Annotated in this window: 50 protein-coding genes (2 of these 50 only partly in view); 19 read left to right on the top strand and 31 right to left on the bottom strand. The window is 71.4% G+C overall.

Translation table 11 applies throughout. The features are described 5' to 3' along the window. Window positions 1–1811, top strand: the 3' portion of a protein-coding gene (locus tag ACIQBL_RS08060; protein WP_401938157.1) for an FtsX-like permease family protein. 1558 nt of this gene lie to the left of the window's left edge; 1811 of the gene's 3369 nt are visible here — the last part of the coding sequence; the start codon falls outside the window, past its left edge; the stop codon is at window positions 1809–1811. A 289-nt stretch (window positions 1812–2100) separates the two neighbouring features. Continuing rightward, window positions 2101–4941, top strand: coding sequence for a hypothetical protein (locus ACIQBL_RS08055; protein ID WP_401938155.1), 2841 nt, complete (start codon window positions 2101–2103; stop codon window positions 4939–4941). A 25-nt stretch (window positions 4942–4966) separates the two neighbouring features. Here ACIQBL_RS08055 and ACIQBL_RS08050 read toward each other — a convergent pair whose 3' ends face one another. The 7 genes from ACIQBL_RS08050 to ACIQBL_RS08020 all read right to left on the bottom strand — a co-directional run bounded on the left by ACIQBL_RS08050 (window position 4967) and on the right by ACIQBL_RS08020 (window position 13532). Beyond that, complete coding sequence (locus ACIQBL_RS08050; RefSeq protein WP_401938153.1) at window positions 4967–6007, bottom strand: ABC transporter ATP-binding protein; 1041 nt, start codon at window positions 6005–6007, stop codon at window positions 4967–4969. Window positions 6008–6121: 114 nt separating this feature from the next. Then, on the bottom strand, window positions 6122–6688 hold the full coding sequence (locus ACIQBL_RS08045; RefSeq protein ID WP_401938151.1) for a methylated-DNA--[protein]-cysteine S-methyltransferase: 567 nt from the start codon (window positions 6686–6688) through the stop codon (window positions 6122–6124). Next, window positions 6685–8079: an AlkA N-terminal domain-containing protein gene (locus ACIQBL_RS08040; protein WP_401938150.1), complete on the bottom strand. Its 1395-nt coding sequence runs from the start codon at window positions 8077–8079 to the stop codon at window positions 6685–6687. Before ACIQBL_RS08040 ends, ACIQBL_RS08045 begins: the two co-directional genes overlap by 4 nt. Before the next feature lie 155 nt (window positions 8080–8234). After that, on the bottom strand, window positions 8235–9338 hold the full coding sequence (gene rsgA, locus ACIQBL_RS08035) for a ribosome small subunit-dependent GTPase A (protein WP_401938147.1): 1104 nt from the start codon (window positions 9336–9338) through the stop codon (window positions 8235–8237). A 266-nt stretch (window positions 9339–9604) separates the two neighbouring features. Beyond that, window positions 9605–10135 carry a flavin reductase family protein gene (locus ACIQBL_RS08030; protein WP_401938145.1) on the bottom strand — a complete coding sequence of 177 codons (531 nt, stop codon included), beginning with the start codon at window positions 10133–10135 and terminating at the stop codon, window positions 9605–9607. Next, a complete protein-coding gene (locus ACIQBL_RS08025; protein WP_401938143.1) occupies window positions 10132–12336 on the bottom strand; it encodes a tetratricopeptide repeat protein in 2205 nt (734 codons plus the stop codon). The genes ACIQBL_RS08030 and ACIQBL_RS08025 overlap by 4 nt, the downstream gene beginning before the upstream one ends. After that, window positions 12333–13532 carry a hypothetical protein gene (locus ACIQBL_RS08020; RefSeq protein ID WP_401938140.1) on the bottom strand — a complete coding sequence of 400 codons (1200 nt, stop codon included), beginning with the start codon at window positions 13530–13532 and terminating at the stop codon, window positions 12333–12335. The genes ACIQBL_RS08025 and ACIQBL_RS08020 overlap by 4 nt, the downstream gene beginning before the upstream one ends. A gap of 455 nt (window positions 13533–13987) precedes the next feature. On the opposite strand from ACIQBL_RS08020, the gene ACIQBL_RS08015 reads away from it, so the two are divergent. From ACIQBL_RS08015 to ACIQBL_RS08005, 3 genes are all read left to right on the top strand, one after another. After that, window positions 13988–16813: an ATP-binding protein gene (locus tag ACIQBL_RS08015; RefSeq protein ID WP_401938138.1), complete on the top strand. Its 2826-nt coding sequence runs from the start codon at window positions 13988–13990 to the stop codon at window positions 16811–16813. 89 nt (window positions 16814–16902) lie between these two features. Next, the gene (locus ACIQBL_RS08010; protein ID WP_401938137.1) at window positions 16903–17136 is read left to right on the top strand and encodes a hypothetical protein; all 234 of its coding nucleotides are present in this window, start codon (window positions 16903–16905) and stop codon (window positions 17134–17136) included. Between the two features lie 44 nt (window positions 17137–17180). Then, on the top strand, window positions 17181–17405 hold the full coding sequence (locus tag ACIQBL_RS08005; protein ID WP_401938134.1) for a hypothetical protein: 225 nt from the start codon (window positions 17181–17183) through the stop codon (window positions 17403–17405). Window positions 17406–17548: 143 nt separating this feature from the next. Here ACIQBL_RS08005 and ACIQBL_RS08000 read toward each other — a convergent pair whose 3' ends face one another. The 6 genes from ACIQBL_RS08000 to ACIQBL_RS07975 all read right to left on the bottom strand — a co-directional run bounded on the left by ACIQBL_RS08000 (window position 17549) and on the right by ACIQBL_RS07975 (window position 23757). Next, window positions 17549–17710, bottom strand: coding sequence for a hypothetical protein (locus tag ACIQBL_RS08000; protein ID WP_401938131.1), 162 nt, complete (start codon window positions 17708–17710; stop codon window positions 17549–17551). Between the two features lie 81 nt (window positions 17711–17791). Beyond that, a complete protein-coding gene (locus ACIQBL_RS07995; protein ID WP_401938129.1) occupies window positions 17792–18079 on the bottom strand; it encodes a hypothetical protein in 288 nt (95 codons plus the stop codon). A 41-nt stretch (window positions 18080–18120) separates the two neighbouring features. Further along, window positions 18121–19092: a glycoside hydrolase family 25 protein gene (locus ACIQBL_RS07990; protein ID WP_401938128.1), complete on the bottom strand. Its 972-nt coding sequence runs from the start codon at window positions 19090–19092 to the stop codon at window positions 18121–18123. A 147-nt stretch (window positions 19093–19239) separates the two neighbouring features. Next, the gene (locus tag ACIQBL_RS07985) at window positions 19240–20082 is read right to left on the bottom strand and encodes a BTAD domain-containing putative transcriptional regulator (protein WP_401938125.1); all 843 of its coding nucleotides are present in this window, start codon (window positions 20080–20082) and stop codon (window positions 19240–19242) included. 100 nt (window positions 20083–20182) lie between these two features. Further along, entirely contained in the window at window positions 20183–21880 is a 1698-nt protein-coding gene (locus ACIQBL_RS07980) for a hypothetical protein (RefSeq protein ID WP_401938123.1), read from the bottom strand. 71 nt (window positions 21881–21951) lie between these two features. Then, window positions 21952–23757: a hypothetical protein gene (locus ACIQBL_RS07975; RefSeq protein ID WP_401938120.1), complete on the bottom strand. Its 1806-nt coding sequence runs from the start codon at window positions 23755–23757 to the stop codon at window positions 21952–21954. A 23-nt stretch (window positions 23758–23780) separates the two neighbouring features. Between ACIQBL_RS07975 and ACIQBL_RS07970 the strand changes: the two genes are divergently transcribed. Beyond that, a complete protein-coding gene (locus ACIQBL_RS07970; RefSeq protein ID WP_401938117.1) occupies window positions 23781–23903 on the top strand; it encodes a hypothetical protein in 123 nt (40 codons plus the stop codon). Between the two features lie 496 nt (window positions 23904–24399). On the opposite strand, the gene ACIQBL_RS07965 is transcribed toward ACIQBL_RS07970, so the two are convergent. The 17 genes from ACIQBL_RS07965 to ACIQBL_RS07885 form a co-directional block, all read right to left on the bottom strand. Further along, on the bottom strand, window positions 24400–25038 hold the full coding sequence (locus tag ACIQBL_RS07965) for a hypothetical protein (RefSeq protein ID WP_401938115.1): 639 nt from the start codon (window positions 25036–25038) through the stop codon (window positions 24400–24402). A 16-nt stretch (window positions 25039–25054) separates the two neighbouring features. Further along, window positions 25055–25693, bottom strand: coding sequence for a hypothetical protein (locus tag ACIQBL_RS07960; protein ID WP_401938112.1), 639 nt, complete (start codon window positions 25691–25693; stop codon window positions 25055–25057). 8 nt (window positions 25694–25701) lie between these two features. Further along, a complete protein-coding gene (locus ACIQBL_RS07955) occupies window positions 25702–26322 on the bottom strand; it encodes a hypothetical protein (RefSeq protein WP_401938110.1) in 621 nt (206 codons plus the stop codon). After that, window positions 26315–29548 (bottom strand): LamG-like jellyroll fold domain-containing protein, encoded by a 3234-nt coding sequence (locus tag ACIQBL_RS07950; protein WP_401938107.1) that lies wholly within the window; start codon window positions 29546–29548, stop codon window positions 26315–26317. The genes ACIQBL_RS07955 and ACIQBL_RS07950 overlap by 8 nt, the downstream gene beginning before the upstream one ends. Further along, window positions 29545–30858 carry a baseplate J/gp47 family protein gene (locus tag ACIQBL_RS07945; RefSeq protein ID WP_401938105.1) on the bottom strand — a complete coding sequence of 438 codons (1314 nt, stop codon included), beginning with the start codon at window positions 30856–30858 and terminating at the stop codon, window positions 29545–29547. Before ACIQBL_RS07945 ends, ACIQBL_RS07950 begins: the two co-directional genes overlap by 4 nt. Further along, window positions 30855–31304 carry a hypothetical protein gene (locus tag ACIQBL_RS07940; protein ID WP_401938103.1) on the bottom strand — a complete coding sequence of 150 codons (450 nt, stop codon included), beginning with the start codon at window positions 31302–31304 and terminating at the stop codon, window positions 30855–30857. The genes ACIQBL_RS07945 and ACIQBL_RS07940 overlap by 4 nt, the downstream gene beginning before the upstream one ends. Next, window positions 31301–31615: a hypothetical protein gene (locus ACIQBL_RS07935; RefSeq protein ID WP_401938101.1), complete on the bottom strand. Its 315-nt coding sequence runs from the start codon at window positions 31613–31615 to the stop codon at window positions 31301–31303. Before ACIQBL_RS07935 ends, ACIQBL_RS07940 begins: the two co-directional genes overlap by 4 nt. Beyond that, window positions 31615–33258, bottom strand: a complete 1644-nt coding sequence (locus tag ACIQBL_RS07930; protein WP_401938098.1) for a hypothetical protein — start codon at window positions 33256–33258, stop codon at window positions 31615–31617. Before ACIQBL_RS07930 ends, ACIQBL_RS07935 begins: the two co-directional genes overlap by 1 nt. A 34-nt stretch (window positions 33259–33292) precedes the next feature. Continuing rightward, on the bottom strand, window positions 33293–33661 hold the full coding sequence (locus ACIQBL_RS07925) for a hypothetical protein (RefSeq protein ID WP_401938095.1): 369 nt from the start codon (window positions 33659–33661) through the stop codon (window positions 33293–33295). 54 nt (window positions 33662–33715) lie between these two features. After that, window positions 33716–34225, bottom strand: a complete 510-nt coding sequence (locus ACIQBL_RS07920) for a hypothetical protein (protein ID WP_401938094.1) — start codon at window positions 34223–34225, stop codon at window positions 33716–33718. Window positions 34226–34272: 47 nt separating this feature from the next. Then, window positions 34273–34506 carry a hypothetical protein gene (locus tag ACIQBL_RS07915; protein ID WP_401938091.1) on the bottom strand — a complete coding sequence of 78 codons (234 nt, stop codon included), beginning with the start codon at window positions 34504–34506 and terminating at the stop codon, window positions 34273–34275. 3 nt (window positions 34507–34509) lie between these two features. Then, on the bottom strand, window positions 34510–34902 hold the full coding sequence (locus ACIQBL_RS07910; protein WP_401938090.1) for a hypothetical protein: 393 nt from the start codon (window positions 34900–34902) through the stop codon (window positions 34510–34512). Window positions 34903–34943: 41 nt separating this feature from the next. Further along, window positions 34944–36092 carry a hypothetical protein gene (locus tag ACIQBL_RS07905; protein WP_401938088.1) on the bottom strand — a complete coding sequence of 383 codons (1149 nt, stop codon included), beginning with the start codon at window positions 36090–36092 and terminating at the stop codon, window positions 34944–34946. Window positions 36093–36178: 86 nt separating this feature from the next. Next, window positions 36179–37003, bottom strand: a complete 825-nt coding sequence (locus ACIQBL_RS07900) for a hypothetical protein (protein WP_401938086.1) — start codon at window positions 37001–37003, stop codon at window positions 36179–36181. 177 nt (window positions 37004–37180) lie between these two features. After that, window positions 37181–38671 (bottom strand): cellulose-binding domain-containing protein, encoded by a 1491-nt coding sequence (locus ACIQBL_RS07895; protein WP_401938084.1) that lies wholly within the window; start codon window positions 38669–38671, stop codon window positions 37181–37183. A 221-nt stretch (window positions 38672–38892) separates the two neighbouring features. Beyond that, window positions 38893–40212, bottom strand: coding sequence for a radical SAM protein (locus tag ACIQBL_RS07890; protein ID WP_401938082.1), 1320 nt, complete (start codon window positions 40210–40212; stop codon window positions 38893–38895). A 208-nt stretch (window positions 40213–40420) separates the two neighbouring features. Further along, window positions 40421–41080 carry a pyridoxamine 5'-phosphate oxidase family protein gene (locus ACIQBL_RS07885; protein ID WP_401938080.1) on the bottom strand — a complete coding sequence of 220 codons (660 nt, stop codon included), beginning with the start codon at window positions 41078–41080 and terminating at the stop codon, window positions 40421–40423. A gap of 147 nt (window positions 41081–41227) precedes the next feature. Between ACIQBL_RS07885 and ACIQBL_RS07880 the strand changes: the two genes are divergently transcribed. From ACIQBL_RS07880 to ACIQBL_RS07820, 13 genes are all read left to right on the top strand, one after another. Beyond that, window positions 41228–42472, top strand: coding sequence for an FAD-binding protein (locus ACIQBL_RS07880; protein ID WP_401938078.1), 1245 nt, complete (start codon window positions 41228–41230; stop codon window positions 42470–42472). Window positions 42473–42596: 124 nt separating this feature from the next. Continuing rightward, a complete protein-coding gene (locus tag ACIQBL_RS07875; protein ID WP_401938076.1) occupies window positions 42597–43847 on the top strand; it encodes an ROK family transcriptional regulator in 1251 nt (416 codons plus the stop codon). A gap of 11 nt (window positions 43848–43858) precedes the next feature. After that, window positions 43859–45724: a glycoside hydrolase gene (locus tag ACIQBL_RS07870; RefSeq protein WP_401938075.1), complete on the top strand. Its 1866-nt coding sequence runs from the start codon at window positions 43859–43861 to the stop codon at window positions 45722–45724. 225 nt (window positions 45725–45949) lie between these two features. Then, window positions 45950–47215: an ABC transporter substrate-binding protein gene (locus tag ACIQBL_RS07865; protein ID WP_401938072.1), complete on the top strand. Its 1266-nt coding sequence runs from the start codon at window positions 45950–45952 to the stop codon at window positions 47213–47215. Window positions 47216–47235: 20 nt separating this feature from the next. Beyond that, window positions 47236–48204: a carbohydrate ABC transporter permease gene (locus ACIQBL_RS07860; protein WP_401938070.1), complete on the top strand. Its 969-nt coding sequence runs from the start codon at window positions 47236–47238 to the stop codon at window positions 48202–48204. Then, complete coding sequence (locus tag ACIQBL_RS07855) at window positions 48201–49067, top strand: carbohydrate ABC transporter permease (protein ID WP_401938069.1); 867 nt, start codon at window positions 48201–48203, stop codon at window positions 49065–49067. Before ACIQBL_RS07860 ends, ACIQBL_RS07855 begins: the two co-directional genes overlap by 4 nt. Before the next feature lie 34 nt (window positions 49068–49101). After that, window positions 49102–51999 (top strand): glycoside hydrolase family 2 TIM barrel-domain containing protein, encoded by a 2898-nt coding sequence (locus ACIQBL_RS07850; RefSeq protein ID WP_401938067.1) that lies wholly within the window; start codon window positions 49102–49104, stop codon window positions 51997–51999. Between the two features lie 11 nt (window positions 52000–52010). After that, entirely contained in the window at window positions 52011–53171 is a 1161-nt protein-coding gene (locus ACIQBL_RS07845) for an MFS transporter (RefSeq protein ID WP_401938065.1), read from the top strand. Window positions 53172–53205: 34 nt separating this feature from the next. After that, window positions 53206–54216, top strand: coding sequence for an ATP-binding cassette domain-containing protein (locus ACIQBL_RS07840; RefSeq protein WP_401938062.1), 1011 nt, complete (start codon window positions 53206–53208; stop codon window positions 54214–54216). Between the two features lies 1 nt (window position 54217). Beyond that, window positions 54218–55021, top strand: coding sequence for an ABC transporter permease (locus tag ACIQBL_RS07835; RefSeq protein ID WP_401938060.1), 804 nt, complete (start codon window positions 54218–54220; stop codon window positions 55019–55021). A gap of 5 nt (window positions 55022–55026) precedes the next feature. Further along, window positions 55027–55827 carry an ABC transporter permease gene (locus ACIQBL_RS07830; protein ID WP_401938057.1) on the top strand — a complete coding sequence of 267 codons (801 nt, stop codon included), beginning with the start codon at window positions 55027–55029 and terminating at the stop codon, window positions 55825–55827. Between the two features lie 96 nt (window positions 55828–55923). Then, window positions 55924–56493, top strand: coding sequence for a SigE family RNA polymerase sigma factor (locus ACIQBL_RS07825; RefSeq protein ID WP_401938055.1), 570 nt, complete (start codon window positions 55924–55926; stop codon window positions 56491–56493). After that, a complete protein-coding gene (locus ACIQBL_RS07820; protein ID WP_401938053.1) occupies window positions 56490–57008 on the top strand; it encodes a hypothetical protein in 519 nt (172 codons plus the stop codon). The genes ACIQBL_RS07825 and ACIQBL_RS07820 overlap by 4 nt, the downstream gene beginning before the upstream one ends. A 50-nt stretch (window positions 57009–57058) precedes the next feature. On the opposite strand, the gene ACIQBL_RS07815 is transcribed toward ACIQBL_RS07820, so the two are convergent. Next, a protein-coding gene (locus ACIQBL_RS07815; protein WP_401938051.1) for an MFS transporter crosses the window boundary here: on the bottom strand, window positions 57059–57539 show its final stretch. It continues 800 nt past the right edge of the window; the window shows 481 of its 1281 coding nt (coding positions 801–1281); its start codon lies off the right edge, out of view; it ends in the stop codon at window positions 57059–57061.

Below are 57539 nucleotides of genomic sequence, written 5' to 3'. Positions count from 1 at the left end.
TGCTACGGCTGCTGCCGCTGACCTCGCTGCTGCTGGACGCGTTCGGCCGGCGTAGCCGGGGCCTGGTTCTCGCCCTGGCGGGCTGGCAGTTGAGCCGGCGGGCCGAACGCAACGCGGGGCCGGTGGTGCTGATGTGCCTGGCCGTGTCGTTGAGCGCCTTCGCCACCACCGCGCTGGCCTGTCTGGGCGGCCTGGCGTCCGAGCAGGCCGCGTTCACCGTCGGCGCGGACGTACGGATCACCCCGTCGGCGGACGACGGCTACCCCGCCCCCGTACTGGGCGCCGCCTATCGCTCACTCCCCGGAGTGACCTCCGCGACCCCGGTCACGCAGTCGACGGTGAACCTGCCCGGCGGCGCCACCGAGAACCTGGTCGGCACGATCGGCGGGCCCGTGCCCCGCACCCCGGCACCGGTGGTCTTCGGGATACCGCTCCCCGGGCGTCCGACCGCGCTGCTGCTGGACGAGCGGCTGCGCAGCGACGGCGACCGCACGGCCCCGAGCCTGGAGCTGACCGTGCAGGACGCGTCCGGCCTCGTCAGCGCGGTGACGACCCACCTGCCCGCCGCCGACGGAGCCCGGCACACCCTCGTGATCCCGCTCGGCGTGGCACTGAGCGGCGGCCACCCGCGCGCGTATCCGCTGACGGTCACCGCCGTGAACGTCCTGCCGCAGCCGAACGTACGGCCCGCGCGGCTGGACCTGGACCTGCTCCGCGTCGGCGCGCGCGGCGCCACGGACACCTGGGTCACCCGGCTGCCCGGCGGACAGACCTGGACCGACGGCACGGACCACGCCGCCGACTCCACCGAGGGCGCCTGCAAAGGGAAGTTGTCCGGCGGCTACGGTCCCGGCGCCCCCGGAGTGTGCGCGATCGTTCCCGGCGCCTCGGAGGTACTCCGGACCACCATCAGCACCGGCATCAAGCCTTCCCAGTCCGTCGGAGACGCCTTCGGCGGTCTGTCCGACAGCGACTACGACACCGTGTCCGGCAGCCAGGTGCGCTTCGTGGCGGGCTCGGGCGGTGATCCGGCGCCGCTGCCGGTACGCGCCGACGCCTCGGCGTTGCGCGACGCGCGCCTGACAGTGGGCGGCACGACGACCCTGGATCTGGGCAAGGGCCGGATCACCGCCAGGATCGTGGGCCGCGTCGACTCCCTGCCCGGACTGGGCCGCGGCCAGGGGCATCTGATCGCCGACCAGCGCCGCCTCGCCACCGCGCTGACACTGGCCGGTGTCGACCAGGAGGACCCCGCGTTCTGGCTGCTCGACAGCACCGACAGCGCGCGTACGGCCGCCGCCGTCGAGGCGCAGCCCGCGCTGGGCGGCGTCACCACCGCTGCCCGCACCGCCGTGTCCCTTCAGGCCGACCCGTTCCGCGGCGGGCTGCGCCGGGTACTGGAACTGGTCCGCTACCTCGCCCCCGGTTTCGCGGTCATCGCCTTCACCGTGCACGCGGTGGTCTCCACCCGGCAGCGCCGCAAGGAGTTCGCCCTGTTGCGCGCGATCGGCGTCCGCACCAAGAACCTGTCCGCGCTGCTGGCCGCCGAGCAACTGAGCCTGGCGCTGTTCGCGGTCGTCCCCGGGGCACTGATGGGCATGGCCCTGGCCTCGGCGGTACTGCCACTGGTCACCGTGGACGACACCGGCCAGGCCCCCTATCCGCCGCTGCCCCAGATCGTCCCCTGGGCCACGGTGACCCTGACCGCGCTGACGACCGCCCTGACCATCAGCGCGGCCGTGCTGACACTGGCCCGCCTGCTGTCCCGGGTGGACCTGGTACGTGTGCTGCGAGCGGGGGAAGACCGGTGAGCCGTGGGGCGGAGCGTGGCGGGGAGCCGCCCCGCAGCCAGGCGCACGGCGGTGCCCCAAGCCGTGGGCACGGGCGCGGCACTGAGCCGACCCATGCGGCCGGACGTGACACGAGAGGGCAGCCGGTGACCCGAACCGTCGAAACAGGCACGGCGGCGAGCCGCCCCGCAGGCAGCCACGCGGCGGTGCCCCAAGCCGTGGGCACGGGCGCGGCACTGAGCCGACCCATGCGGCCGGACGTGACAGGAGTGGGCGGACCGTGAGCCGAACCATGGAAACGGACGCGCCCGTGAGACGACCGGTGCAGCCCAGCGCAGCGGTGACGCGGCGTCTCATACGCAAGGAGACCCGGGGCGATCTGCCGCTGCTGGCCTGCCTCGCGGTGCTGGTTCTGGTGTTGACGGCGCTGTGTGCCTGGGCTCCCGTCCTCGCGGGACGGCAGGAGGACCGGGCGTTGCGGCAGCGCGTCGACGCCGCGCAGGCCCAGGCGCCTCTGATCAGCCTGAGCACCACACCGGAGGTCTTCACCACCTCGCCGCCCTCCGTCGACATGGCCACCCTGCTCGGGGCCGGCCGCACCCTCACCGAGCAGCTCGGCGGCTCCGCCGCGCGGCACCTGACGTTCACCGACGGCGGCAGCTACGACTACGACCCGGCGTCCCTGATCACACCGAAGCCGCCGGGACCCGCGAACACCACCACCCATCTGACGGCCAGTTACCTGCCGTCCGCGCGGGCCCATCTGCGCTATGTCAGCGGCCACGCGCCCGCCGACCACACACCGCCGGCCACCGCGCCCCAGATCGGTCTGTCGCAGGCCACCGCGCAGGCGCTCGGCGTCAGGCCCGGCAGCCGGCTGGCCCTCGAGTTCGCCAGGACGCCCGGCGCACAGAGCGCACCGCCCCACGCGGAACTGCTGGTGAGCGGGGTCTACCGCACCAAGGCCGCCGCCGACGACTTCTGGACCGGCCGGGAGACGCTGGACCAGCCGTCGCGCTACCCGGCGGAGCGCTCCACCGGCACCGTGCTCGCCGTCCAGGGCCTCGTCGGCCGCGACGCCGCCGACGTGCTGGCCGGCGCCGGGGTCGGCGGCCCCCGGGTGACCTGGCAGCTGCGCGCCGACCTCTCCGGCGCGGCGCTCGACCGGGCCCGCGCGCTGACCGGTCCGCTGTCCCACTACGGCGCGGACCTGAGCGCCGCCCGGTGCCAGGGCAGCGACTGGGTCACCGGCGACATCGGCTGCGAGATCGGCGGCCAGGCCACCCAGTCCCTGCTGCTGACGGACTCCCTGACACCGCTGCTGGCCGCGTTCACCGCGCAGGACGACCAGGCCAGGGCGCTGGCGACGTATGCCGTCGACGCGCTCGCCGCCGTCGCGCTGGCCACCGTCGCCGTCGCCGTACGACTGCTGCTGCGCCGGAGGCAGGCGCATCTGCGGTTGCAGCGGGCGCGGGGCGCGTCCACCGCGCGGCTGGTGCTGCTGCGGTGTGCCGTGGCCTGGCCGGTGGTGCTGGTCGCCGCGCTGCTCGGCTGGGCGGCCGGACGGGCTCTCGCGCCCACCGGCACGTCCGGCTCGCCGCAACCTGTGCCCGCCGCCCTCGCCACCGCCGTGGTGGCCCTGACGGTGCCGCTGATGACCTGGCTCGCGGTCCGCGAACCGCGCCGACCCGGCCGGTCGCGCCGCTCGCGCCGGAAGACCGCCGTGGGCCGACGCGTGGTCCTGGAACTGACGGTGCTGCTCGCGACGGCGGCAGGCGTGGTCGCGCTGCGCTCGCAGGGCCCCGACGGGATCCTGGGCGCGGTGCCGGTACTGGTGGCGCTGGCCGTCGTGGTGATCCTGCTGCGGATCCATCCGCTCGTACTGCGCCTGGTGCTACGGCGGACCCGGCGCGGCCGGGGAGCGGTCGGCTTCGTCGGGGCGGCCCGGGCCGCGCACGACGCCCCGGCGACCGGGCTGGCCCTGTTCGTCCTGGTGCTGACCCTGGGCACGGCCGTGTTCGGCGGCCTGGTGCACCGTACGGTCGACGACGGCCTGGCCACGGGCGCGGCCTGGACCACCGGCGCCGACGCGAGCGCGACCGCGGCGGGGACCGCGACCGCCGTACCCGGGGCGGGCACCACTACCGACATACGGACCGCCGTCCAGCGTCTGTACACCCTCGACATGGTGGGACGGACCGACGGCGCGGTGTTCTCCCAGGTCGCCGTGGTCACCGTGGATCCCCGTCAACTGGCCGCCGTCGCCCCGGAGTCACCGCTGGCCGACGCCCTGCTGTCCCGGCTGGCCGCCCCGTCGGGAACCCGTGCCGACCCGGGCGTCCCCCTGCCGTCCTTCCTCTCCCCCGACCTGCGGGCGAGGGAACGCACCGGCGACTTCACCTCCACCGTGGTGACGCAGGGCGAGCCCCCGGTGGACCTGACCTTCGAGCCGGTCGGCACCCTCACCGCCGCGAACCTGCGCGACCCCCTCCTCGGCCCGGTCACGGCACAGATCGCCGCCGGGACGCCGATGCTGATCACCACCGCCACCGCCGAGGATCTGCTACCTCAACAGTCCTCAGGCAGCACGGTGTTGCTCCTGAAGAGCGAAGGTCCCGCGACTGCCGAACCCGCCGCACTGCGGTCGGCGGCGGCCAAGGCGCTCGGACCGCTGGCCCGGATCCTCGTCCGCTCCGAGACCCTGAACTCCCTGCGCGCGGACGGCCTGACGCAGGGTCTCGGCACGCTCTACGCCACCACCTCGATCCTGGCCGCGCTGTCCGGCCTGCTCGCCCTGGCCCTGGAACTGACCCTCACCTCCCACGAGCGCAGCCGCACCACCTCGTATCTGCGCACACTCGGACTCGGCGGCAAGGAGGCCGGGGCGATGCACTTCCTGCAACTGCTGCCGCTGGCGGTGGCGTCGGCGGTGGGCGGCACACTCCTCGGACTGCTCGAACCGCGCCTGATGGCAGGGACGTTGGACCTACGGCAGTTCACCGGCGGCCCGGCCCAACCGGCGCTGCGCACCGACTACTCGCTGACCCTCGCCCTCGTCGCGGGCGTGACCGCGCTGATCCTGGCGGCTGCGGCCACGGAGACCGTCCTTGCGCGCCGGCGCCGGCTGGGGGCGGTACTGCGCCTGACGTGAGGGACGGCCGGAGGGGACGAACCTCTTACCGGGCGCGCTTGTCGCCGCCCGCCCCGTCCCCTGCCTCTGTCTCCGCCCCGGCCCCAGCCTTCTCCGCATCGGACTTCGCCCGCCGGGCGGCCTCGTCGGGCCATACGCCGATGTGGTCGCTCTCCAGGGCCAGCCGCACCCGCTTGCGCAGGTGCAGCCGCTCGGTGAACTCGCCCGGCAACTGCAGCCGGCCGCTGCCGTCGAGCACGGCGTACTCCTCGGCGGAGTGCACCTCGACGCCGTCCTCGCCGGTGGCGACCCGGCGCAACACCTCTGTCGACGTACGGCCGTTGCGGATCCGTACGGTGCGCTGGACCTGCTCGGAGACGAGCGCGTCGTGGGTGACCACGACCACGGTGACGCCCAGGTCCTCGTTGGCCCGGCGCAGTGCGGCGAAGACCTCGTCGCTGGTGGCGGTGTCGAGTTCGCCGGTGGGTTCGTCGGCGAACAGCACCCGGGGTTCGTTGGCGTTGGCCACGGCGACGGCGACCCGTTGCTGTTCGCCGCCGGAGAGGGTGTCGGGGGTGCGGTCCCGGCAGTGTCCGACGGACAGCAGGTCGAGCAACTCCTCTGCCCGGGCCCGGCGTTGGGAGCGCTTGATCCCGGTGTACGACATCGGGAGCATCACGTTCTCCGCCGCCGTGAGGTAGGGCAGCAGATTGCGGGAGGTCTGCTGCCAGACGAAACCCACCGTGCCGCGCCGGTAGTCGAGCCGCTCACGGCGCTTCATCGCGAGCAGGTCGTGTCCGGCGACCTCGGCGGCACCGGCCGTCGGCACGTCCTGGCCGGAGAGGATGCCCAGCAGGGTGGACTTGCCGGAGCCGGAGGCCCCGATCACCGCGATCATCTCGCCCTGCGCCACGGCCAGATCGAGGCCCTGGAGAGCCTGCACCTCGACGCCCTCGGTCCGGTAGATCCGCACCAGGTTCTCGCAGACGACCAGTCCCTCCTCGCGCCGGGGGGCGGCGGCAGCGGCGGCCCGCCGACGCAGCTCGTCCAAGTCCGGTGCCCTGGACGGCTGTTCGTGAACTGCCACGCGGTCCCCCGAGGAGGTGAAGTGTGCGGACGAGCTGTCGGACAGCCGCCAGGGTAATGCGGAAGTGCGTACGAGGTCGGCCCCGTCTCCCCCTTGCTCCTTACTCCTTACTCCTTACTCCACCGAACCCAGCGCGTCTTCCAGGGTCAGCAGCAGCACTTTGCGTTCAAGTCCCCCCGCATAGCCCGTCATTGATCCGTCCGCGCCGATCACCCGGTGGCAGGGGCGGACGACCAGCAGCGGGTTGGCGCCGATCGCCCCGCCCACGGCCCGGACGGCGGGCCGGGACGCGCCGATGCGGGCGGCGATCTCGCCGTACGTCGTCGTCGCGCCGTACGGGACGGAGTCGAGGGCGTTCCACACGCGCTCGCGGAAGTCGGTGCCGGAGGTGCGGAACTCCAGCTGGAATTCCTTGAGTTCACCGGCGAAGTAGGCGGCGAGCTGCTCACCGGCGGCACGGAAGGGGCCAGGGTCCCGCCGCCACTCCGGCTGGACGGTACGGCCGCCCTTCTGGCCGGGGACGGAGAGGGAGGTGAGGGCGCCGGTGCCGTCGGCGGTGAGGAGGAGCCGACCGAGAGGGCTCTCGACACTCGTCCACCGGACGGTGGCCGAGTCAGTCACCAGGTCGGTCACCAGGTCGGTCACCCGATCTGTCCTCGGGTCGGTCGTCGGGTCGGTCATCGGAACTCCAACTCCCCTGCCGTGCGCAGGTGTTGTACGGCGTACGAACGCCAGGGGCGCCAGGCGGCCGGAACATCGGCGCCGGGCGGCGCCACGTCGGGATCGCCGAGGGCGCGGGTACGGATGACGGCGACGGTGGCGGCGTCCATGCCGGGCAGCGCGAGCAGGGCGTCCTGCGCGTCGTCCCGGTCGACCCCGGCGTCGAGTCGTACGGTGCCGTCGGCCAGGGCGGTGGCGAGGGCGGCCAGGGGGTCGCCGGGCGCGGCCCCGGCCAGGGCGGCGGGCTCGGGGAACAGATGGGTGAGGGTCCCGGACGGGGCGTCCAGTGTCTTGCCGTGGCCAAGCACCAGCCGCTCGGCCGCCGCCCGCCCCACCAGGGCCCGTACGGCGAGTTCCTCGGGATCGGCGGCACCCGGTGAGCGCAGGCCCGGCCGGGCGGCGACGAGCGGGGCGAGCCGGGGATCGTCGCCGAGCCGTTCGTCGACGGCGTACGGGTCGGCGTCGAGGTCGAAGAGCCGGCGCAGCCGCTGTACGGCGGTGGTCAGGTCGCGGTGGTCGGTGAGGTGCAGGCGCGCGTCGAGCCAGCCGCCGGGGTGGGCCGGGGTCGCGGTGCCGAGGGCGCCAGGGCGTTCGCCGACGGCGGCGATTCCGGTGCCGTACGGGAGGCGGAGGGTGCGGCGGTAGGTGCGGCGGCCGGGGGTGCCCGTGAGTTCCTCGATGCCGGGGATGGCCTCGCGTTGCAGCAGGTCGAAGACGGCAGCGGACTGGTACGGGCCCCGGTGCGCGAGGCGCAAGGGGATTCCCGCGGCCGACCCGGTCCCCCTCGTCGGCCCCTTGGGGGCGCTGGTGCGCAGCTCGCTCGGGGTCGACGCGTAGACGGCGCGGATCGTGTCGTTGAACTGGCGGACGCTGGCGAACCCGGACGCGAAGGCGATCTCGGTGATCGGCAGGTCGGTGGTCTGCACCAACACGCGTGCGGTGTGCGCCCGTTGGGCCCGGGCGAGGGCGACGGGACCGGCGCCGAGTTCGGCGGTGAGCTGCCGCTGGACCTGCCGTGCGCTGTATCCCAGCCGCACGGCGAGCCCGGCGACACCCTCGCGGTCCACCACGCCGTCGCCGATCAGCCGCATGGCGCGGCCCACGACATCGGCGCGCGCGTTCCACTCGGCCGACCCCGGTACGGCGTCCGGACGGCACCGCCGGCAGGCCCGGAAACCCGAGCCCTGCGCGGCGGCGGCCGTGGCGAAGAACCGCACATTGCGCCGCATCGGCGTCACGGCCGGGCAACTGGGCCGGCAGTAGATCCCGGTCGTGGCGACGCCGAAGAAGAACTCGCCGTCGAACCGGGCGTCCCGGCTCCGTACGGCCTCGTACCTGCTGTCTTCGTCCATCACGCCCTCCAGTCTCCGCCATCCCCGGGGCCGGGGCTGGCGGAAATCGGACGTGGCGTTGACGCGGTGCCGGACGGGGCCGAGAGCCGGGCTGAGCCATCGGAGGCCGGGCTGAGCCGGCGTGGGCCGGGCTGAGCCGGCTGAGGCCGGGCCGGCTACGCCCGGCGCCCCCGCTTCGCCTCCATGGCCGCCTTCCCCTCCGCCCCCTTCCGCTTCCAGTCGCGGCGCAGTTCGGCCCGGACCCGGGCGTCGGTCTTGGCGACGATCCACTGGTTCTCGCGCATGAGCTTGCGGTAACTGTCGAGCCGGCGTTCGGGCAGCTCGCCCGAGTCGACGGCGGCGAGCACCGCGCAGCCCGGTTCGGCGGTGTGGGCGCAGTCGTGGAAGCGGCAGCGTCCCGCCAGTTCCTCGATCTCGGCGAAGACCTGTCCGACCCCGGTCTGCGCGTCCCACAGTCCTACGCCGCGCAGCCCTGGCGTGTCGATCAGCACCCCGCCGCCGGGCAGGACGAGCAGGTTGCGCGTGGTCGTCGTGTGCCGGCCCTTGCCGTCCACGTCACGCGTCGCCCGGACATCCATCACATCCTCGCCGAGCAGCGCGTTCGCGAGCGTCGACTTGCCCGCACCGGACTGCCCGAGCAACACGGACGTACCACCTGCGGCGACCGCGGCGAGGACGTCGATCCCCTCCCCGGTGGCGGCACTGACACTGAGCACCGGCACACCCGGCGCCGTCGTCTCGACGTCCTGCACGAGATACGACAGCCCCACCGCGTCCGGCACGAGGTCGGCCTTGGTCAGCACGACCACGGGTTGGGCGCCGCTCTCCCAGGCGAGCGCGAGAAACCGTTCGATGCGGCCGAGGTCGAGTTCCCCGGTCAACGCCACGGCGACGATCGCGTGGTCGACATTGGCCGCGAGGATCTGCCCCTCGGACCGCTTGGAGGAGGTGGAGCGCACGAAAGCCGTACGACGCGGCAGGAGCGTCCGCACGTACCGCGGACTACCGCCCTCGGGATCGACGGCGGCCCAGTCGCCCGTGCACACGACCTTCATCGGGTCACGCGGGACGACGAACTCGGTGTCGGCACGGACCGTACCGAACGCGGTGATGACGTCACACAGACCACGGTCGACCCGTACGACACGGCCGGGCAGGAGACCCTGCTCGGCGAACGGGGCGAACTCGGCCTCCCAGTCCGCGTCCCAGCCGTAGACGGCAAGAGGGTGCGAAGAAACCGGAACAGAAGAGAAAGACAAGGGGTGACCCTTCACAAGGGTGGCCCCGGCACCGCGCACACAGACGCGGGAAAGGAGTGAGGTCAGCCGGCGGCCACGGGAGTGGACTTGACGAACTTCCGGATGCGGGCAGCGCCCGTCACAGAGACAGCCATCGGTCACACCTCCCACAGCACGAGCCAAGCCACCGGCGGCACCTCAAGGCGTGCCGCTCGAACACCACGAAGAGTAGAAGGCACACGGGCCGCGACGCCAGCGAATTAGGGCGCGCTCTCGGGCCGGCACGTTCACCTCCGTGGCGAGGCGAGCCGGACGAACTCGCCGTCGTGGTGCACCAGTGGCCCCCCGCTCACCCCGTGGCGGGCGTCGAGCACGCGGCCGACGACGAGCGCGTGGTCGGCGATCGTCAGGACGCCGACCGTCGCGACCACCAGCGAGGCGAGCACACCGTCGAGCAGGGGGAGCCCGAAGGGCCCCCGGTGCCAGGAGGTCGCCGTGCCGAACTTCGGGACGCCTGTGCGGGCGAACCGGCGGGCGACGTCCTCCTGGTCCTCGGCGAGGAGGTTGACGGCGACGTGGCGTGCCGTCTTCATGGTCGCCCAGGAGGCGGTGTGCAGGCCGACGGCGAACGACACGTGGGGAGGGTCGAGGGAGACCGTGGCCAGGGAGGTGGCGCACAGGCCGATGGGGGCGTCGTCGCCGGCGGTGATGACCGCGACCCCTTTGGCGTGGTGGCGCATGACAGCCCGGAACGGGGTCGGCCCCCTGACGTCCCGTGCGTCGCCGTCCGGCCGCGGTGCGGAGATGTCCGTCGTCACGCCGCGCTCTCCGGCTCCCGTACCCGGTCGAACAGATCGTCGGCGCACTGCTCGATCTGGACGGTGAACGGCGACGGTTCACCGGGACCGTAGGCCGCGAGGTGCGCGCGCCAGTCGGCGCAGGCACCGTCGGTGTCCCCCAGCGCGTACCGGCTGGCGCCGCGCCGGTAGAGCAGGTCGGGGTCCTCGTCCGCCAGGGCGGGCACCGCGATGTCGAGGTCCGCGAGCGCGCGCCGGTGTTCACCGAGGTCGTGCAGCGCGACGGCCCGGTTGGCCCGCAGTACGGCGCTGTCCTCGATCTCGACGGCGTGGTCGAGGTCGTCGACCGCTTCCGCGAGGCGGCCCGCGGAGTAGACGAGTACGGCGCGGTTCGCCCAGGCCGCGACGTAGCCCGGGTCCGCCTGAAGGGCGGCGGTGAAGCTCTCGTACGCGCCCTGCTCGTCGTTCTCCGCCAGGAGTGTGCCCCGTGCGCACAGCAGGTTCGGGTTCTCGGGGTCCAGGGCCAGGCCCGTGTCGATGTCGGCCCGGGCCTGATCGGCCAGGCCGAGCTCCATGAGCAGGTCGGCGCGGTTGACGAACGTGTCCACGTGGCTGGGATCGAGCACGGCGGCGTAGTCCAGGTCGCGCAGGGCGCCCTCCTCGTCTCCGAGTTCCCGCAGGAGGTCCGCCCGGTTGAAGTGGGCCTCGTGGAACGGCGGACTCAACCGCACCGCTTCGGCGTAGTCCTCCAGGGCCGCGGCGAACCGGCCGGCGGCGCGACGCTCCCCGGCACGTTCGAAGTAGTAGTCGCCGTAGTCGGGATCGCGGCTGATCACCACGTCGTAGTCCTGGAGTGAGCCGCTGTGGTCTCCGAGCGCGGCCAGGATCTGTGCCCGGTTGTAGCGGAGCACGGAACGGTGCAGCAGCTGCTCGTCGGGGCCGAGATCCGCGTCGGTCATCGCGATCGCCTCGTTCACCAGCGCCAGCGCGTCGCCGAGTTCGCCGCGGTGCATCTCGACGAGAGCCCGTGCGTTGCGCATGAAGGCTCCGACGAACACACGCCGGTGCGGATCGGGATTCCAGTCGGCGAAGGCGATCGCGGTGTTCACCCACTCCATCGCCCGTGTCTCGTCGTGCATGCCCTTCGGCAGGTGGCGGGTGTAGAGCATGGCCATCATGTAGCAGCTGTTCATGTGGATCTCGGGTTCGGTACTGCCGGCCCGGAGTTCGGCGAAATACGAGAAACCCTTCTCGCCCCGCCGCAGATAGGAAAGACAGGCACCGACCTTGTTGGTGAGGTTCCAGTAGGCCTTCGGCCGTTCGCTGCCGTACAGCTGCCGGCCGCGGTACGCGATGTCGAGCGCCGCCTCGTAGAAGCCCGAGTCGAAGCAGGCCTCGGTGGCCTCGACGAAGGCCTGTCCGGCGGCGGCGGAGTCCGTCCCGTGCTCCAGGTGGTAGAGGTGCGCTCCCAGGTTCGTGCCCGGTTCCGCGAGAGCGGCCACTCGTGCGGCGCGGGCGGTGTGCCGGCGGGCCCGCTCGTCCGCCGGGAGTGCCGCGTAGGCACGTTCCAGCGCGGGGTCCTTGCCGGTTCCGTCGGAGTCGATGAACGCCTGGGCGGGATCGGCGTCGGCCGGCAGCGTGCGCGCGGCCCGCGCCGGCCGACCGACGCGGTGCGCGTAGGCGGGTACGGCACGGCCGAGTTCGTCGTCGGTGACGCCCTCCGTCTCCGCGACCACGGTCAGCACCTCCGGGTCGCAGCGGCGCAGCAGTACGCCCACCAGCTCCCGGTCGGTGGGATCGGCGTCGTCCAGCTCGCGGAACTCGACGACCACACCCTCCGGACGCGTCAGACGTGCCCAGTCCATGAGCAGCTCGGCGACGCCGTGGGCGAGCCGCAGGGTGCGGGCCACGGAGTAGAACCGGGTGCGTTCCGCACGGCTGGCGAGGCTGGTGAGGGTCTGCGGGGCTATCGGGACGAGCGGGGTGAGGTCCGGGGCGAGGGAGATGATCTCGATCGCCCTCGCCTCGACCAGGTCGGCGTGGTGCTCGACGAGTTCGGGCACGACGACGCGCAGCAGGGCTCCGCCCCCGGTGTAGGGTCCGCGGAGCCGGCGGTGGCAGCGCAGCACGAGGTCCGGCTCGGGCCGCTGCCGAAGGGTGTCGCCGGGCGGGACGCCGGTGCCGGTGACGGCCCAGTGGTGCCGTGGCGAGGACGAGGTCATGACGGTACTCCTTGGTTGGTGGCCTTGCGGGCGCGCCGGTCCCGCACGGTGACGTACAGCAGCAGACCGATCTGAAGGGATGTCAGGCCGACGAAGCTCGCCGCGTCGAGCAGACCGGTGGTGGCGGTCCCGGTGCCCCGGAACCGGTCGGCGATCTGCGACCAGAAGTGCACAGTGGTCGGAATCCCGGCCCAGACGAGGCTGCCTAGGGAGAAGCCGTAGCCCGCCACGAGCAGCGGGGCGTACCAGCGGGCCATCGCACGGTCCCGGTCGGACCAGTCGGCATCGGGCTGCGGGAGTGTCCGGCGCAGCAGGCGCCGGAGCAGGGTGCGCAGCTGGAATCGGGTGGCGTTCTGCAGGTCCGAGCAGCGCAGGGCGTTGGTGAGGACGTAGTAGAGGTCTGTCTCCAGGTAGAACATGAACTGCCAGATCAGCCTCATCACGCAGGTGAACGCCACGGCCAGGCAGACCGCGGAGCACCAGGCGGGTCCGACGCCGCGCAGGGCGACCGACAGCAGCGTCATGGCCGCGACCAGGACGGCGTCGGCCAGCATCCCCGCGACGAACGGGAGATAGCGCCGTCGTCGCTCCACACTGAACAGGGAGTCCAGCCGGGTCTCCGCGACCAGGTAGTACAGCCTCCGGCTGATGGTGAGCGTCGAGGGCAGACCGAGCCGGCGTCCGGAGAGCGCGTGAAAGCCCTCGTGGACGAGGATGCAGGGGATCTGCACCACGGTCAGGGTGATGGGGATCAGCGAGAGGTGGTCGGTGAAGAACACGTCGTGGTAGGAGGGCCGTAACGACGGGTCGCGGACCATTGCCACGATCGCCGCGCCGATCAGCGCGAGGTAGCACAGCCAGGCGGGCCAGGAGAAGGTCCACCGCCCCAGTCGCTGCCAGCGCACCTCTACGGCGGCCGGGTCGTCCTCGCCCTCGGCCCGCAGGAAGCCGAGTTCGCCGAGTGTCTCCAGGAAGTCCTCGACGTCGAGGGTCTCGCCGCACGTCCGCTCGTACCAGGCGGCGACCTCGGAGACCGGCAGTCCGGAGTCCAGCATGCGCAGGGCTTCCGCCCCCTCCTCGGGGAAGACCGCGTAGGAGGCGATGTCCGGCCGGCCGACCATCACGCCGTCGTCCTGGGCGATCATCGTGAGCTTGTGCAGGAGGACAGTGGTGCTGTCCGACGAAGCCACGGTCATGGGGCTGGCGCCTCTCTGCGTGAGATGTGATCGGAGCCGGGCTCAGGGCGGGTGCTCGGAGCCCGGCTCCGATCGAGACCTGTCCTAGAGGAGTTCCTAGAGCGCGGAGCAGCAGTAGTACGCGGTGCTGGTCAGGCGGATGGTGCCGGCCTTGCGGATCGACATCTTCTTCATGGTTTCCCTCCTCCCTCGGTTCTCGGGTGAACGGCGGAACCCGGCCAAGTCTGCGGAGCGGGGAGGGCGCGTACGTCGGCACCATGACGTATAGGGGGCTGCGGGAATTGACTAGTGCGTCCGGCCGGTCCGGTGAGCGGACCCGGGCGCGACAGCCCGTCTCCCCGCATATGACGCTGTCCTCCGGCAGTCCGTCGGGGGAGAGTGATCGTGTTGGGGAACCATCGCGTGTCCGCGTGTCCTGGTGTTCCTGGTGCCGGCGTTCGACGGCGGCGCGTCGTATGAGCGACTCGCCGCCCTTCGTCGGACGGGACAGGGAGAAGAAGGTCGCGGCGGCGGTGTACGAGCGGGCGGCGGGCGGCCGGGCCCAGGTGCTCCTGATCACCGGTGAGGCAGGTCTCGGCAAGACCCGGCTGGTGGAGGAGCTGCGGGTGACGGCCGTCGCCGCCCACGGTCACACCCGGGTGCTGGTCGGTGCCGCGGTCCCACTGAGCGGGACCACCCTGCCGTACGGGCCGTTCGTGGAGGCGCTGCGCGACCGGGCCGAGAAGGTGTTCGCCGACGACGGGACGGACGACGTACCGCCGGCGCGGCAGCATCTGTTCGAGCGGGTGCTCGCGTCACTGTCCGGCCTCTCGGCCCGGTCTCCGCTGCTGCTCGTGCTGGAGGACCTGCACTGGGCCGACGAGTCCACCCGCGATCTGCTGGCCTTCCTCGCGGTCCGTCTGCGGGGGCAGCGGGTGCTGGTGGTCGCCACGGTCCGCGAGGAGGATCTCGGCGACGAGGCGCGGCGCTGGTGCGCGGAGCTGGCCCACCGCCCGTGTGTGACCCGGCTGCGGCTCACCGCACTCGCCGACAGCGAGGTCGCCGAACTCGTCGCCGGTCTGCTCGCGGCAGACGACGAGCACGCCGAGCGGGTGGACACGGCCGCCGTGGTCTCCACCGCCGGCGGCAACCCGCTCTACGCCCGGGAACTCGTCCGGGCGGCTCCGCACTGGCCGCCGCCGGCGATCGTCGAGCCCGTACTGGCCAGGACGTCACGCTGCGCGGCGCCGGTCCGAGAGGTGATCGACCAGATCACGGTGGCCGACGGCACCATGTCCCATGAGCTGCTCGCGGCGACCCTGCACCGGCCCGAGGACACGCTGCTCGCCCCGGTCCGGAACGCGGTCGGCCTGGGGCTGCTGGTGACGACGGACGACGGCTATGCCATCCCGCACGGGCTGGTCCGGCGGATCCTGTACGCCGATCTCCTGCCGGGCGAGCGCCGCCTCCTGCATCGGCGCTACGCGACCGCGCTCGCCCGGCGGAAAGGCGGGGCGGAGCCGGCGCTCCTGGCCCACCACTGGCACCGGGCCGGCTGTCACGACCGGGCCGCGAGCGCGGCCCTCACGGCTGCGCGCGCCGCGTTCACGGCACACGCCTACGGGGTGGCCGACCGGTTGTACGCCCTGGTCGCGGAGTTGGAGCAGTGGCTGCCCGAGCCAGAACCGGGGGTGTGGGAGGAGGCGGCGCGGGCTGCCGCCATGGCCGGGTGGCCCGCACGGGCGGTGGAGTACGGCACGCGGGCGCTCGCGGCCGTCGGGTCCGGGATGCCCACCGACCGGGCCAGGATCCTCGAACGCGTGGGCTGCTACCGGTGGGAGTCGGGGGACCTCAGGGGCTCGGTCGAAACCACCGCGCAGGCGGTGGCCCTGCTGGACGGAGGTCCGCCGTCGGCACTGCGGGCCCGGCTCCTGGCCTCGCTGGCCGCCGCGCGGTCGCTGCTCGGCGAGCCGCACGGAGCGCTGCCGCAGGCGCAACGGGCCCTGGAGATGGCCGAGCGGGCCGATGGGATCGCCGAGCGGGCCCATGCCCGCACCGCGCTCGGCGTCGTCCTGGCCCGGCAGGGCGATCCCGGTGCCGCGGCCGACGCGTTGCGCACGGCGTGCGCCCTGGCACAGCGGGCAGGCGCCGTCGAGGACGTCGTACGTGCCGTGAGCAGCCTGGTGAACGTCCTCGCGGGCGTCGGCCGCTTCGGCGAGGCACACGAGGTGGCACAGGCCGGCCGGCGAGCGGCGGAGAGCCTGGGGGCACCGCCCGCGCTCACCGCCGTCCTGGACGGCGCCACGGCCGCCGTCCTCGTCGCGACAGGGCGGTGGACCGCGGCCGACCGGCTGCTGAACGGACTTGTCGACATGGCGACCCCGAACACTCTCAGGCACTTACAGCTTCTGCGACTGGAACTGGCCGTCGCCCGCGGGGAGCGGCAACACGCGACGGATCTGGCCGCCGAACTCCCTGTGCCGGCCGACGACCCGGGACTGGCCGGGCCGGTACACGCCTGCCTCGCGGAGCAGGCGCTCCACTCCGGTGACCTGGTCACGGCCGCGGACCAGGTGCTGCGCGGCCTGGCGGTACCGGGCGGGGACTCGTTCCCGGCGCACGAGATCCGGCTGCTGGCGATCGGGAGCCGTGTCGAGGCGGACCTCGCGCTGCTGCCCCGCCCGATGCGACCCCGGGACCTCCCCCCGGCCTGGCACACGCTCACGCGCACCTGTCCCGACCGGGTCCGCCTGGCCGTCGAACACCGCCGCTCCGACCGGGAGGTGGCCGCGTTCGGTGAACTGGCCGCCGCCGAACGTGCCCGTGCGGCGGGAACCGACGACCGGGCGGCATGGCGGGCCGTCGCCGACATGTGGCGGGCGGCCGGTCTGCCGTACCCGGAGGCGTATGCGCGGCTGCGCGAGGCCGAGGCGGCGCTCCGGGCGGGCCGACGTCAACAGGCCGGGCGGGCCCTGGCGGCCTGCGCGAGCCTGGCCGGTCCGCTCGGCGCGGCACCGCTGCTGCGGCTGGCCGAGGAACTGGCGGAGCGCGGCCGGCTGACGCACCAACTCGCCCGGCAGGGCCGGTCCGTCGCCCTCCGCAGCCGGTTCGACCTGACGGAACGCGAATCACAGGTGCTCGCCCTGTTGTCCAAGGGGGCGAGCAACCGGCAGATCGCCCGGTCCCTGTTCATCAGCGATCGCACCGTCGCCGTGCATGTGTCGCACATCCTGTCGAAACTCGGCGTCCGCAACCGCACCGAGGCCGCGCTCACCCGCGCGCTCCAGCTTGCGGTGCCGTGACGCGGGTGCCGTCCCGGGCGAGCGCGAGGAACCGTTTCGGGTGCGGGTCGCCCTGGCCCAAAAAATCGAACACATGATTGAATTTAGGCATGCGATCGCTTCCCCATGACCTCGCCCAGGCACAGCAGGAGTGGAGTGCCACCTATCGGCAGCTCGCCGAGCGGCCCGGCCGTACCGAACTGCGCCGTCGTCTGTACCGGCTGTCGGCCCAGCTGTTCTTCCATTCCTACTGGCAGCAACGGCGCCCCAGCCCGGCGGCGTGGTGGGAGTTGCGTGCCCTGGGGCGGTCGGACGGGGGCGGGAGTAAGCGGCTTCATCAATGACACGCCGGAACGCGGGGTCGTATGTCCCGGACGATCCTGAAGAGATGTCCGGACCGATTCGCGTGACCGTGCATCCACCGTCGCCCAGCGGCGGTCGGCGCGTGCGGGTCGACGGCGAGATCCTCGGGCTGGCCCACAACGTGACCGATGTGGCGGAGTTCCTCCGCCGCGCCGGATGGGAGATCGACCCGGCGGAGGTCCCGGAGTCACCGTGGATCGACTGGCGGGGAGTGGGGCCCGAGCGCTGGGGTCCGGAGCCGATCGGCTGACGGACTAGGGCCTCGCGCTGTGGCCGGTCGTGCACGCGCTGAGGAACCGGGGCGCTGTGAGGAGCGCGGTTCAGCTGTTCCCGTCCCGGAGGTCCGCGTCGAACCCGGGCCCGGCTTCCGGGCGGCGGGCACTGGAGTTGACGTCACAAGCCTCGGCGGGACTCGCGCCGGGCGCGCTTCGCTTCCTTCTGCGCCTCCTTCGACTCGGCGCTGTCATGCAGCGGTTCGGCGACGGAGAAGCGGCAGCCGAAGCCGTTCATGTCTCCGTCGCCGACCAGCAGGGGCCCTCGCCGGTACGGAGACATCGCTCCCCCGATCCCGGAGTCCGGGAGACCGCTCTTCCGGCCTCCCCGGCGCTCGGCCCGCCCCCTACCACCGGCGCGTGCTCAGCGTACGGCGGCGACCGCGGGCGCGTCGGCCGTCGCCGGGTAGTCCGGCGGTGTCGCCCAGCCCAGCAGGATGCCGGCGACGGTGGCGAGCGGACGGTTGTGGATTTTCGCCGCGAGGGTCTCCAGGAGGCGGAAGACGGTGTAGTAGGCGCCCGTCAGGACGGTGGTGACGACGCTGGCCACCGACGCCGAGTCGAAGGTGACGCCGATGCGGACGAGGAGGGTCAGGAGGAGTCCGGCGACTATCGGTACGACCGTGCGCATGAAGCTGACGAAGAGGTTCACTGGGAGTCCTGCCTTTCGGTGGCCCGCGGCCCCTGGTGCCGTCACGGGGCGGTGTCGAGGTGGACGACGACCTTGCCGACGGCCGTCTCGATGGCCGCGGTGATGGAGGAGACCAGGGCGGCGGGGTCGATGGTCTTGTCGAACGTCGCGATGGCCGCGGCGAGTTGGGTGATGGCCGCGCTCTGCGCCGCCTCGGTCGCCTGCACGGCCCGTAGCCGGATGTTGGTGTCCTTGATGTAGGACTGGAGCTCCCAGTACGGGTTGGTCTTCGCGTCGGGGGCGTCTGCGGGGGCGGCGATCAGGCCGTCCATCGTCAGCACCGCCGTCGCGGAAGCGGTGGCGATCTTGGCGATGTCGTCGGCGGTGAGCGGCATGTCGGTCTCCGTTCCGGCGGCCCACGTGCGCAGCGCGGACTCGCTCAGGTAGCAGATGGATCGGTCGAGCGGGGTCGAGGTGAACTGCCAGAACAGCGGCGTCCGGCCGGCCGGGGCGGGCCGCGTGTGCGCCTCCGCCTGTGCGTAGGTCGCGGCACCGGACCAGGGGTAGGCCGGGTACCACAGCGGTACGTCGGCGGGCGCGTGGCCCGCGGTCAGGTCGCTGCCCGAGGTGTAGACGCCGACGCGCTGGCCGGGGAACGCGGCCCGGACCGCGGCGATCCACGCCTTGGCGTAGGACAGGATCCCGGCCGCGGTGACGCCCGCGTAGTTCGCTCCGTCGGACCGGCGTTCCAGGTCGAGCCAGTGCACGAAGCCGGGGCGGGCGTGGGGTTTGACGGCGGCCACGTAGTTCGCCGCCTCGGTGGTGGCGCTCTGGATCGGCCAGCCGAAGTGGTAGGCGCCGGGGACGAGTCCGGCGTCGACGACGGCGGTGATGTGCTGGGCGAAGCGCGGGTCGTGGGTGTGCTCGCCCTCGCTGGCCTTGGCGAAGGCGAAGACGACGCCTTCGGCCTTGCGGGCGGTCCAGTTCTGGGGCGTCTGGAAGGCGGAGACGTCGACGCCACGGCATGTGGCCATGTGGGCAATCCCCTTTCGGGTCGTCGTTCCGGCATCGTTGCGGGAGGGCTTTCGGTCGTCATATGTCCTTCGTCATGGGGACGATGGCAGGCACCCCGTGACGAGGGCGTCACCACCGTGTCAACGTCACCGCCGGGCCCGGATTCATCAGGCGGAGCGGTCGTGTCGCTCGGGTGTCTCGGCCGACGACGGTGTCCGCGTCACGGACTTGGCCCGGTGCGGGATCATGCCGGTGAGGCGTGCCGAGGGTTCGATGCCGAGTTCCGCACGGAGCAGCCGGCGGAACGCCTCGTAGTGCCGGATCGCCTCTACGACGTTGCTCTCGGCCAGGTGAACGGTCACCACCGCGCAGTGGGCGCTCTCGCGGAGGGGTTCGATCGCGACGCAGGTGAGGGCGGCCTCCAGCGCGAGGGCGTAGCAGCCGCGCCGGGTGTGCCGGGCGCTCAGCGATTCGAGTGCGTGCAGGCGGAGTTGGCGCAGTCGCTCGCGCTCGGAGCAGATCCACTCCTCGTCCCAGCCGGGGAGCAGCTCGCCTCTCGTCAGCAGGCCGAGCGGGGGCAGCGCGTCGCCCGGATCGGGTGCGGAGCCGGTCAGGCGCAGGGCGGCCCGGGTGAAGTCGTCGACATCGACGGAGACGCCGTCGGCGAGGTACAGGGTGTCGCCGTCGCTGCCGACCGCCGGGTACCGCACCCGGCGCAGCCGCCAGAGTGTCGTGCGCAGGCTGCCCTGCGCGTGTTCCTCGGTGACATCGGGCCACAGGGTTCCGGCGACCACCGACCGGGGGGCGCGCTGGTGCAGCCCGAGGTAGGCCAGCAGCCGTTGCTCGTTCGCCGGGACGGCGATGCCGCCCTCCGCGCCCTCCAGCCTGAAGGCGCCGAACAGCCGCAGTCCGGCGAGCGCCGGGACCTGCTCGGCCGGTGCCTGCCCTGCCGGTGCCTGTTCCGTCGTGTCGTGTCTTCGTGGTTCCGCGGTCAGTTCGTTCCAGGCCATCGCCGTCCCCGTTTCCCCGTGTCGAGGTGACCAGAGTGAGGAGGCCGGACGGGGTCTGTCATATGCCGTTCCGCTCATCGGACCGGACGTGCCCTCGTGGTCACGGGCTCGGGGTCGGCGGCACGTTGGGGTAGGGCAGCGTGAGGAGGTCGCCGGGCGCGAGACCGAGGTCGTAGAAGAGTTCACGGTGGATGGCCCAGGCGATGGTGTCGCGGGTTTCCTGGGTGAGCAGGGGGATACGGTCGACCGCCACGAGCATCTGCGCGTACAGCGCCTCGACCGTGACCTCGGTGTCGCCGGCCCGGCGTCGCGCGATCGCCCAGTTCTTCCAGTGCTGGTCGAAGGCCGCGTGGACGAAGGCGGGGAGCAGCGTGGTGGGGGCGTTGCCGCGGCTGTAGCCGGTCACGTCCCGCAGGAAGGAGGTCGGGCCGAGGTGCGCCGACTGGACCTGGCCGCCGGATACCCCGTAGGCGCCGCGGATGTCCGACGCGTCGGCGTGCCGCTGCACCGCCAGGTCCGCCGTGCCCGGCGCGCCCTGCGGCCCGATCAGTCCTGCGGCCCGGGCGTCGGCGGCTGCGGCGGCCGGGCCGGTGCCGCTCGATGCCGCCGACGGCACGATGGCCAGCTCGTCGCTGATCTGCGCGAATGCCTCGTCGGGTCCGAGCGGGGTGACCGTCAGGTCGAACCGGCGTACTGCCGGTGCGGTCGGCGCCTGTTCCGGTACCGGCGCCACGACGGGTTCCCCGGTCGGTGTCGTCGGCGGCCGGCGCGGGGCCGGTGGTGTGCCCTGCTCGGTGGGGGTGAGCGAGGTGGCCGCCACTCTGGGGGTGGCCCCCGCCTCGTCCACGCCGGACATCGCCCTGTTCAGACCGAACCGGACCGCCCACGCACGTGTCCAGGCCGCGATGCCGCTCGGCGGCACAGGACGGGGCGGCGCGGTGGCAACGGCGGGGGGTGTCCCGGGCCCGGCAGGTTCAGCCGGACCGACAGTACCGGCCGGACCCGTCGGGCGGAGTCTCGGTGTCGCGGGAAGATCACCGGTGGCAGGGGGTCTGGCCGGTCCCGCCGGGTAGGAGGCCGCCGCCAGCACGGAGAAGACGACCGGGTCGATCCAGGTCCGTCTGAAACCCAGGGCCCGCGCCTCTTCGACGGCCTGGGCGTCCACTCGCTCGAACGTGACCGGCTTGCCCAGCGTCTCCTGGGCTTCGATCCAGACGTGGACCTGGTCCTTCGCGGAGAGCATGAACGAACAGACGTCCCGTTCGTCGGCCGCCGCACGGTATTCGGGCCCGAGCGCATCCCGATGTCCCAGGTCGAACCGGTCCAGGTCGCGGACGTAGGCGGCTGCGTCCTTGCGCCAGACACTTCTCCTGGCCTCTTCCAGACGGCTTTCGGCACGGTTGCGGCGCGACACCCAGTGCTTCTGCCAGATGCCGTACATCTCGCGGGCCGTCAGCGTGTTGTGCGGATTCGCCGGATCGCGCGGCGACATCTGCGCACCGGGAGCCGCTGCCCCGGGCGGGGAGACGACCGGTATGCCGACCTTCTCTCCGTCGCTGTCGTAACTGGGCACGGCATAGCTGTCCCGGTCGGTCTCCGTGACACGCTCGCGCGGCTGCGGACGGGGGCTCGCCGGCGATGACGCCGTCTCCCCCGGCGCGGCGGCGCGCACCGCGCCGCGGATCGCGGCCTCGACCGTCTCGCGCAGCCGTCGGGCGTCCTCGGCCGGCAGGCCGTCGGGGACCGTCACGTCGGGCAGGTGGTAGCACCGCCGTAGGGGACCGTTGTCGTTCCGCACACCACACCCACTTCTTCTCACGTCGTTGCGATGGGCCCGCGCTCGACCCGGGGCCCGGCCGGCCGAGCACGTCACAATGTGCCGGGGTTCCCGATGCGGTCCTTGCCTTCCTGGAGTTCGAAGTGCATCGGATCCGCGCCGCCGAACTGCCACGTCGCTCCCGGGACCAGGCCGCTGTGCGCCATCTCCTCGAAGAACTCGAGATCGAACGCGTCCTTCGGATTGAAGTAGCCCACTTCCAGCAGTCGCAGCAGGGGTGGGTTGTCCGGCGGAGCGATGTGGGCCAGATCGCCCGTCGTCAGCGCCTCGAAGGTGCCGATGCCGGCCGGCGACAGGTCGGGGGCCGCCAACTCGTCGCGCAGCTCGCGGTACTTGGTGATCCACTCCCAGGCGCTGCTCAGTGCCGGGACGTCGGAGGTGGCCAGTTCGGCCGCCAGTGCGTCGCGGGCGGCCTTGGCGCGGCTCCGGGCCCGTATCGCGGCGATCTCACCGTGCTCCGCGGCCACGGCTTCCTCGCGTGTCTCGGCCATCCGCCGTGACGCCGCCTGTGCCGCGTCGAACGCCTTGTCCGAGGCCGCGCCGGCGGGGGCCCGCCACGCCCGCGCCGCCAAGGTCCGGTACGCGGCTGTCGCGGCGTCATGCCGCACCGCGGCGGCGGACTTCGCCGCCGTGGCACGCGCCGCGTCCTGTGTCGCCCGGCGGAGGTTCTCGTCGGCGTGCCGCAGGTCGGCCCGTATCTCGGCGGGCGGGCGCAGCGCGGCCATCCCAGGGTGCGCGGCGAGCGATGTGGCGACGGCCCTGTCGAGGGCGTCGATCCATTCGGTGACGAGTACGGGGATCTGCGCGAGCGTGGCTCGCCGCTGTTCCTGGAGATCCGCCATGGCCTTCGGGTCGGCCGGACGTCTGTCCCGCTGGGCCCTTATTTTCCGGAGCACGTCGAGATGCCGCCGGCGCAGGTCCAACAGCTTCGTACGGTGGTCGGCCGACAGCGTGCTGAGGAAGCCCAGCGAGCCCTCGCGCATCGCCTGGAACCGTTGCTCGAAGAGCTTGAAGTACGCCTTCGCGGCGGGGTCCTGGTCGTCCGCCGCGAGGGTGCTGTTGTCGTTGGCCATGCGCTGCCCCATGGCCTTGACGGTCTGCAGCCCGCCGGGACCCATGTCCATGTGCACGCTGCCGGGGGCGATGTTGGCCGCGATCCCGTAGGGGTCGAAGCGGCCGACACCGGGATCCCGGAAACCGATCTTGGGATTCTCGGCGGCGGCGATGTCGATCGCGTAACCCAGCGCGTGGACCATGTAACCGGCGCTCTGGATGTCTCCCTGGTCGAAGTGGCGCAACTGGAAACCGCCGGTGATCGACGGCAGCGGGTGGTTGTGCCGCGTGAGCAGGTCCAGGACGCGTTCCAGCCGTACCGCGGCGTCCCGGTGCAGCACGATGTCGACCCGGCCCCCCTGCCGTTTCACCCGGACGAAGTTCCTGAAGTGGTCGATCAGGTCGTGCCACGAGGAGAAGTACATCCGCATGCGGACGAGGAACTGCAGCCGGTGTTGGGTCATTTCGTCCCGGCTCGCGCCCGGGTACTGCTGCGCCAGCGCGTCCTTGACCAACGGCGAGAGGGTGTCGAACACCGCGTCGACCGCCTCTCCGGAACCGAACACCTCCGGTGCGACCGCGCGCACCGCGTCCTCGTTCCGCCGAGCGGGCTGAGCGGGGTCCGGGCGCGCGAGATCGGGATGCCGCGCCCGCACGGCGGCCTCGTTCGCGTCCAGGTCCGGCAGTGCGGCGGTGGCGGTCGTCGCGGCGGGGGGTGCGGTGGCCGGTGCGGAGGCGGGGGGCTGGGGGTCGACTGCGGGCGGTGCAGTCGGTGCAGCCGGCACGACCGGCGCCGACGCTGCCGACGGTGCAGCAGGCACAGCCGGTGCTGCCGGTGCCGACGGTGCAGCAGGCACAGCCGGTGCTGCCGGTGCCGACGGTGCAGCAGGCACAGCCGGTGCTGCCGGTGCCGTCGGAGCGGCCGGTGTAGTCGGAGCGGTCGGTACGACCGGGGCAGTCGGCACGGTTGGTACAGCCGGAACAACTGGTGCGCTCGGCACGACCGGTGCGCTCGGCACGGCCGGTGCGGCCGGCGCGCCCGGTGTCGCAGGTGCGGCCGGTGCCATCGGCGCGCCCGGTGCCATCGGCGCGGCCAGTGTCGTCGGCGTGCCCGGTGTCGTCGGTCCCGACGGTGCCATCGGCTGTGTCAGTTGGGCCGGTATCCGGAGTGGGGCGCCGTCGTCCAGGTAGGACGGAACGGTGTAGCCGGTGGAGTCGCCGCGGCTCGGGTCGTACCGCTCCTGGGCCGGGGGGTGCGCGTCGGCCGGACCGTGGTGCCGGTCGGACAGGAGGCGTTCGGCCTCGGTCAGGCGGGCCGTGACCGCGCGGGTCAGGGCCCGGCCCGCCGCCTCCAGCTGGTCGTCGGTGGGCACCCCGACGATCCGGAGGGTGATGGGGACGTGGCACTCGATCCGCATGGCGCCGGCTCAGCTCGCGGTGTAGGCGAGTTGGACGGTCGCGAGGCTCGTGGCGGCGGAGTCCTGGATGAAGCCCGCCGCGGCCACCACGCAGTACCGGTAGGTCTCGGGATCGACCGCGGCGAGCGTGGCGTCGATGGGCAGGGTGACGTCGTACGGGTTGGTCAGGGTGGAGGTGGCGGTGCTGATCTCGGCCAGCTTGCCGGGTGTCGCGCTCGCGTCCCCCAGCGGGGTTCTGATCAGGGCGATGCTGAGTGTGGCCGGAGCGCCCGCATAGAGGCCGATGGCGCGGAAGGAGACCAGCCGGATGTTCGCCGGCAGGCTGAGGCCCATCACCGCGGTGCCGCCGGCGCCGTCACGGGAGCTCGGGTGCGCTGCTCCGGTCTCGTCGTAGAACCATCCTTCGTCCGGTGCCGGCGCGGAGACGAGGTCGAGGCCCGGCGTGAACAGTTGCCGGCCGGTCGTGACGCCGACGGGCTGGGCGAGCGCGGCGTCGATCTGCGTGACCACAGCGGCCGCCTGGTGCAGGTCGCTCCCGATCGCGTCGAACCGTACGTTGAACCCGTTCGGGCCGTCGGCGGTGATGCGGCTGACGTTGTCGATCCAGTCTGTGGGCTCGAAGGTGGGCGTGTAGCCGAGGTCGGTCATGGCTGTCCCTTCCCGGTCAGGACGGTGGTACGAGGGTGAGATGGACGGCTTCGATCGACATGCTGCCGAAGGTGATGGCGCTGAAGTTCGCCGTGAAGACATAGCGGAACGCGCCGGTGTCGATCAGGGCGCGTGAGGCGGTGACCGGTATCTGGAGGTCGAAGGCCCCGTTGCCCGGGATGCCGTCGTTGACGGCCAGCGTCTCGGGGACCGCGGGTGGGACGACGAGCCGGAGCGGCGTGCGCGCCAACGAGACGCCACCGCCGCTGGCTCCCAGGCTGTTCCGTGAGATGGTGCCCACGACACGCACCGAGGTCAGCCGAAGCCCGTCCGGCAGGGTCAGGTTGGCCACGCCGAACGTGTCGAAGCCGCCCGCCCCGGCCACACCACTCGACTCGTAGGTCCAGTCGTTCTGCGCCCCGGTGCTCCGCAGAACCGGCGTGAAACCGAGCCGCTGCGGCTGCGGTGGCGGCGGGGCGTTCGACGCGTCGATCGCCCCGCCGATGTCGGTCACCACCGTGGACAGCTGGCGGAGATCGCTCGCGATCGCGTTGAAGCGTCCGTTGAACCCGTTCGGCCCGCCTGCCTCCACACGGTCCTTGCGGTCCTCCCACAGAACATGGCGGAACGTCGGGCCGTAGCTGATGTCGGCCACAATGACTCCTAACTGCTGGTGTAGGCGATCTGGAAGCCGGCGATCGTCACGGGTTCGCGGGTGGACGTGACGGCGGCCTGGATGATGTACCGGAACGTCGCGGTGGCGGTCGTGGCCACGGCCGGATCGACGACCGCGGCCTTGTCGAACGGGTCCGTGTCGCCGGCGATCGAGGCCAGTACCTCCGGGGTGCCGCCCGGAATCGGGACCCGGCACAGGGAAATCGCTGCCGTCCCCACGTCGCTGGTGCCGCCCTGGCCCATGGCTCGGAACGAGGCCAGTTGGACGTTGTCGGGGAGCGCCACCTCCATCGCTCCCGACGTCTTCTGGTCTGTCGTGGTCTCCGCCTGGGCCGCACCGCTGGTGGTAGTGATCCAGGCGTTGCCACCCCCGCTGACCGGCAGCAGCGTCGGCGGCAGACTGAGCAGGTGAGTCGTCGGCCCTGTCCCCCGCTGTGCCACAGCGGCATCGATCTGCGCGACCACGCCGGACAGTTGACGCAGATCGCTCTCGATGGCGGTGAACCGGGCGTTGAATCCGTTCGGTTCGTCGGCCCTGACCCGGTCGCCGTCGGGGCCGTCCACGAACTCCTTGTGGACGAAGGTGGGTTGGAAGACGATGTCAGCCATCTGCGGGCCTCCTCGCTCGGGGCGGCAGCGGGCCGCGGACACGGAACCTCGGGTACGTGTAGTCCGGGTTGGCCTGGGACAGGTCACCCTGGAGTTCGACGACATGGGCGCGGATCGCGGCGGTGTTGACCTCCACGCCGACGGGATGCAGCACGTTGAGGATGTTCATGATCAGGTCGTGCTGGTCCTTGGTGATGACCGTCGTCGGGATGTCCAGCTCCGGCCGCAGCCGGACCTGGAAGGTGTACGGGACCGCCTGCCCGCCGATCGGATAGCTCGCCTGCACCCAGGCCGTGCCGGCCGCGTCGGCCCGCAGCGTGACGGTCTGCCGGGTGCTGGACGCCACGGTGATCGCGGCGGCGTCGAACGTCCCCGACGCCCAGCCGAGGCGCGGTCCCTCGCCGGGGAACTGGCCGACGAGTCCGGCGGCGGCGAGGGCGGCGGGCGACGGGTTCGCGGTGAGGTCCATGGTGGCGCCCTCGTCGAGTTCGATGACGGCGCCCTGCTCGACGCCTGCGGGCCCGCGCACCGCGACGAGTTGCCCGGGGGGCTGGCGCACCTCCAACTCGTCGCCGCGGCGCAGGAGATAGCCGAAGCCGACCGCGAACGCGGCCCCGGCCAGCGCGCCCGCGTCCACGGAACTGTGCCGCAGCCTCAGCCGCCGCCCTTGCGCCGCGGCCGGGTCGGGAGGGTCACCGGTGTCGTCGAAGGCGGCGACAACCGTGAGCCGTCCCGCGACCGACCGGCGGTCCAGTTCGGCGAGCAGGGCGTCCAGGAGTTCGGCGACCGCGAGTTGCATGAGATGGGCGGCGTCGCTGCCGTAGGCGACCCGGGGGTCGTCGTGGCGGACGAGGAACGCCGCGTCGAAGTAGGTCCCGGGGCGTTCCACGCTCGACGCGGGCACGCCGGGCGTTCCGTCCGCGGCGAGGGAGGCACCGTCGTCCAGGCCGGCCGGGCCGATCCGCAGGACGCGGGTCGCCGACGCCGAGACGGTGTGCCTGCCCCGGGCCACGTCGGCCTTGACGATCAACTGCCCGGCGGCGGTGGCGGTCAGGGCCGCCGTCCGATGCCGGGACCCGGCCCCGCTCTCCGGCGTGAGCGTGCCACGCCCTGAACCACCGGGCACCACAAGCCAGTTCAGGAAGGCGTCCGCGGGGGGCGCGGGGCGCAGGGAGAGCGTGACGGGCGTGTCCGGGTCCAGGTCGGTCGGGGAGCCGACGACCGGGGCAACGGCGTCCGAGCCAACGGTGTCCGGGGCAACGGCGTCCGGGGCAACGGCCTGCCCAGCGGCGGCAGTTGAGGTGACGGTGACCGGCGTGACGTCGATCCGGAAGTAGTCACCGAGCGCGATCGCCGCGTAGACCTCCCCCGTACCGGCCCGGTACGCGACGTAGTCGAAGCCCGCCCGGTGGGCCAGTGCCGCGAGGCGGCCCGGGGGTACCGAGCTGTGGCCGAGGAGCACCGCCCGGCCCGTTGCCCGCAGGTCGCCCGCCTGGGGGTCGTAGGCGGCGGCGACCAGGAGGCGGCCGGGCGGTGCGGTCTCGGTGCCGGCCAGGGTGACCAGCCGGTCGAGACACTCGGCCACCCCGACCTGGACCAGGTGCGGGTCGGCCGGGGCCGGCGCCGGGGTGAAGTCCACTCCGGCGTGGTCGTAGCGGAGGAGGTAGGCCGGGTCGAACGTGTCCTCCTGGGCGGCGGTGCCCACCGCGCTCGCCTCGGTCGTGCGGCGGCGTCCGGTCGCGTCGATGCTCTCGCCGGGCAGCAGGGCGTGCGGGCGGATGTGCGCGAGCCGGGTGCCGCGGACCAGGGTGGCGTTCGTGTCGTCGACCACCAGCGCGTCGGGACGGCCGCCGATCGGTCCGGCGAGCCGGTTGAGGAGGGCGGTGAGATTCGCCGGGGTCGGCAGGGTCCAGCGGCGGAACAGTTCGAGGCGGCGGCGGTAGTGGTCGTCGTCCTCGCCGAGCGCGGGTGCGAAGCCGGTGCGCGCCGCCGAGCTGATCCGTACCTCGTCGACGACTCCGCGGAAGCCGCCGCCGGCCGCGCCGATGCGCAGCGGGGCCGGGCCGGTCACCGCGCCGAGCGGGTACAGGAACCGCGAGTCGCGCAGGCGTCCGTCGAGGTACAGCCCCACCTTGCCGCTGGTGCGGTCGAGCACCGCCGCCACGTGCGTGAACGCGTCGGTCGGCAGGGTGGTGTCCGCGAACAGGGTCACGTCGTGGTCCGGGTCGCCGTCCCCGATCGTGAACCGCACGTCGCGGGCCAGGCCCCGTCCGAAGTCGCCGATCGCGAACTCCCAGCCGGGGCCGGGCTCTTCGGGGTCCGTACGCCGGCTGAGCACCGGGCCGTCGGGGGCGGGAGCCGGGTCCGGGCGGACGAAGCACTCGAAGGTCGCGTCGTCCCGCTCGCCGATGTCGAACGTGGCGTCGGTGGCGACGACGACCGCCGCGTCGGCCGACCGGAAGCCCATCGCGCGGCCGTACCTCCCGGGGAGGCCGAGTTGCACCGGGCCCTGGAGCACCCCGTGATGCGCGGTCCGGCCCGGGTACACGGCGGTCGTGTCGGCCACCGGCGGGGTGGCCCCGGCGTCGTCGTCGAGGTGGTACAGCGCCACGGTGTCGGTGTCGAAGCCGTAGGGCAGCGCCGGGAAGCGGGGTACGCCGAGGTCGGCGCCGATCAGGTCGAGGCTCAGGCCCAGGGCGGACGGCAGGTGCCGTTGGGCGAGGGTCGTGGCCGCGTGGCGGCGCAGTTGGTCGCGTTCGGCGCCGGTCACCCAGAGCAGTTTTGCGGTGGTGCCGAGCAGTGCGGTCAGCGTCCAGCAGTCCTGGGGGCGGTTGTCGAACGGCGTCGGCACCACGGTGAGCAGGAGCAGCCGCGCGGTCGGGGTGCTGGGCTGCTCCAGCAGGAACGAGGTGCCGGTCACCGTCCCTGCGGGCACGGTCAGTTGACGGTCCACGCTCCGTGCGCCCGGCTCCTGGTACGTGATCGTCACGGTGGTGTCGACGTCGATGTCCCGGGTCGTGGCGAGGACGTAGCGCGGCTCGGGCGGTACGCCGAAGCGGGCCTCGTGGTCCGCGAAGTCGTAACTCTCCACCGCCGCCTGCGAGCTGGTGGAGAGCCGCAGGCGCAGGGCGAGGGTGTCCGCGCCCCGGGCGAACGGTGTGGTCAGCCGGCGCGCCATCGTGGTGACGGCGAGCACGGGTGCCGGGGTGACGGCCTCGGTGGTCATCCGGTCACCACCGTCACGTCGAAGGCGTCGCCGTCGACGACGAAGGTCGCCAGTTCGGTCGGGCCCATGACCAGGTTCTCGCCCACCGCGCCCTCCGCGAGCACCCGTTGGAACGGCACGTCGCCGAAGGTGATCCGGCCGAACGCGGCCGGTGCCCTGCGCAGGTGCAGCCCCTGCACGTCGAGCACGCCCGGCTGTTCGACGAAGGCGCTGACCACCTGCGCGTACAGGACGTCGCCGCCCAGGCGCAGTGCCGCGATGTCGGTCGCCAGGCGGCGGCGCACCGAGGAGAGCAGGGCGACGCCGTCCGAGCCTGGCGCGATCACGAGGGTCGCGCGGACGCCGACCTCGATGTGGTCGGCCTCGACGATGTTCGCGTGGATGCCGATCGGCCGTACCGTGTCGACCGCCGCGCTCACCCGCTCGAAGACGCCGGGCACGGGCCCGGTGGTGTGCCAGGGCCAGCGGAAGTCGTGCGCGACCACGACGGTGAAGAAGTACGGCTGCCCGACGCGGCGTTCGCTGCTGAAGGCCCGCTGGTCGAAGTGGAAGAGGTCGAAGTAGCTCTGCGAGACGTCGACTCCGCCGAGCGGGTCGGAGAGGACGACGTCGAGGACGCCGCCGACCCCGAGGGCCGCCTGCGCCACGGCTTCGACGGTCCAGAGGTTGCGGGCGATCCCGAGGAGCCGGCCGCGGTAGGCCCGGTCCGGTTCGTCCTCGGTGCCGCCGGTCGTCGCGGCCGGGTTGGTCACCGTGAAGTCGGCGGGCCCGAAGTCGGCCAGGTAGATGGAGCGGTACGTCGGGTCGATGCCGGTGATCGTGCCGGCGTCGACGTCACCGTCGGGACCCGGCTCGAACGCCACCACACCGACGTCGGCGGTGGGGGTGTGCCGGTCGAGCACGACCGGTGCCACTGTGCCGAACGCCCGGACGGGCTCCTCGGTCACCAGGACGGCCCCTTGGGGAAGGACGTAACTCCGGCCCTCCACCCCGTGGTCGAGCGTGACACCCACCGTGCCGGTGCTCGCCAGGGTCGCGCGTTCCAGGCCGGTGTCGTCGCCGAGGAGGTCGAGGCCGGTGCCGGTCGCCGTGGACACGAAGTTGCCGTAGTACAGGTCCTCCAGCCGTTTCCACAGTTCGCCGTCCTCGGCGGCGGCCGTCTCCAGGATCTTGCGCAGCGCGCTGGTACTGGTCAGGTCCGCTCCGGGGAACGCCGCCCTGGCCCGGTCGAAGGACTCGCTGAGTATCACGTCGACGGGCTTGAGCACGAACCCGTCGGCAGTCACCCCGTAATCGGTCACGGTCGTCATACCTCCACGTTCACGCGCAGCGTGACCGGAACGTCGGCCACCGTCTCCAGGTCGGCCTCGACCGTCCACGCGCGGCGGACCTGCGCGGCGCGCGCCCGGTCCACGGCGCCGGGACCTGCGGCCAGCCGTTCGGGATCGTCGTCGAAGGTGACCTGCCTGACCTCGCTGACCCGCGGGTCGGTGCCCAGCGTGCCGACGAGGTTCAGCTTCAGGAGCTGCTTGACGACGCGGGTGCCGTTCGGCTCGGTGAACGCCTGGGTGACGTCGAGGCCGTAGCCCGTGTTGAAGCGGTCGGAGCCGAAGGGGGTCAGGACCCGCAGGGTCAGGGCCTGGGTGAGGTTGGCGATGCCGCTCACCCCGGCCAGGTCCCCGCCGTCGAGTACGAGGTCCCCGTCGTCCACGCGCAGGCCGTGCCCGAACGGGTCCGGGGAGGTCGGCGATGTCATGTTGCCTCCAATTTCGTCTGGCCGGCCGAGACGACCGACCAGGGCGACGCCGTCAGGGTCGATCCCTGTGCGGTCTCCAGTGCCACCGGTTCGTCCCCGGCCTTCAGCGTCGTGGCGAGCCCGGTGTCGACGGAGGCGACCGCGCCGCAGGGCGGTTTGTTCGGGCAGGCCGGGACGGTCGCGGTGAGCAGGTCGGCGCGGGTGAGGACGGGCTCGCCGTCCACGGTGAGCAGGTGTCCGCCGGGCACGATCAACAGCGGTGCGCCGTGCGGGCATTGGAGCGTGGCGGCGGCGGTGAGGACGGCGGGCATCACGACACCGCCACGGCGGCACCGTCGAGGTTCAGGCTGACCGTGCCGTTGGTCAGCCTGATCGGGTGGTTCTCGGTGCTGATGGTGACCGCGCCGTCGGCGTCGACGGTGATGGTCGTACCGCTGTGGTGCTCGATGGTGATGGTGTCGTCGGCGGGCGGTTTGGGCCGGGTGCCCACCTCGGGCAGCGCGTCCTTGCCGACCACGATGTGCAGGCCCGTCGTCTGGACGACCCGGCGCCCGCCCGCGTCGGTGAGGTCGTTGGCGCCGGGGCCGGTGGGCCGGCCGTCGTCGCCGAGTGCGGTGGGCAACGCGAGCCAGTAGTCACCGGGTTCGTTGGCGGGGCGCCGGGTGGCCGGGTTGTCCGGCCAGAGGAACCCGGCCAGTACGGCGTCGTTGACGGTGCCCCGGTTGTGGGCGAGCAGGGCGCGCATGCCGGGGTACACCGGCACGACCAGGCCCGTGCGGTCGAAGGCGAACACCGAGGCGATCGGCTTCTCGTGCATGCTCGCGCCGGTGTCGACGGGGCTGGCCACGCTGGGCGCGACCACGCCGGGGTCGGGGACCTGGGCGTAGTGCAGGGACGCCAGGTGCTTGCCGGCGCCGGCGGTGTACTCGGTGACCTCGCCGACGTCGATCGCCGGGCGGTTGTCGTGGGCCCGGTCCACCATGCCCTGCCAGCGGTCCGCCACCACCTGTACGCCGGTGGTGACCTGGGCCCGTTCGCCGGCGCCGGCCGCGATCAGGCCGAGTTCGGTGGTGTATCCGCCGGCGGTGGTGAACCGGTGCACCACCCGCGACAGCCGCAGTGTGCCGTCGGGCACCCCGGACAGTCCGCTGATCCTCGCGACCTGGCCGACGCGCAGGCCCGGATGTCCGAGCACGGCCAGGTTCACGGTGGTCCGCACCGGCGGCGACAACTCCCCCGCGGTGTCCTCCCCGTAGGAACTGTCCAGCCACACGATGTTGGTGTCGGGGTCGAGCGCCACCGGTGCCCTGTCGTCCGCCGCGCCGACCGAGGCACCGAAGTAGACCGTGCCGTCGCGGACCACCAGGGGCGCGTCGCCCCGCTCGGCCAGGGCGCGCAGCGCGTCCAGCGTGGACCGGCTGCGTACCGTGAAGCCGCTCAGGTCTCCCGGCAGCGTCGATCCCGCCGCCACCGGCACGTCCAGTTTCCCGGCCAGTTCGCGGGCGAGCTGTTCCGCGGTCGTCGAGGCGGGGCTGCCGGCGGCGGCCGACGTGTTGCGCAGCAGGTAGCCGGCCTTCTCCTGGCCGTGCAGCACCGTACGCGCGTAACCGTCCTGGCCGACGTTGCCGCAGACCCTGGTGACCCGTCCCTTCAGCACGAGGCCGCCGTCGCCCGACCGGGTGGACGGGTCGTCGAAGTAGCCGAGCCGGATCGCGACGTCGACCGGCGTCCGCGCCTGGACCGCCCGGATCAGGTCGGTCACGTCGGTCGGCAGGTTGATCAGCGTGACCTCGAACGTGTCGGCGGCGGCGCCCTCCGTCATGGTGACGGTGATGTCCGCGTCGAGCACGAAGGAACCGGTCAGCACGTCGTTGGACACGACCACCGGCAGTCCGAGTCTGCTCGGGTCCTCGGGCGCGGAGATCTCGACCTGGTACCGGATGACGAAACTCATGACGTCACCTCCCGGCGGGAGTGCGCGGTTCCGTTCATCGCAGGGCCACCCCTCCCACGACCCGGGAGCCGAACGCGCCGGCACCGTTGAGATTGCGCGGGTCCAGCAGCATCGTGGGGAACGTCAGGGCCAGTTCGGCCGCGTGGTACTCCACCCCGGGCGCCAGCTTGCGCCGCAGGATCGTGGTCGGGCCGGCCGGCTCCTCGCGGTCGACCGACAGCACGAGGAACGCGCCCTTGGCCGGCAGGTCGAGCAGGTCGCCCGCCGCGCCGTCGAGGATTTCCTCCGCCACATTGGCGTAGAGCCGGAACTGGTACGAGCGGCCGGCCAGGGAGAGCCGGAACGCCTGCGGGAACCCCTCGGCCGGGTCGATGGGCAGGGCGAGATAGTTCGGGACCGCCATATCCTGCCTCCTTGGTCATGACGGGGTTCGTCGTGGACTGAGCACGTCGCGGACTCACAACAGGGCGCCCGGGACCCGGGCGATGGGACTCGCCGCCGGCCCCGTGGGCACGGCCGCGGTGCCGACGGCGAGGACGAGGTCGCCGATCTCGCCGAGCACCGCGCCGGTGAGGGCGGGCGGGATCTGCTGGAGCGTGATCGACACGTCCAGCGCGTCCCGCTTGGCCACGCTCTGGGTGAAGCGCAGATCGGTGACCTGCATGTTCAGGCTGATGGTCAGGCCCGACACCACCGGGACGCCGGCCGCCGACCCGCCTCGGGCCATCGCCGCGACGAGCAGCCGCGAGGTCAGCGCGAGCGCCTCCAGGGCCTTCTTCTGCTCCTGCCGCTGCGGGCCGAGCAGAACGGCCTCGATGGCGATCGTCCTGTTCGTGGGCTGGGTGGCCTGGGAGAACCGGCTGCCCATGATCCGCTCGATGCGGTAGCCCTCGTTGACGGTCATGCTCTGCACATACAGCAGCTGCACAGGGCCCACCAGCACCGGCAGGTTCACCGCACCAGCCATCGCGTTCCTCCCCCTTCACATGCGTCGGGTCCGGGTGGTCACCACTGTCAGATCCGGGTGGCCAGTTCACGGTCGAGCTGGTCGAAGACGTAACCGGCCACCCGCTGCACCTCGGTGTCCGGCAGGGTCCCCACGACCTCCACCTGGACCGGGAAGTAGTAATGGATCACCCCGGAATCGCCCTCCGGCGAGATCACCGCCTCGCTGCCGGCCTTCGGGACGATGTACTCGCCCTCGTGCACCAGCGCGATCCCGGTGCGTTCCACCCGAGCGCCGTCCACGGGTTACGCCTCGACCCCGACGGACAGCGCGAGGCAGGTGAAGCTCGCCTGCGGGACGCCGTCGATCACCACGTTGCTGGGGTTCGCCGAGGTGACGACGCAACGGGCGAACTTCATCGAGTTGAACGCCCAGTCCGTGCCCTTCTTCTCGGCCACGACGATCTGGAACTCCGTTCCCTCCGTGGCCAGTTGGGTCAGATCGGCGACCGCGGTCGCGACCGCCGGCACGCCCATCGTGAACGTGAACGTCGCGGGCTGGCGGACGAACCCGACGTTGTCGGCCTCGATGCTGTGCAGCACGGTGTGCGGGGCGTTGAAGGTCGGGGTGAACGTCGAGATGGGGGTGATCGTGGAGTCCCCGAGTTTCACTTCGAGGCGGGTGTTCCAGTCGGCCATCAGGGGTGCCTTCCTACTCGGGCTTGGCTGGTGGGTCGTGCCTAGTCGAACTTCAGGTCGATGGAGATCCGGTGCACGGCGCCCGCGTACTCGACGGCGGCCAGCACCTGTACGAGGCGCTGCACCTCGGCGGTGTGGATCCGGTTCGCCTCGTCGGGGGTGAGCGTGGCCGGGTCCTTGTCGAGGAGCGTGAGGACGGGGACGACGAGCTGGAAGCCGTTGAGCACTCCGGCGTCGACGAAGGGACTGAGGACCGCCTCCATCTGGGCGATCAGCGCGCGCAGCCCGGACCGGCTGATCCGCACGTTCCCGATCGAGCCGATGAGCTGTGCCTTGAGCAGGAAGGACAGGTGGTCGACGAAACGGCAGACGTCGATGTACTTCTTGGGGCTGCCGGGGTCGCCGGCGTAGCCCTCGCCCAGGTGGACGCCGTTGCCGGGGATGAGGGCCGGCGTGGTCAGCCAGTTGACACCGGCTCCCGTCGGTCCCGATCCGGAGACCTCCGGCGGTCCGTTCAACGTGTCGATGTCGACGGGGCCGAACGGCGGGCTGACGATGTTCACCGGCTTGAGCAGCAGCGACACCCAGGGCTCGTAGCCGGCGATGGTGCCGGCCACGGCCACCGCCGCGTCCTGTGCGCTGTTGTGCGCGATGTAGACCATGCGTTCGTTGGGCAGGATCACCGTCGGGTCGGCGCTGCCCTTGGGGAGCATCGCGACGCCCATCCGTTCCATCCCGTCGGCACCCGTGTTCGACACCGAGGTGACGTGCGCGGAGAGCAGGCCTATCGGTCCGTCGGGGGTCGTCGAGGTGGCGTCGACCGGCGTGTTGGCCAGCACGACGAGCTGGACGTTCAGGGCGGCGACGGCCGCGAGCGCGCCCTTCCAGTCCGGCGTGGTGGCGTCGACGGGGACGCCGTGGACGAGGGTCGGTCCCGGGGTCTGCTCGAACACCAGGTTGAGCGCGTCGCCGAGGTCTCCCGGAAAGGTCTCCCGCGCCTTGTCCGGGCTGGTGAACGCCACCGGCTTCGGCGCTACGGCGACCGCGGCGGCGGCCGACTTCTTGGTGGGCGTCTCGACCGTCGCGGTCGGGGCGGTCACCCGGCCCACGATCGCGATCGTGCCGAACGCGCGGACGGCCGGGGCGAACAGGTTGACGGTCGGGTCAACCCGGATATACCGAACGGGCATCAGGGTTCTCCTTCAGGGCGGGGCCGGTCAGGCCGGGTCGGTGGCAGGGGTGTGCGAGCGGGGCCCGCGGACGCGCCGCGGCTCCCTCACGGGGCCGGCAGGAAGAGGGCGACGACGCCTTCGCCGGCGTAGAGCCGTTCGACGTCCGCGGCGGCGAGCCCGTCGGGCAGGCCGTCGGCGGCGAGGACGACGGCCGTCGCGTACGCCTCGGCGACCTCGGCCGGGATCCCGGTGGGGGACCGGCCGACCAGGGGCCGCGCCGCCTCCCGTACGAGCCGGGTGGCGCGCAGCCCCTCGGCGAGGTCGAACGGGTCGACGACCACGGCCGCCAGCGTGACGGGCAGGGTGTGCGTGTTCGCCGGGTCGGCCGGGTCGAACGGCGGTGGTGTGCGCAGCCGTATCTCCGCGACCACGTAGTCGAAGGCGTCCTTCAGCTCCTCGACCGTGCTGATCCCGTGCTCGGCGAGGAAGGCGTCGAGATCGAAGAACGTGAACCTCGCCCGGAACTCGTCGAAGGTGGCGAAGTCGTCGAACGCCCGGGTCACCACCGATTCGGCCCCGGCCGGGTCGACCTCGGCCACCGTCGTGACGTCGACGGCGGCGAGCAGATCGACCCAGACCGGCCGGGTCGGCTCGGGCACGTTCAGGGTCAGTTCCGTGCGGGTGTAGGCCGGTACGAGCTGCGACCACGCGCCGTCCCGGCGACCGGTCGGGAACAGCGGCCGTTGCAGGGCGATCTCCCGCACCCGCGCGTCGGCGACGGTGTCGAGCCGGACGGCCGACAGGTCGTAGACCGAGCCCAGCATCGTACGGACCCGCCGCTCGCCCGCAGCGTCGGCGGGCGACAGCAACGCCCCCAGCGCGACGGGGTCGCTCAGCGCGAGCAGCGCCCGGTCCCTGAATGCCGACATGTCTCCCCCGCTGGTAGTCCGATCCCGGCGGACCATTCGGGTCCGTCCGGCGATGGCTACGTTGGCAGGGGGGCCGTTACGGGGGCGTCACCGCGGCGTCAGCGGTGACGGTGTGCACTCGTCGTGCGGGAGAAGGGGAGGGGAACCGCCGACGCCCGGCGAGGAACCCGTCCGTGACTACTCGCTGCAGGCGCTCCCGTTGAGCGTGAACCCGTACGGCGCCGAGTTCTTGCTGTTGTTCCACGTCCCGAGGAAGCCGAAGGTGAAGCTGCCGTTCGCGGCGACGTTCTTGTTGTAGTCGGCGGCGGTGGCGGTGACGCGGGAGCCGTCCTGGGCGACGCTCGCGTCCCACATCTGGGTGACCTGCTGGCCGTCGTGGTAGGACCAGGCGACACGCCAGGAACCGAGGGCCTTGGTGGTGGTGACGGTGACGGCGGCCTGGAAGCCGCCGTTCCACTGGTTGACCAGGTCGTAGGTGACGTCGCAGGTCGTCGGCGCGTTCGGAGACGAACTCGCCGACGGGTCCGGGGAGTTGCCCGCGGTGGCGGAGGCGGTGCCCTGGGGTTCCGTGTCGGGGTTCTTGTCGCCGGGGGAGGCGGTCACCGAGTGGCTCGCGGCGGGCCGACCGGTCGAGGAGGCCGTGTTCGAGGGGTGCGTGCCGATGGACGACACGGTGGGGGCGGGGTCGGCCACCGGCTGACGGTCGGCTTCGTCGCTGGCCGCGTTGTCGTGGCCGGAGCCGCCCATCGGCATCATCGAGACGCCGAGCGCCACCAGGGAAAGCAGGACGGCCGCGGCCAGTAAGCCGTTCCGGACGAGGCGTGCCTTGCTCGCGCCCTCCCTCGGCTCGCCGGCCTCGATCTCGGCGGCGGGACGCCCCGCGCCCAGCCGTACCTCGGCGGCCCGGCGGCGGCGCTCCAGATAGGCGAGCCCGCCCCAGCCGATCACCCCGCCCGCGAGGGCCGACGGCAGTCCGCCGCCCGCCAGCCGCAGACAGGCGGCGGCCTCCGCGCACTGCACACAGGTGGCGAGGTGCCGCGAGAGGTCCTCGGGCGTGTCGGCGGACGGTGAACGGGTCACCGCGTCCAGCAGCCGGGCGTAGCTGCGGCACTCCGCGGCCATCGGTGTGTCGAGGTGGCTGCGGTGGCAGCGGTCCCTGAACAGGGCCCGCACCTGGGCGAGTTCACCGGAGACCAGCGCCGGGTCGAGGCCGAGCCGGCGGGCCACGACGGTCAGCGGCAGCGCCTCCACCTCGGCCAGCCACAGCAGCGCCGCGTCCGCCTCCTGGAGGTCGCGCAGACCGCGCAGGGCGATCGGGCGCTGCAACGGCATGCCGGTGTAGCGGGCCGCCTTGTCCGAGTTGAGCCACAGCCGCAGGTCCGGGTCGAGCCGGTGTCCGCGCCCGTCGGCCTCCCAGGCCGCCGCCGTGGTCCGCACGGCGGTCAGCAGCAGCGGTATCACCGGCAGGACGCGACGGGCCGGACCGCGCATCGGCCCGGACCCGGCGGAACGGGCCTCCTGGATGCCGAGTGCGAACGCCTCACCGGCCAGCTCGGTGGCCGAGGCGGTTCCGGAGGTGCACAGGTCGGCGTAGGACAGCACGGCGTCCCAGCACTCGGTGAACAGCGCTGCCTCAGCGGCGTCCTGAGGAGTCGGCAGGTCGGGCATGGGTCTCCAGCATCCACGAATGACGGCCAACTAGCTCTGACAATAGGCAAGTTGGAGGGGGGTTGCCTCGTGACAGGGCCAGAGCCTTTCACGCATCCCACACAACTGACAAGCCGCGTATTCAATTGCGGTCACCGTCGGTCGCCCTCTGTGCAGTTGTACGTGTCCGAGCCTCTCCTGACTCACCCGACGCAGGAGTTGGCCACACCGTTACCTTTACCTTACAAAGGCGCGGGCTCCTCGGCGGGGAGGCTGTCCATGAAGGAGCTGACGGAGAACACCGCGCGGCCGGGACCCGGTTCGCCGTATCCGGGCGGGGACTTGAGCCCGAAGTCCTCCATCGTCGCGCGGTAGGCCTCAAGGAGCCGGATGTGGTACTCCAGCGGGGCGCCCTGCGGATTGGCCTTGCCCAGCGGGGTGGTGGGCTCCGGGCACCAGGTCGTGAAGCGGGGCGTGATGCCGTGCGACATGAAGAAGCGCAGGCCCTCGGTCGTCGACGCGATCGCCTCGTCGACGGTCGTGAAGCCGAACGGCTCCGCCATCTCCACGCCGGCCACGAAGTTGGGGATCACGTTGCGCGCGCCGAAGATCTCCGCGGAGTCGAGGATGCGCCTGTGCCACTCGGCGCGGCCGACGTAGCGCTCCTTGCCCGGGCAGTGCAGCTTGAACAGATACTCGTCCCACACCTCGTAGTTGGGGTGGTAGATCTGCACGCCGTAGTCCTTGAACCGCTGCACGTCGTCCTTCGGCAGCGCCTGGGCGACGACCTTGCCGATCCAACGACCCGGGAAGCGCTCCTCGATGGCCTTGGCGTAGTGCCCGTAGAAGTCGGCCTCGTCGCGCCCGGCGACGGTCTTGGTGATGGCGCCACCGGTGAGGGTGTAGGCGGTGGAGACCTTCGCGGTGTCGTAGCGGTCGATGATCTCCAGGGCTTCGAGGACCTCCTCGACGTCCTTGACTCCCGTGTACGGCCGCCCGGCCGCCTTGTGCTGGCGCCAGTTGTGGTTGATGTCGCAGTACTGGCACTCCTCCTTGGCGCCGAAGTACTGGCAGACCCGGAAGACGGTCAGGTAGATCAGGTAGCCCCACTGGATGGTCGGGGCCACCTCCATGACGGACTTCCCGCTGGCGAGCTTGTGCTTGTAGTACTCCGGCATGGGCGGCACACCGACGTCCGCGATCCGCTTCCCGTCGAGGTACAGCCCGAGCACACCGTCGTCGTCGGAGGCCACGCGGTACGGCGACGCCGGGTTCACCCGCACGGAGACCACGGTCCGCCGCAGGTCGTACGGCCCACCGGTGAGGATGATCTCCTCGGGCGGACGCCTCAGCGCCGCCTCGCCCAGCTCGGGCAGGGTGCCGTGGTCGAAGGAGAAGATGAAGTACGACTTCGGCTTCACCTCGCCGCCCTCGTTGTCACTCAGCGCGGACGGGTCGAAGGCGACACCCCCGCGCAACAGGTCCTCCTTGAAGACGGCCTCCCGCGGCACATGCGGAAAGCGCTCCATCAGATCCTCGACCAGCGCGGTGCGGCTGCCCATCCCGTATCTCCTCCCGGCTCGGACGCCCTGCTCAGACGTACGACTCCTCACGGTATGCCTCCGGCGGTCGGGGGTGGGAGCGGGGGCGGGGTGTGGCGCGGGTCGGCCAGGTCGGGGCGGGTCAGGCCGGTCAGGCAGTACGCCCCTGGCGTCACCGCCCCGAACCGGCCCGGGAGCGCCACCGGGCCGGGCTGACATCATTGCCGGGTCACCCCTGCCCCGCCCCCTCGCGGCGCGCGATGTACTCCGGTACCGGGATGCCCGGTGGCAGCGCCGGGTCCGGTACGGGTGTGCCCCATGTCGAGGTCAGTGGCAGTGTTCCCGCCCAGAGGCCCAGCTCCGCGTCGGGTCCGTCCCCGTCGTCGGGTGGGCCGGTGCGGATCTTGACGGAGGCCTCGTCGAGGGAGAGCGCGAGCAGGGTGGTCGCGGCGAGTTCCCTGCGGTTCGGGAGACGGGCGTACGACCACTGGCCCGGCGTCGCGTGTTCCGTGAGGCGGCGCAGGCCGGCGAGTTTCTCCTCCGGGTCGGTGACCTTGCGGGGGACCCCGTGGATCATCGCGCTGCGGTAGTTGACCCCGTGCTCGAAGACCGACCGGGCCAGGACAAGACCGTCGACGTGCGTGACGGTGACGCACACGGGGGTGCCGCCCGCGAGGCTGCGGCCGGCGACGGACCCGTGGAGATACAGCCGGCGTCCGTCCCGTCCGTACACCGTGGGGACGACTACCGGCCGGCCCTCGATCACGACCCCGAGGTGGCAGACGAAACCGGCGTCGAGGATCGCGTCCAGGTCCGCGCGGTCGAGGCTGCCCTGTTCGCGGAGCCGGCGGTGGCGGGTGAGGTCGGTGACGGGGAGGCGGTCGGTCATGACCGTAGACGCTACCGATATCGCAGGAAATAGGCTACAGATTGACCCATCACATCATTCCCATCACCCCGCGTCGACGAAATCCGTACTCGTCATCCGCAGGTGAGAGGGTCGGGGGAAACGCACGCACCCGGAGGGACGGCAGGGATGACGGAGACGGTCACCAACTGGGCCGGCAACATCACCTACGCGGCGAAGGAACTCCACCGCCCGCGCACACTCGACGCGCTCAGGACCCTCGTGGCCGAGAGCGCGCGGGTACGGGTGCTGGGCAGCGGCCACTCCTTCAACGAGATCGCCGAACCGGGGCCCGACGGCACCCTGCTGACGATCGCCGCGCTGCCACCGGAGTTCGACGTGGACACGACGGCCCGTACGGTACGGGTGTCCGGCGGCGTCCGGTACGCGGAGCTGGCCCGCCGGGTGAACGGGCACGGGCTCGCGCTGCCCAACATGGCGTCCCTGCCGCACATCTCGGTGGCCGGTTCGGTGGCGACCGGCACCCACGGCTCGGGCGTCGGCAACGGCTCGCTCGCCGCGGCCGTACGCGAGGTCGAGATCGTCACGGCGGACGGCTCCACGGTGACGATCGCACGCGGCGACGACCGCTTCGACGGCGCGGTGACCTCCCTCGGCGCGCTCGGCGTCGTCACCTCGCTCACCCTCGACCTGGAACCGGCCTTCGAGGTCGAGCAGTACGTCTTCACCGAACTCCCGCTCACCGGGCTGGACTTCGAGACGGTCGCGGCATCGGCGTACAGCGTGAGTCTGTTCACCGACTGGCGGGAGCCGGGCTTCCGGCAGGTGTGGCTGAAGCGGCGCACCGACCAGCCGCCGGTCGACTTCCCGTGGGCCGCGCCCGCGACCGAGGCGATGCACCCGGTGCCGGGGATGCCCGCGGTCAACACCACCGAGCAGTTCGGGGTACCGGGGCCGTGGCACGAGCGGCTCCCGCACTTCCGGGCGGAGTTCACCCCGAGCAGCGGGGCGGAGCTGCAGTCGGAGTATCTGCTGCCGCGGTCGGCCGCACTCGACGCGCTGTACGCGGTCGACGGCGTCCGGGAGACGGTCGCCGGTGTCCTGCAGGTCTGCGAGGTGCGGACGGTCGCCGCCGACGCGCAGTGGCTGAGCCCCTCGTACGGGCGGGACACGGTCGCGCTGCACTTCACCTGGATCGAGGACACGGCCGCGGTGCTGCCCGTGGTGCGGCGGCTGGAGGAGGCGCTGGACCCCTTCGACGCACGGCCGCACTGGGGCAAGGTGTTCACGGTTGCGGCGGAGGTCGTACGCGGACGCTATCCTCGGCTCGGCGACTTCGGGGCGCTGGCGCGGGGCCTCGACCCGGAGGGTAAATTCGCCAACGCCTTCGTCCGGGACGTCCTCGGGGAGTGACCGGCGGCGACTTTGTACAGCCCCTTTCCTAACCCCTTGTCGAACGTCGCCCGCAGCCCATAGCCTTGCCGCGCGCCGGTGCCGTCGTGCCTCGGCATGACGGCAACAGGGTGGGGGCACCTCGGTGAAGCGCACATCACGCGACATCCGTACCGCGAACCGCTACGAGGTGTTGCGCCAGATCATCGCCGAATCGCCCACGTCCCGGCAGGAGTTGGCCGCCGCCACCGGGCTGAGCCTGGCCACGGTCGCGACGCTCGTCGGTGAACTGCTCGACCTCCGTATGATCACCGAGGTCGGTTTCGAGGACTCGGCCGGGGGCCGTCCTCGGGGCCTCGTGGCCGTCAACGCGTCGGGGGGCGCGCTGATCGGCGTCGACATCGCGGAGACGTACGTCCATGTCGAGCTGTTCGACCTGGCGTTGAACGTCCTGGCGCGCGCCGACGAGGACATGCGGCCCGGTGAGAGCCGCCCGCGTCAGGTGGTCGGCCATGTCGCCGCCGCCGTCGGCTCGGTGGTCGCGCAGGCCGGCGTCGAGGCGGCCCGTGTGCTCGGCGTCGGGGTGAGCGTGCCGGGCCAGGTGGACCGCAAGACCGGCGTCTCGGAGTACGCGCCCAACTGGGACTGGCACGACGTGCCGTTGCTGGACCTGCTGTCCGAGGTCATCGCCTACCCCCTCTACCTGGACAATCCGCTGCGCGCCTGCGCGGTCGCCGAGATGTGGTTCGGGGCGGCGCGCGGGCACGGGGACGCGGTGGTGGTCACCCTCGGGACCGGGGTCGGCGCCGGGCTCGCGCTCGGCGGCGGGCTGTACCGGGGGGTGAGCAACAGTGCCGGCGAGTGGGGCCACACCACGCTCGTCCTGGACGGCCGGCTGTGCCGCTGCGGCAACCACGGCTGTGTGGAGGCCTACGTCGGCGCGCCCGGAATCATGCTGAACCTACGGGAGTTGAGCCCGCAGAGCCCGCTGCTGCACCCCGAGGACCAGACGGCGACCATCGACGCGCTGGCCCAGGGCGTGGCCGCGAACGACCCCGTGGCCCTCAAGGTCGTGCGGGAGACGGCCCGTTACGTCGGCGCGGGCATCGCCAACCTGGTCAACGTCCTCAACCCCGAAGTCGTGGTGCTCAGCAGCTGGGTCGCCCGCAAGCTCGGCGAACCCCTGCTCCACGAAGTGCGCGAGGCCGTCCAACGGCACGCGCTCAGGCGGCCGTTCGCCGCCACCGAGATCGTCCTCTCCCCCATCCCCACCGATCCGGCCTGCCTCGGCGCGGCGACGTTCGCGCTCGAAGGGGCACTTCAGTCGGTCGGCCAGAGGGCGGGGACGGGCAAGCGCACCACCCACGCAAGGAGCCGTACCGCACCACCTTCATGACGACGGAAGGGATGCACGTGACTCACCCCCACCCCAGGAGATCGGTCCTCGCGACAGCGGCAGCCGCGTTCGCTGTCACCGGGGCCCTGATGTCCGCACCGCCCGCGCACGCCGACGGCGTCGCACCGGCCGAGGTCTCCCCCCACGCGGCCCAGAGCATCGACAACATCGGCGCGTCCGGCGCCTGGTGGGTCGACGACCTGCAGAACTTCACACCCGAGGTCCAGGCCCGGGTCGCCCGACTCCTGTTCTCCTCAAAGGGGTTGGACCTCTCCTCCTACCGCTACAACATCGGCGGCGGTGGCACGGCGGTCACCACCCCGGCCCGCGCGGCCCAGGACTTCCTGAACGCCGACGGGACGTACGACTGGAGCAGGGACAAGGGCGGCCGGACGTTCCTCGACTACGCAGCGAAGTACGGCGTGAAGGATCTGATCGGCTTCGTCAACAGCGCGCCCGCGCAGTGGACGACCAACGGGCAGAGCTGCGGCGGCCGGTTGAAGCCGGAGAACGAGACCGCCTACGCGAAGTACATCGCCGACGTCACCGCCCACTTCGCCAAGCAGGGCGCCACGTTCGACTACATCAGCCCCTTCAACGAACCGAACAACACCTTCGGCGACTGCGGCCAGGAGGGCATGCAGGTCACCGTCGACCAACGCGACGACATCGTCAGGGCGTTGGGCGCCGAGCAGCGGGCCCGGAAGCAGACGACGAGCATCATCGCCGACGAGTCGAGCAGCACGGTGAGCTTCTCCACCGAGGTCCCGACGTGGATCTCGCAGCCGGACACCGCCCAGTACGTGTCCAAGCTGGCGCATCACACGTACAACAACCCGAACGACGGCCAGTTGGGCAACGTCTACGAGACGGCGAAGACGGTCGGCAAGCCCTCCTGGGCCACCGAGATCTGCTGCTTCGGCAAGGGCGGCACGGGCTGGAACCAGGAATACGACCCGACCATCGACAACGCCCTGCTGATGTCCCGGATCATCTACAAGGACTTCGCCAGCGCGCACGACTCGGCGTTCCAGTGGTGGGTGGCCCTCGCCAGCGGCTACGGCACGGACCCGGCCGCGCGCAACGACGTCGGCTGGAACGACGGGCTGGTCTACTACGACCCCGACTACGCGACGAACGGCAACCAGACCCTGTACTTCACCAAGCGGTACTACGCGCTGGGCCAGTACAGCAAGTTCGTGCGGCCGGGCTCCGTCGCGCACAACGTGACGGGCGCGCCGAGCGGTGTCGAGGTGACCTCCTACGACCGGGACGGCAAGTGGGTCGTCGTGGTCAACAACCAGAACACCACGGACACTTCGCTCAACCTGCACTTCAACAGCAAGGTACCGGTGCGCGCGACGCGGGCCGTACGGACGTCGGCCACGGAGAACTGGGCGAAGGTCGCGAAGCCGGACGTGAGTGGCTCCACGGTGTCCACCACCCTCGCCGCCCGCTCGATCACGACGTACGTCTTCGACCAGAAGGACCACAAGGGCGGTAAGGGACACGGGAGTTCGACGGCTCTCACCGGTGCCCTCCAGGGCAGGCAGTCCGGCAAGTGCCTGACGGCGGACGTCTCCGGGGCCGCGATCGGCACCTGCGCGGGCGGGGCCGAACAGACGTGGTCGTACGACGCGAAGGGCGGCCTGAAGGGGGCCAACGGGTATCTGACGGTGGGGAGTTCGGGATTGACGACCACCGCGGACTTCACGGGTGATCCCGGCCAGCGATGGCTCCTGAACGCCAACGGACAGATCCTCAGTGAGGCGTCGGGGAAGTGCCTCGACGTGAGCGGTCAGGCGACCGCGGACGGAAGCAAGGTGATCCTCTACAGCTGCAACGGCGGGGCCAACGAGGCCTGGTCAAAGGTGTAACGACCACCTGAGTGCGCGGTGCGGGCCGCCTCCGCGGCGGCCCGCACCCTCGTCACGTCCGGTATTCCGAACGCTGCGCAACGCTTCGAACAGACTTCGTCCAACCCCTTGCCGAAGGCTTAGGCGAAGGTTAACGTCCCGCTCCGCACCTCGATTTGAGCCACTGGCCACCACTCAGCCGTGGAGCCGTGGAGCCGCAGCCGCGCGAGAGACAAGGACGTCACCATGTCGGCAATGAGCAACAGCAACTGGTCCCGCCGATCGATATTCCGGGCGGCAGCGGGGATGGCCGCAGCCGGCACCCTGGCCGCCTGCGGAGGCAACAACGGCCGTGGCGGGGGCTCCGGTTCGGGCAAGAACCTCGTCCAGTTCTTCCACGCCTACGGCGAGGCCGGGACGGAACAGGCCATCAAGAAGTACGCGAAGGCGTACACCAAGGCCGACGTGACCACGAACTGGATCACCGGCAACAGCTTCGAGGCCAAGCTCTTCTCGTCCCTGCTCACCAAGCAGGCGCCGGACGTCTTCGAGTTCCACCCGCAGTTGCAGCTGGTGAAGAGCGGTCAGGTGGCCGACCTGAGCGACATCATCGATCCGGTCAAGGACGACTTCAACCCGGCCGACATCAAGTCGCACACGGTGGACGGGAAGATCTACGGGATCCGGATGATCGACGACCCGCAGTTCTTCTACTACCGCAAGTCGATGCTGGAGAAGGCCAAGGTCGACGTGCCGACCACGCTGGACGAACTGCTGGAGGCCGCCGCCAAGTTGACCACCAGCAAGGTCAAGGGCGCCTACCTCGGCAACGACTTCACCGCGATCCAGAACCCGATCATCTGGTCGGCCGGCGCCGACACGATCGACGCGAACAACCAGATCGCCTACCACACGGACGGCGTCGTCGAGGGCCTCAAGAAGCTCCGCCAGCTGTTCACCAGCGGCCATGTGCTGCTCGACGCCCCGACCGACTTCTGGGACCCGTCCTCGCTCAACCAGGGCCTGTGCGCCATCCAGTGGGGCGGCATGTGGTCCATGCCGGCCATGCAGCAGGCGCTCGGCGACGACCTGGGGATCTTCCCCTTCCCGAGCATCGGCAGCAAGGGCAAGCAGTCGGTGTACAACGGCGGTTGGTCGATGTTCGTCAACGCCAAGGGCAACAACGTCGAGGCGGCCAAGGCGTACGTCAAGTGGCTGTGGATCGACCAGAAGAAGTACCAGGAGGACTGGGCGACTTCCTACGGCTTCCACATCCCGCCGCGCACCTCGATCGCCGCGCAGGCCACCAAGCTCAAGTCGGGTCTGCCGGCCGAGGGTGTCAAACTCTTCACCGACTACGGGCACTTCGACAACATCGCCTACGACCAGACCATGCAGACCGCGTTCGCCGACGTGATCGCGAACTCGATCCGCAAGAACGGCAACCCGGAGGCCGCGCTCGACGCCTGCGACAAGAAGGTCGGCGTCGAACTCAAGAAGCTGTTCGGATAGGCCGGCGGACGGAACCCGAGATGTCGACCACCACCACACGCGGGGTCGCACAGCCCGCCCCGGCCAAGGCCTCCCAGGCCCGGCCGCGGCGGGGCCTGCGGTCCAGCGCCACCCTGAACTTCTGGCTCTTCACCGGCCCGTTCCTCGTCGGCCTGGTGATCTTCGTCTTCGTCCCCATCGGATGGAGCATCTGGCTCAGCTTCTTCGACGCCCGCTACACCGTCACGCCGAGCCATTTCATCGGCTTCGACAACTACAAGCAGATCCTGACCAACAGCAACTTCCCGCAGTCCCTGCTGACGTTCACCGTGTTCGCCGCGTTCATCGTGCCGACCACCTGGGCGCTGTCCCTGGGTCTGGCGCTGCTGGTGAACCAACTGCGGTTCATGCGGGCGTTCTTCCGGTCGGTGTTCTTCCTGCCGACCGCCGTGTCGTACGTCGCCGCCGCGCTGATCTGGAAGATGTCCGTCTTCAGCGGGGTCCGCTTCGGTCTGCTGAACACCGTCCTCGGCTGGTTCGGCGTCGACAACATCGCCTATCTGGCCAACCCCAGCCCGCCCTGGTACTGGGTGGTCATCGTGAGCCTGCGGCTGTGGATCCAGTCCGGCTTCTACATGATCCTGTTCCTGGCGGCGCTCCAGAACATCCCGGCGGAGCTGTACGAGGCCGCCGAGATCGACGGCGCCAAGCGGGGCTGGCAGACCTTCCGGTACATCACGCTGCCCCAACTCCGCGCCACCTCCACGGCAGTGGTCCTGCTGCTGCTCGTCGCCGCGTACCAGGCGTTCGACGAGTTCTTCAACATCATCGGAACCAAGGCGACTTGGGCCCAGACACCGCTCATGGAGCTGTACAAGGCGGCCCTCGGCACCAGCCAGGACTACGGCGCCGGCAGCGCGGGCGCGGTCATCCTGTCCCTGCTGATCTGCGTCGTCACCCTCGCCCAGGGCAAGATCATGGGCTTCGGAAGGGGGGAGGAGTCCAAGTGACCACCGCCGCACCACAGTTGGGCAAGAAGCGCAGGAAGCGCGGCAGCGTCCTCGGCAACACCGGCCTGTACGTCGCCGTGAGCATCGCCGCCCTGCTCTTCCTGATCCCCTTCTACCTGATCCTCCGCAACGCCCTCTCCACGGACCAGGAGATCACCGGCGAGAACTGGAAGCTGCTCCCCTCCTTCCAGTGGGGCAACATCTCCGAACTCTTCGACGACCAGACCGTCCAGTTCGGCCGCTCCCTGTGGAACTCGACGGTCGTCGCCGTCCTGATGACCGTGGGCACCCTGCTGGTGTGCTCGCTGGCCGGCTACGGCCTGGCCCGCATCCCGTACAAGCACTCCAACAAGGTGTTCTACGTCGTCCTGGCGACCCTGATGGTGCCGACGGCCGTCACCTTCGTGCCGAGTTTCGTGCTCGTCTCGTCCCTCGGCTGGGTCGACACCTACCGAGGTCTCATCATCCCGGGCCTCTTCAGTGGTTTCACCTGCTTCCTGTTCCGGCAGTACTTCCTGGGGTTCCCCAAGGAGTTGGAGGAGGCGGCGCGCGTGGACGGGCTCGGCTACTGGGGCGCGTACTGGCGGATCGTCGTACCCAACTCGCTGAACTTCTTCGCGGCGATCGCCACGATCACGTTCATCAGCGGCTGGAACGCCTTCCTGTGGCCGCTGGTCATCGGCCAGGACCCGAACTCCTGGACCGTGCAGATCGCCCTGTCGTCGTTCATGACGAACCAGACCGTCAACTTCCATCTCATCTTCATGGCCACCGCAGTTTCCATCCTGCCCCTGGTCTTCGTGTTCCTCTTCCTCCAGCGCTGGCTGGTCCAGGGAATCGCGCAGACCGGAATCAAGGGCTGACACCTGCCTCTCAAGACCTAGCCTTTGGAGACCGATGTCCTTCCGCACCGCCTCCGCCATCGACTACGTCGAGGACGTCTCCCCGGGCAGCGGGGCCCTCCCGCCCCGCTCCTGGTACGCGTCCTCGGACGCGACGTCACTGTCACTGAACGGCAGTTGGCGTCTCCGTGTGTCGGCGACGGCCGACGCCGAGGACGACGCGTTCGCCGAGGAGGGCTACGACGCCGGGGAGTGGGCCGAGGTCACGGTCCCCGGCCACTGGGTCCTCCAGGGCAACGGCTCCCTCGGATCCCCCGTCTACACCAACCACCTCTACCCCTTCCCGGTCGACCCGCCGCGCGTCCCGACCGAGAACCCGACCGGCGACCACCTCCGCACCTTCGACCTGCCGTCCGAGTGGCCCTCGGACGGCGGGGCCGTGCTGCGCTTCGACGGGGTGGAGTCCTGCGCCCGGGTCTGGCTGAACGGCACGGACATCGGCGAGTTCAGGGGCTCCCGCCTGCCGCACGAGTTCGCGGTCGGGCACCTGCTGAAGCCCTCCGGCAACGTACTCGCCGTCCGCGTCCACCAGTGGTCGGCGGGCTCGTACCTGGAGGACCAGGACCAGTGGTGGCTGCCCGGCATCTTCCGTGACGTCACCCTCCTGCACCGTCCGGCGGGCAGCGCCCTCGACTTCTTCGTGCACTCCTCCTACGACCACACCACCGGCGAGGGCACTCTGCGCGTCGACTCCGACGCCGACGGCCGGGTGACCGTGCCCGCCTTGGACATCGATGTCGCGACCGGCGAATCGGTCACCGTGCGCGCAACGGCGTGGACGGCCGAACTCCCGTACCTGTACGAGGGGTTGCTGACGACGGACGGCGAGCGCGTCCCGCTGCGCATCGGCTTCCGGACCGTAGAACTCTCCGACGGTCTCATCAAGGTCAACGGCCGGCCGATCCTCTTCAAGGGCGTCAACCGTCACGAGTGGCACCCGGAGAAGGGCCGCGCCCTCGACCTGGACACCATGCGCGAGGACGTGCTGCTGATGAAGCGGCACAACATCAACGCCGTCCGCACCTCCCACTACCCACCCCATCCCGCCTTCCTGGACCTGTGCGACGAGTACGGCCTGTGGGTCATCGACGAGTGCGACCTGGAGACCCACGGTTTCACCGAACAGGCCTGGCGCGACAACCCCGTTGACGACGACCGCTGGACCCCGGCCCTGCTGGACCGCGCGGCCCGCATGGTCGAGCGGGACAAGAACCACCCGTCCGTCGTCATCTGGTCCCTGGGCAACGAGGCCGGCACGGGCCGGGGCCTCACCGCCATGGCCGAGTGGATCCACGGCCGCGACCCGTCACGCCTCGTGCACTACGAGGGCGACATCAACTGCCGTGACACGGACATGTATTCACGGATGTACGCCTCGCACGCCGAGGTCGAGGAGATGGGCCGGAACCTGGACGGCGGCACCCACAAACGCCGTCAACTCCCCTTCATCCTCTGCGAGTACGCCCACGCCATGGGCAACGGCCCCGGCGGGCTCGCCGACTACCAGCACCTCTTCGAGTCGTACGACCGGCTCCAGGGCGGTTTCGTCTGGGAGTGGATCGACCACGGCATCAAGGACGAGCGGTACGGCTTCGCGTACGGCGGCGACTTCGGCGAGGAGCTGCACGACGGGAACTTCGTCTGCGACGGCCTCGTCTTCCCGGACCGCACGCCCTCCCCCGGCCTGATCGAGTACAAGAAGGTGATCGAGCCGGTCCGGATCACGGGCGACGGCGCGGACGGCACCGTACGGGTCACCAACGGGTACGACTTCGCCGATCTGTCCGCCCTGGCCTTCGCGTGGTCCTACCAAGTGGACGGCGAGACCGTCGAGTCGGGCCCGCTGACCGTGCCGTCGCTCGCGCCGGGCGAGTCCGCCGACGTGAAGCTGCCCGCGCCGCCCGTGGGATCCGAGGGTGCGGAATCCCAGTGGACCGTACGGGCGTCGCTGGCGGCCGACACCGCCTGGGCCCCCGCGGGTCATGTCATCGGCTGGGGCCAATTCCCGGTCGCGGCACGACCGTTGCCGTCCCTCTCCGCCACCGCCCGGCCCGTGCTCGACGATCGGCGGATCACCCTCGGCCCGGCCGCCTTCGACGCCCGTACCGGTGAGCTGAGGACGATCGGCGCGGTGGACGTCACCGGTCTCCGCCTGGACGTATGGCGGGCGACCACCGACAACGACGACGGCGCCTCCTGGCAGACCGACATCCGTTTCGGCCTGCTCTGGCGCAAGTTCGGCCTGCACCGCATGCGACACCGCCTGGACGGCGTGGAGTTGACCGACGACGCGCTGACCGTACGCACCCGGGTGGCGCCCGCCGCCTGGGAGGTGGGTCTCGCCACGGTGTACCGCTGGACCTCGGACGGTGCGCGGCTGCGCCTGACGGTGTCCGTGGCACCCGAGGGCGACTGGACGTTCCCGCTGCCGAGGCTGGGCATCCGGTTCGGGATCGACGCGGGCGCCGACCGCGTGAAGTGGTTCGGCGGCGGCCCCGGCGAGGGCTACCCGGACACCAAGTCGGCCTCGCTGCTCAGCCGTTGGGAGTCCACGGTCGACGACCTCCAGACCCCCTACGTCCGCCCGCAGGAGAACGGCGCCCGCGCCGACGTCCGTTGGGCGGAGATCGGCGGTCTGCGGATCGACGGCGATCCGGAGTTCTGGTTCACCGCCCGCCGCTGGACCACGGAACAGCTGGACGCGGCCACTCACCGCACCGAGCTCACTCCCGAAGACACGGTGTGGGTGAACCTCGACCACGGCCAGCACGGCATCGGCTCGCAGTCCTGCGGTCCGGGTCCGTTGCCGCGGTACTTCCTGAACGCCCGACCCACCGAGTTCTCCTTCGAGTTCTCGGAAACCGTCTTCTCGGAAACCCCGGAGATCAGTTGACCGGCACAGTCATGAAATCGTCCGCGGCCGACCGGCTCTTCGCCCGGTCGGCCGCGGTCGCGTCCTGCGTCGGCTTCATCCTCATCGGTATGCTCCAGGCCCTCTACGGTCCCGCGATCCCGGGCCTGCGCCACGAGTTCGGCCTCTCCCCCTCCGGCGCCGGTCTCGGCCTGAGTCTGCACTTCACCGGCGGGGTCGCCGGCGTCCTCGCCTTCAACGCGATCCACTCCCGGATCAGCAACAGGGCGCTGCTGGCGTGGAGTTACGCCCTGATGGCGGCGGGCGGCGCGGGCTTCGCGCTCGCCCCGAACTGGCCCCTCGCGCTCACCGCCGCGTTCCTTGCCGGCCTCGGCTTCGGCGGGATCGACTACGGCCTCAACCAACTCTTCGCCGTCGGCTTCGGCGACCGTTCCACCGCCATGCTGAACGTGCTCAACGCGCACTTCGGCATCGGCGCGGTGCTCGGCCCCGCGGTCGTGGCGTGGCTCGGTCCGGACGACTACCCGTACGCGTTCGGCGCGTGCGCGGCGCTGGCCGCGGTCCTGGTGTTCGCGGGCTCAAGTGGCGTACGTACACGTGTATCTGACGATCCACCAGCGGAATCGCCGGAGAGGAAGGGTCTCGGCCTGTCCCGTGTCCTCGTCGGCTTCCTCGTCCTCTACATCCTCAACGTGGCCGTCGAGGCGGGTGTCGGCGGCTGGGAGCCCACGCATCTGGAGACCGTCGGCTACACCGCGACGGTGGCCGCGTCGGCGACCTCCGTCTACTGGCTGATGATGACGGCCGGCCGCTTCCTGGTCGTGCCGATCACCCTGCGGTACGCCCCCGAGCGCATCCTCGCGGTGTGCGCGGCCGGGATGACGGTGTGTCTGCTGCTGGCGCTGGTTAAAGGAGTGGCACCGGTGGCGTACGCCGGTGTTGGCTTGTTCATCGCGCCGGTGTTCCCGACGGGCCTGCCCTGGCTCAACAAGGCGCTCCCGCAGGCCAAGCGCGCCGGTGCGTGGGTGATCGCGGCGTCGATGACCGGCGGGGTGGCGGCTCCGCCGCTGCTCGGTGTCGGGATCGAGGCCTACGGGATCCACGCGGTGCCCTGGCTGTTGACCGTGCTGTCGGCCGCGTCGCTGCTGGCGACGGTCTGGCTGATCCGACTGACGAGGAGGTCCGCATCATGAAGGCCCTGTTCCTGCTCACGCGAAGGCTGACCGAGTGAACGCGAGCAGCATCGAGGTCCGGGGCCTGTCCCGCACCTTCCACACCACTGTCCGCCGCCCCGGCTTCGTCGGCGGCCTGCGTTCCCTCGTCAACCCGGAGCGCGTGCCCAAGTACGCCGTCTCCGACGTCACGTTCGACGTCGCCCCGGGTGAACTCCTCGCCCTGCTCGGCCCGAACGGCGCCGGCAAGTCCACCACCATCAAGATCCTCACCGGCATCCTGACGCCCACCTCCGGCGAGGCCCGGGTCGCGGGCGTGGTGCCGTACGAGGAACGGGAGCGCAACGCCCGTAACATCGGGGCGGTGTTCGGGCAGCGCACCCAGCTGTGGTGGGACCTGCCGGTGCGCGAGTCGTTCTCGATCCTCCGGGACATCTACGAGGTACCGAAGGCCCAACACGCGGCCCGGCTGCGGGAGTTCGACGACCTCCTCGAACTGTCCGCCTTCTGGGACACCCGGGTCCGCCATCTCTCCCTCGGCCAGCGGGTGCGCTGCGATCTGGCCGCCGCCCTGCTGCACGATCCGCCGGTCGTCTTCCTCGACGAACCGACCATCGGCATGGACGTGGTCGTCAAGGAGCAGGTGCGGGAGTTCCTGCGGCACCAGGTGGAGGAGCGCGGCCGTACGGTCCTGCTGACCACGCACGACATGACCGAGGTGGCCCGGCTCGCCGAGCGGGTCGTGCTCATCAACCACGGCCGGCTGGTGCTGGACGGCACGCTCGACGAGATCCGCCGCAGGTTCGGCTCGACCTGGCAGATCCGGGCGACGCTGGCCGACGCGCACGCCGAGGTCGTACCGCTGCCGGGCATCGCCCTGGTGCGGCGGGACGGCCCACAGGTGGTGTTCGGCCCGGACGGGGCCGACGCGCCGACCGTCAACCAGGCGCTGAAGCGGGTCATCGAGCGGTACGAGGTGACCGAAGTCGCCATGGACGAGGCCGAGTTGGAGGACGTGATGCGCGCGGCCTACGTGCAGGCCGGGCCGCCGGCCGAGGAGGCCTGAGATGGCCGCCCCGCACGCCTGGCGCGCCGCCCGCGTCACCCCGCTCGGCGAACTGCTCGCCCCGCCCCGCATCACCGCCGCCCTGCTCCGGCTGACGGTGCAGATCGTGCTGGTGGCGTCCCTGTGGCGCGGCCTGTACGCCCAGACCGGCACCACCGCCGGACTCACCCGCGACCAGGCGGTGACGTACGCCGTCCTGGCCGTACTCGCCTCCCGGCTAAGGGAGTTGGACCAGCAGGCGGGCCGGGACTCGGTCCTCCAGCACATGCACTTCGGCACGATCATCTACTGGTATCTGCGTCCCCTGCCACCCCAGCGCTACTACGCGCTGCGGGCGTTCGGCGAGCAGATGTACGGCCTGGCCTGGGCGCTGACGGGCTACGTCGTCTGCCTCGCGACCGGGGTCGTGGAGCCGCCCAAGTCACCGGCGGTGGCAGGGGTGTTCGCACTGAGCATGCTGCTGGGCCAGCTCGTCCTGTTCTACGTCATGCTCCTCATCGACCAGTTGTGCTTCTGGACGCTCCGCAACGGAGCCGCGATGCTCATCCTGATCTTCGCGCAGAACCTGCTGTCCGGTGTGTACGCGCCGCTGTGGTTCTTCCCGGACTGGTTCCTCACGATGAGCCGCTTCCTGCCGTTCCAGGCGACGCTGAGCGTGCCGCTCTCGATCTACGTGGGCCGTGTCCCGCTGTCCGACACGGGCGCCCAACTCGCCCTCCAGGCCGCCTGGGTGGTGGCCCTGTCGCTGTTCACCCGGTTCCTGTGGCGGCGCGCCGCCCGTCGAGTCGTCGCCCAAGGAGGTTGATACGAGTGAAAGCCGTCCGGATCGCATGGCGCATCACGCGCCTCAACTTCCGTGCCCAGCTGGAATATCGCACCGAGTTCCTGCTGATGATCGCGATCGGCGCGATCTGGCAGGTGTCGGTGATCGTGTTCGCGACCGTGCTGCTCACCCGGTTCTCCGGAATGGGCGGCTGGGACAGCTCGGACGTGCTGCTGATCCCGGCGACGCGGATGCTGGCGCACGGGCTGATGGTGCTGTTCCTGGGCCGCATGCACGGCATCGGGCGGTACATCCAGGAGGGCCGTATCGACATCTACCTGGTGCGCCCGATGCCGGTCCACCGCCAGGCCCAGCTGGAGTACTTCCCCACCAACGCGATCGGCGACCTCACGGTGGCGGCCGGCCTCATGGTCGGCGCGCTCAGCCGCAGCCGGCTGGACTGGACGGCGGGCCGTACCGCGTATCTGATCGCCGCGCTGCTGGGCGGCATGCTCCTGGAGGCGGCCCTCTTCACGGCCGTGGCGAGCGCCTCCCTCCGCTACCCGTCCGCGGGCTACTGGAGCCGCTGGCTGGAGGACCTCCTCGGCACCTTCGGCAGCTACCCGCTCAACGTCCTGCCCCGCGCGGTCGGCGGCTTCCTCACCTACGGCCTTCCGCTCGCGTTCGTCGCCTACCTCCCGGCGGCCGTACTCACCGGGCACGGCCACGACATCGGGGTCCCGTACTGGCTGGCGGCGGCCTCACCGCTCGTGGGCGTGCTGGCGTATCTCGGGTCGCGGCTGCTGTGGCGGTGGAGCCTCGGCCACTACACGGGCGTGAACGGGTGACCGCGCCAAGGGAGTTGTGACCCAGGTCTCAGAGAGGCCGTGCAGCAGATCCGCCCGTTTCCCCGTCGAGGAGGGGTGACAGGAAGGGAGGAGCGTGTGGATCTGGCAGCCAAGTGGGCAGCGGGCACAGGGCTCGGCGGTGCCGGGTCGGTGGAGGAGGACTTCCACCGGTTCGCCGCCGCCCGGTCGGCCGCGCTGTTCCGGGGCGCACTCGTCCTGACGGGCAGCCGCGACGCGGCGGAGGATCTGGTCCAGGAGACCCTGGAGCGGGCCTGCCGCAAGTGGCGCGTCATCAGCGTCAAGGACGCCCCGGACGCGTACGTACGGCGGATCATGGTCAATCTCGCCAACGACCGTTGGCGAAGGTTCCGCCGTACGGCTCAGCACCCGGTCGGCAGCGAACCGGTCGCGCCGGGTGACGAGTACGGACGGATCGACAGCAGGGACCAGTTGGTCCGTGCGCTTCAGCAACTGCCCATGCGGATGCGGACGGTGGTGGTGCTGCGGTACTTCCACGATCTGTCCGACGTCGAGATAGCGGCCGACCTGAAGATCTCGCCGAGCACCGTCCGTTCCCAGCTGGCCCGCGGAATCGACCGGCTCAGAAGCCAGTTCCCCGCACTCTCCGACCCTTCACCACAGCAGTTCACGGAAGGAACCCGATGAGTTCGTACGACCCGCGGCCTTCCGGCTGCACACCTTTCGAAGAGGAACTGATCAACGCCATGAACAACTTCGCGCATTCCACCGAGTCGCCGGCCTTCGACACGGCCGGCATGGTCCACCGCAACCGTCGCCGGCGGGCCACCCTCATCGCCGGTGTCGCCACCGCCCTGATCGTCGCGGGCGGCGGCACGGCGCTGGCGTCCATGACGGGCGGCACCTCGCCGACGACGGCGGAGAAGCCCATGACCAGGGCGACCACCAAGGGTTCCGACCACAAGAAGGCCATCCTGCTGATGGACTTCGGCAAAGGGGGAGGCCCCGTCGCGCTCGACCTCACGGGCACGGACCTGCAAACGGCCGAGGGCCAGCTCCTCAAGGCCGGGATCGAGATCGGCACGATCGTCAAGACCAAGAGCCCCGGCTGCAAGCAGGCCACGGTCGTCGAGGTCACCCCCCACGCCCCGAAGGTCGTGGAAAAGGGCGACACCGTGAACCTGAAGCTCTGCGCGGGCTGACCGAGTTGACCGGCTGAGGGCCCGGTCCTGGGCGTGCGCGCGCGAGCCGCTCAGGACCGGCCGGACCGCCGTATCGGCGTCAGCAGCGCCACGACCGCGATCAGTACGCAGCACGCGCCCGCCACCACGGCGACGGGTGCGGTGCCCTGCCGTTCGGCGGCCCAGGTGAGGACGGCGGCGCCGACGGGGGCCGCCGCGTAGTGGAGGGTCCAGAAGGCCGAGGTGACCCGGCCGAGCAGATGCTCCGGGGTCACCTCCTGCCGCAGCGACATGGAGCAGGTCCCGGCCATACCGCCGCAGGCGAGGAACACGGCGCTCAGCACGGCGACTTCGGGCACACCGTTCGCCCGGCCCAGCCCGGCGAACGCCAGCCCGCACACCGCTACGGCCACGGTCCAGGTCGCCCCGAAACCGAGCCGGCGGCGCACCCGGGCCACCAGCAGGGCGCCGGTGATCGCGCCCAGCGCGCCGACCGCCATGACCGTGCCGACGGTGCCGTCGTCGCGGCCGAGGTCGTGCTTGAGGTGGTAG

Source organism: Streptomyces sp. NPDC088350, assembly GCF_044753545.1.
In the GTDB taxonomy this organism is placed as follows: domain Bacteria; phylum Actinomycetota; class Actinomycetes; order Streptomycetales; family Streptomycetaceae; genus Streptomyces.
This window is presented reverse-complemented; position numbering and strand designations above follow the sequence as displayed.

What these genes read in the sequence shown, in the direction of transcription:
- ACIQBL_RS08045 (WP_401938151.1), bottom strand. Translation starts at nt 6,688, where the DNA reads ATGACCGACCCGACGACCGACCCGAGGACAGATCGGGTGACCGACCTG.
- ACIQBL_RS08040 (WP_401938150.1), bottom strand. Translation starts at nt 8,079, where the DNA reads ATGGACGAAGACAGCAGGTACGAGGCCGTACGGAGCCGGGACGCCCGG.
- ACIQBL_RS08025 (WP_401938143.1), bottom strand. Translation starts at nt 12,336, where the DNA reads ATGACCTCGTCCTCGCCACGGCACCACTGGGCCGTCACCGGCACCGGC.
- ACIQBL_RS08020 (WP_401938140.1), bottom strand. Translation starts at nt 13,532, where the DNA reads ATGACCGTGGCTTCGTCGGACAGCACCACTGTCCTCCTGCACAAGCTC.
- ACIQBL_RS08015 (WP_401938138.1), top strand. Translation starts at nt 13,988, where the DNA reads ATGAGCGACTCGCCGCCCTTCGTCGGACGGGACAGGGAGAAGAAGGTC.
- ACIQBL_RS08010 (WP_401938137.1), top strand. Translation starts at nt 16,903, where the DNA reads ATGCGATCGCTTCCCCATGACCTCGCCCAGGCACAGCAGGAGTGGAGT.
- ACIQBL_RS08005 (WP_401938134.1), top strand. Translation starts at nt 17,181, where the DNA reads ATGTCCGGACCGATTCGCGTGACCGTGCATCCACCGTCGCCCAGCGGC.
- ACIQBL_RS08000 (WP_401938131.1), bottom strand. Translation starts at nt 17,710, where the DNA reads ATGTCTCCGTACCGGCGAGGGCCCCTGCTGGTCGGCGACGGAGACATG.
- ACIQBL_RS07990 (WP_401938128.1), bottom strand. Translation starts at nt 19,092, where the DNA reads ATGGCCACATGCCGTGGCGTCGACGTCTCCGCCTTCCAGACGCCCCAG.
- ACIQBL_RS07985 (WP_401938125.1), bottom strand. Translation starts at nt 20,082, where the DNA reads ATGGCCTGGAACGAACTGACCGCGGAACCACGAAGACACGACACGACG.
- ACIQBL_RS07965 (WP_401938115.1), bottom strand. Translation starts at nt 25,038, where the DNA reads ATGACCGACCTCGGCTACACGCCCACCTTCGAGCCCACAGACTGGATC.
- ACIQBL_RS07955 (WP_401938110.1), bottom strand. Translation starts at nt 26,322, where the DNA reads ATGGCTGACATCGTCTTCCAACCCACCTTCGTCCACAAGGAGTTCGTG.
- ACIQBL_RS07950 (WP_401938107.1), bottom strand. Translation starts at nt 29,548, where the DNA reads ATGACCACCGAGGCCGTCACCCCGGCACCCGTGCTCGCCGTCACCACG.
- ACIQBL_RS07945 (WP_401938105.1), bottom strand. Translation starts at nt 30,858, where the DNA reads ATGACGACCGTGACCGATTACGGGGTGACTGCCGACGGGTTCGTGCTC.
- ACIQBL_RS07940 (WP_401938103.1), bottom strand. Translation starts at nt 31,304, where the DNA reads ATGACATCGCCGACCTCCCCGGACCCGTTCGGGCACGGCCTGCGCGTG.
- ACIQBL_RS07935 (WP_401938101.1), bottom strand. Translation starts at nt 31,615, where the DNA reads ATGCCCGCCGTCCTCACCGCCGCCGCCACGCTCCAATGCCCGCACGGC.
- ACIQBL_RS07930 (WP_401938098.1), bottom strand. Translation starts at nt 33,258, where the DNA reads ATGAGTTTCGTCATCCGGTACCAGGTCGAGATCTCCGCGCCCGAGGAC.
- ACIQBL_RS07925 (WP_401938095.1), bottom strand. Translation starts at nt 33,661, where the DNA reads ATGGCGGTCCCGAACTATCTCGCCCTGCCCATCGACCCGGCCGAGGGG.
- ACIQBL_RS07920 (WP_401938094.1), bottom strand. Translation starts at nt 34,225, where the DNA reads ATGGCTGGTGCGGTGAACCTGCCGGTGCTGGTGGGCCCTGTGCAGCTG.
- ACIQBL_RS07910 (WP_401938090.1), bottom strand. Translation starts at nt 34,902, where the DNA reads ATGGCCGACTGGAACACCCGCCTCGAAGTGAAACTCGGGGACTCCACG.
- ACIQBL_RS07905 (WP_401938088.1), bottom strand. Translation starts at nt 36,092, where the DNA reads ATGCCCGTTCGGTATATCCGGGTTGACCCGACCGTCAACCTGTTCGCC.
- ACIQBL_RS07900 (WP_401938086.1), bottom strand. Translation starts at nt 37,003, where the DNA reads ATGTCGGCATTCAGGGACCGGGCGCTGCTCGCGCTGAGCGACCCCGTC.
- ACIQBL_RS07895 (WP_401938084.1), bottom strand. Translation starts at nt 38,671, where the DNA reads ATGCCCGACCTGCCGACTCCTCAGGACGCCGCTGAGGCAGCGCTGTTC.
- ACIQBL_RS07890 (WP_401938082.1), bottom strand. Translation starts at nt 40,212, where the DNA reads ATGGGCAGCCGCACCGCGCTGGTCGAGGATCTGATGGAGCGCTTTCCG.
- ACIQBL_RS07885 (WP_401938080.1), bottom strand. Translation starts at nt 41,080, where the DNA reads ATGACCGACCGCCTCCCCGTCACCGACCTCACCCGCCACCGCCGGCTC.
- ACIQBL_RS07880 (WP_401938078.1), top strand. Translation starts at nt 41,228, where the DNA reads ATGACGGAGACGGTCACCAACTGGGCCGGCAACATCACCTACGCGGCG.
- ACIQBL_RS07870 (WP_401938075.1), top strand. Translation starts at nt 43,859, where the DNA reads ATGCACGTGACTCACCCCCACCCCAGGAGATCGGTCCTCGCGACAGCG.
- ACIQBL_RS07865 (WP_401938072.1), top strand. Translation starts at nt 45,950, where the DNA reads ATGTCGGCAATGAGCAACAGCAACTGGTCCCGCCGATCGATATTCCGG.
- ACIQBL_RS07860 (WP_401938070.1), top strand. Translation starts at nt 47,236, where the DNA reads ATGTCGACCACCACCACACGCGGGGTCGCACAGCCCGCCCCGGCCAAG.
- ACIQBL_RS07850 (WP_401938067.1), top strand. Translation starts at nt 49,102, where the DNA reads ATGTCCTTCCGCACCGCCTCCGCCATCGACTACGTCGAGGACGTCTCC.
- ACIQBL_RS07845 (WP_401938065.1), top strand. Translation starts at nt 52,011, where the DNA reads ATGAAATCGTCCGCGGCCGACCGGCTCTTCGCCCGGTCGGCCGCGGTC.
- ACIQBL_RS07835 (WP_401938060.1), top strand. Translation starts at nt 54,218, where the DNA reads ATGGCCGCCCCGCACGCCTGGCGCGCCGCCCGCGTCACCCCGCTCGGC.
- ACIQBL_RS07820 (WP_401938053.1), top strand. Translation starts at nt 56,490, where the DNA reads ATGAGTTCGTACGACCCGCGGCCTTCCGGCTGCACACCTTTCGAAGAG.